50 protein-coding genes (1 of these 50 cut by a window edge) are annotated in these 56819 nt (G+C 62.7%); 15 read left to right on the forward strand and 35 right to left on the reverse strand.

The window, feature by feature from the left end:
- The 3 genes in view from MMB74_RS10125 to MMB74_RS10135 are tightly spaced (at most 29 nt apart) and all read left to right on the forward strand, a layout consistent with a single transcriptional unit that may run on beyond the window.
- A protein-coding gene (locus MMB74_RS10125; protein ID WP_277428487.1) for an SDR family oxidoreductase crosses the window boundary here: on the forward strand, positions 1 to 710 show its 3' portion. It extends 25 nt beyond the left edge of the window; only the last 710 of its 735 coding nucleotides appear in the window; its start codon lies off the left edge, out of view; the stop codon is at positions 708 to 710.
- A gap of 13 nt (positions 711 to 723) precedes the next feature.
- Entirely contained in the window at positions 724 to 894 is a 171-nt protein-coding gene (locus tag MMB74_RS10130; protein ID WP_277428488.1) for an SDR family oxidoreductase, read from the forward strand.
- Between the two features lie 29 nt (positions 895 to 923).
- A complete protein-coding gene (locus MMB74_RS10135; protein ID WP_277428489.1) occupies positions 924 to 1523 on the forward strand; it encodes an NADPH-dependent F420 reductase in 600 nt (199 codons plus the stop codon).
- A 65-nt stretch (positions 1524 to 1588) separates the two neighbouring features.
- Here the strand turns inward: MMB74_RS10135 and MMB74_RS10140 are convergent, their stop codons facing one another.
- From MMB74_RS10140 to MMB74_RS10150, 3 genes are all read right to left on the reverse strand, one after another.
- Positions 1589 to 3643 carry an ATP-binding protein gene (locus MMB74_RS10140; RefSeq protein ID WP_277428490.1) on the reverse strand — a complete coding sequence of 685 codons (2055 nt, stop codon included), beginning with the start codon at positions 3641 to 3643 and terminating at the stop codon, positions 1589 to 1591.
- Positions 3630 to 5141, reverse strand: coding sequence for an ATPase domain-containing protein (locus MMB74_RS10145; protein ID WP_277428491.1), 1512 nt, complete (start codon positions 5139 to 5141; stop codon positions 3630 to 3632). The genes MMB74_RS10140 and MMB74_RS10145 overlap by 14 nt, the downstream gene beginning before the upstream one ends.
- Before the next feature lie 284 nt (positions 5142 to 5425).
- Positions 5426 to 6358: an AraC family transcriptional regulator gene (locus MMB74_RS10150; protein ID WP_277428492.1), complete on the reverse strand. Its 933-nt coding sequence runs from the start codon at positions 6356 to 6358 to the stop codon at positions 5426 to 5428.
- A 119-nt stretch (positions 6359 to 6477) separates the two neighbouring features.
- Here MMB74_RS10150 and MMB74_RS10155 point away from each other — a divergent pair, with 119 nt between their 5' ends.
- Positions 6478 to 7902, forward strand: coding sequence for a cytochrome P450 (locus tag MMB74_RS10155; RefSeq protein WP_277428493.1), 1425 nt, complete (start codon positions 6478 to 6480; stop codon positions 7900 to 7902).
- Positions 7903 to 8399: 497 nt separating this feature from the next.
- Positions 8400 to 8996: a hypothetical protein gene (locus tag MMB74_RS10160; protein ID WP_277428494.1), complete on the forward strand. Its 597-nt coding sequence runs from the start codon at positions 8400 to 8402 to the stop codon at positions 8994 to 8996.
- Between the two features lie 79 nt (positions 8997 to 9075).
- Here the strand turns inward: MMB74_RS10160 and MMB74_RS10165 are convergent, their stop codons facing one another.
- The 4 genes from MMB74_RS10165 to MMB74_RS10180 form a co-directional block, all read right to left on the reverse strand.
- A complete protein-coding gene (locus tag MMB74_RS10165; protein ID WP_277428495.1) occupies positions 9076 to 10047 on the reverse strand; it encodes an FAD:protein FMN transferase in 972 nt (323 codons plus the stop codon).
- Entirely contained in the window at positions 10028 to 12244 is a 2217-nt protein-coding gene (locus MMB74_RS10170; RefSeq protein WP_277428496.1) for a PepSY domain-containing protein, read from the reverse strand. Before MMB74_RS10170 ends, MMB74_RS10165 begins: the two co-directional genes overlap by 20 nt.
- A gap of 8 nt (positions 12245 to 12252) precedes the next feature.
- Positions 12253 to 12720 (reverse strand): DUF2271 domain-containing protein, encoded by a 468-nt coding sequence (locus tag MMB74_RS10175; protein WP_277428631.1) that lies wholly within the window; start codon positions 12718 to 12720, stop codon positions 12253 to 12255.
- Between the two features lie 84 nt (positions 12721 to 12804).
- Positions 12805 to 13263, reverse strand: coding sequence for a PepSY domain-containing protein (locus MMB74_RS10180; protein ID WP_277428497.1), 459 nt, complete (start codon positions 13261 to 13263; stop codon positions 12805 to 12807).
- A gap of 137 nt (positions 13264 to 13400) precedes the next feature.
- Here MMB74_RS10180 and MMB74_RS10185 point away from each other — a divergent pair, with 137 nt between their 5' ends.
- Together MMB74_RS10185 and MMB74_RS10190 are read left to right on the forward strand one after the other, a co-directional pair.
- A complete protein-coding gene (locus tag MMB74_RS10185; protein ID WP_277428498.1) occupies positions 13401 to 14063 on the forward strand; it encodes a response regulator transcription factor in 663 nt (220 codons plus the stop codon).
- Positions 14063 to 15424, forward strand: a complete 1362-nt coding sequence (locus MMB74_RS10190; RefSeq protein ID WP_277428632.1) for an ATP-binding protein — start codon at positions 14063 to 14065, stop codon at positions 15422 to 15424. Before MMB74_RS10185 ends, MMB74_RS10190 begins: the two co-directional genes overlap by 1 nt.
- 30 nt (positions 15425 to 15454) lie before the next feature.
- Here MMB74_RS10190 and MMB74_RS10195 read toward each other — a convergent pair whose 3' ends face one another.
- From MMB74_RS10195 to tssB, 21 genes are all read right to left on the reverse strand, one after another.
- Complete coding sequence (locus MMB74_RS10195) at positions 15455 to 16828, reverse strand: DNA/RNA non-specific endonuclease (protein WP_277428499.1); 1374 nt, start codon at positions 16826 to 16828, stop codon at positions 15455 to 15457.
- Between the two features lie 27 nt (positions 16829 to 16855).
- A complete protein-coding gene (gene tssA, locus MMB74_RS10200; RefSeq protein ID WP_277428500.1) occupies positions 16856 to 17965 on the reverse strand; it encodes a type VI secretion system protein TssA in 1110 nt (369 codons plus the stop codon).
- Positions 17962 to 22119 (reverse strand): type VI secretion system protein, encoded by a 4158-nt coding sequence (locus MMB74_RS10205; RefSeq protein ID WP_277428501.1) that lies wholly within the window; start codon positions 22117 to 22119, stop codon positions 17962 to 17964. The genes tssA and MMB74_RS10205 overlap by 4 nt, the downstream gene beginning before the upstream one ends.
- Positions 22120 to 22156: 37 nt before the next feature.
- Positions 22157 to 22915: a DotU family type IV/VI secretion system protein gene (locus tag MMB74_RS10210; protein ID WP_277428502.1), complete on the reverse strand. Its 759-nt coding sequence runs from the start codon at positions 22913 to 22915 to the stop codon at positions 22157 to 22159.
- Between the two features lie 14 nt (positions 22916 to 22929).
- On the reverse strand, positions 22930 to 24261 hold the full coding sequence (tssK, locus tag MMB74_RS10215) for a type VI secretion system baseplate subunit TssK (protein WP_277428503.1): 1332 nt from the start codon (positions 24259 to 24261) through the stop codon (positions 22930 to 22932).
- 84 nt (positions 24262 to 24345) lie between these two features.
- Positions 24346 to 24927, reverse strand: coding sequence for a hypothetical protein (locus MMB74_RS10220; RefSeq protein ID WP_346780674.1), 582 nt, complete (start codon positions 24925 to 24927; stop codon positions 24346 to 24348).
- Positions 24924 to 26345 (reverse strand): cation:dicarboxylase symporter family transporter, encoded by a 1422-nt coding sequence (locus MMB74_RS10225; RefSeq protein WP_277428504.1) that lies wholly within the window; start codon positions 26343 to 26345, stop codon positions 24924 to 24926. Before MMB74_RS10225 ends, MMB74_RS10220 begins: the two co-directional genes overlap by 4 nt.
- Positions 26342 to 27052, reverse strand: a complete 711-nt coding sequence (locus MMB74_RS10230) for an amino acid racemase (RefSeq protein ID WP_277428505.1) — start codon at positions 27050 to 27052, stop codon at positions 26342 to 26344. The genes MMB74_RS10225 and MMB74_RS10230 overlap by 4 nt, the downstream gene beginning before the upstream one ends.
- Before the next feature lie 8 nt (positions 27053 to 27060).
- Complete coding sequence (locus tag MMB74_RS10235) at positions 27061 to 28338, reverse strand: cation:dicarboxylase symporter family transporter (protein ID WP_277428506.1); 1278 nt, start codon at positions 28336 to 28338, stop codon at positions 27061 to 27063.
- A 28-nt stretch (positions 28339 to 28366) separates the two neighbouring features.
- Positions 28367 to 29344, reverse strand: a complete 978-nt coding sequence (locus MMB74_RS10240) for an ABC transporter substrate-binding protein (RefSeq protein ID WP_277428507.1) — start codon at positions 29342 to 29344, stop codon at positions 28367 to 28369.
- A gap of 22 nt (positions 29345 to 29366) precedes the next feature.
- Positions 29367 to 29600: a hypothetical protein gene (locus tag MMB74_RS10245; protein ID WP_277428508.1), complete on the reverse strand. Its 234-nt coding sequence runs from the start codon at positions 29598 to 29600 to the stop codon at positions 29367 to 29369.
- A gap of 12 nt (positions 29601 to 29612) precedes the next feature.
- Positions 29613 to 29999: a DUF4280 domain-containing protein gene (locus MMB74_RS10250; protein WP_277428509.1), complete on the reverse strand. Its 387-nt coding sequence runs from the start codon at positions 29997 to 29999 to the stop codon at positions 29613 to 29615.
- A 3-nt stretch (positions 30000 to 30002) separates the two neighbouring features.
- The gene (locus MMB74_RS10255; RefSeq protein WP_277428510.1) at positions 30003 to 30731 is read right to left on the reverse strand and encodes a toxin-antitoxin system YwqK family antitoxin; all 729 of its coding nucleotides are present in this window, start codon (positions 30729 to 30731) and stop codon (positions 30003 to 30005) included.
- A 34-nt stretch (positions 30732 to 30765) separates the two neighbouring features.
- The gene (gene tssI, locus MMB74_RS10260) at positions 30766 to 32691 is read right to left on the reverse strand and encodes a type VI secretion system tip protein TssI/VgrG (RefSeq protein WP_277428511.1); all 1926 of its coding nucleotides are present in this window, start codon (positions 32689 to 32691) and stop codon (positions 30766 to 30768) included.
- Position 32692: 1 nt separating this feature from the next.
- Positions 32693 to 35395 carry a type VI secretion system ATPase TssH gene (tssH, locus tag MMB74_RS10265; protein ID WP_277428512.1) on the reverse strand — a complete coding sequence of 901 codons (2703 nt, stop codon included), beginning with the start codon at positions 35393 to 35395 and terminating at the stop codon, positions 32693 to 32695.
- A gap of 11 nt (positions 35396 to 35406) precedes the next feature.
- Entirely contained in the window at positions 35407 to 36495 is a 1089-nt protein-coding gene (gene tssG, locus MMB74_RS10270) for a type VI secretion system baseplate subunit TssG (protein ID WP_277428513.1), read from the reverse strand.
- Entirely contained in the window at positions 36450 to 38219 is a 1770-nt protein-coding gene (tssF, locus tag MMB74_RS10275; RefSeq protein ID WP_277428514.1) for a type VI secretion system baseplate subunit TssF, read from the reverse strand. The genes tssG and tssF overlap by 46 nt, the downstream gene beginning before the upstream one ends.
- 5 nt (positions 38220 to 38224) lie before the next feature.
- Positions 38225 to 38674 (reverse strand): type VI secretion system baseplate subunit TssE, encoded by a 450-nt coding sequence (gene tssE, locus MMB74_RS10280; RefSeq protein ID WP_277428515.1) that lies wholly within the window; start codon positions 38672 to 38674, stop codon positions 38225 to 38227.
- A gap of 65 nt (positions 38675 to 38739) precedes the next feature.
- On the reverse strand, positions 38740 to 39228 hold the full coding sequence (locus MMB74_RS10285; protein ID WP_277428516.1) for a type VI secretion system tube protein Hcp: 489 nt from the start codon (positions 39226 to 39228) through the stop codon (positions 38740 to 38742).
- 77 nt (positions 39229 to 39305) lie between these two features.
- Complete coding sequence (tssC, locus tag MMB74_RS10290) at positions 39306 to 40799, reverse strand: type VI secretion system contractile sheath large subunit (RefSeq protein ID WP_277428517.1); 1494 nt, start codon at positions 40797 to 40799, stop codon at positions 39306 to 39308.
- 63 nt (positions 40800 to 40862) lie between these two features.
- Entirely contained in the window at positions 40863 to 41402 is a 540-nt protein-coding gene (gene tssB, locus MMB74_RS10295) for a type VI secretion system contractile sheath small subunit (RefSeq protein WP_277428518.1), read from the reverse strand.
- A gap of 827 nt (positions 41403 to 42229) precedes the next feature.
- Here tssB and MMB74_RS10300 point away from each other — a divergent pair.
- Positions 42230 to 43450 carry a DUF5621 domain-containing protein gene (locus MMB74_RS10300; RefSeq protein WP_277428519.1) on the forward strand — a complete coding sequence of 407 codons (1221 nt, stop codon included), beginning with the start codon at positions 42230 to 42232 and terminating at the stop codon, positions 43448 to 43450.
- 191 nt (positions 43451 to 43641) lie between these two features.
- On the opposite strand, the gene MMB74_RS10305 is transcribed toward MMB74_RS10300, so the two are convergent.
- Positions 43642 to 44553: an AraC family transcriptional regulator gene (locus MMB74_RS10305; protein ID WP_277428520.1), complete on the reverse strand. Its 912-nt coding sequence runs from the start codon at positions 44551 to 44553 to the stop codon at positions 43642 to 43644.
- 154 nt (positions 44554 to 44707) lie between these two features.
- Between MMB74_RS10305 and MMB74_RS10310 the strand changes: the two genes are divergently transcribed.
- Entirely contained in the window at positions 44708 to 45541 is an 834-nt protein-coding gene (locus MMB74_RS10310) for an oxidoreductase (protein ID WP_277428521.1), read from the forward strand.
- Between the two features lie 43 nt (positions 45542 to 45584).
- Here MMB74_RS10310 and MMB74_RS10315 read toward each other — a convergent pair whose 3' ends face one another.
- Positions 45585 to 46490: a LysR family transcriptional regulator gene (locus tag MMB74_RS10315; RefSeq protein ID WP_277428522.1), complete on the reverse strand. Its 906-nt coding sequence runs from the start codon at positions 46488 to 46490 to the stop codon at positions 45585 to 45587.
- A gap of 116 nt (positions 46491 to 46606) precedes the next feature.
- On the opposite strand from MMB74_RS10315, the gene MMB74_RS10320 reads away from it, so the two are divergent.
- The 3 genes from MMB74_RS10320 to MMB74_RS10330 all read left to right on the forward strand — a co-directional run bounded on the left by MMB74_RS10320 (position 46607) and on the right by MMB74_RS10330 (position 48852).
- On the forward strand, positions 46607 to 47197 hold the full coding sequence (locus MMB74_RS10320; RefSeq protein WP_277428523.1) for a flavodoxin family protein: 591 nt from the start codon (positions 46607 to 46609) through the stop codon (positions 47195 to 47197).
- A 70-nt stretch (positions 47198 to 47267) separates the two neighbouring features.
- The gene (locus MMB74_RS10325; protein ID WP_277428524.1) at positions 47268 to 48323 is read left to right on the forward strand and encodes an aldo/keto reductase; all 1056 of its coding nucleotides are present in this window, start codon (positions 47268 to 47270) and stop codon (positions 48321 to 48323) included.
- Between the two features lie 97 nt (positions 48324 to 48420).
- Positions 48421 to 48852: a lysozyme inhibitor LprI family protein gene (locus MMB74_RS10330; RefSeq protein ID WP_277428525.1), complete on the forward strand. Its 432-nt coding sequence runs from the start codon at positions 48421 to 48423 to the stop codon at positions 48850 to 48852.
- 13 nt (positions 48853 to 48865) lie between these two features.
- Here MMB74_RS10330 and MMB74_RS10335 read toward each other — a convergent pair whose 3' ends face one another.
- Together MMB74_RS10335 and MMB74_RS10340 are read right to left on the reverse strand one after the other, a co-directional pair.
- Complete coding sequence (locus tag MMB74_RS10335) at positions 48866 to 49513, reverse strand: DsbA family oxidoreductase (RefSeq protein WP_277428526.1); 648 nt, start codon at positions 49511 to 49513, stop codon at positions 48866 to 48868.
- A gap of 206 nt (positions 49514 to 49719) precedes the next feature.
- On the reverse strand, positions 49720 to 50310 hold the full coding sequence (locus tag MMB74_RS10340; RefSeq protein ID WP_277428527.1) for a class I SAM-dependent methyltransferase: 591 nt from the start codon (positions 50308 to 50310) through the stop codon (positions 49720 to 49722).
- Between the two features lie 523 nt (positions 50311 to 50833).
- Here MMB74_RS10340 and MMB74_RS10345 point away from each other — a divergent pair.
- Positions 50834 to 51691 (forward strand): PA4780 family RIO1-like protein kinase, encoded by an 858-nt coding sequence (locus MMB74_RS10345; RefSeq protein WP_277428528.1) that lies wholly within the window; start codon positions 50834 to 50836, stop codon positions 51689 to 51691.
- A 154-nt stretch (positions 51692 to 51845) separates the two neighbouring features.
- On the opposite strand, the gene MMB74_RS10350 is transcribed toward MMB74_RS10345, so the two are convergent.
- Positions 51846 to 52310 carry an Rrf2 family transcriptional regulator gene (locus MMB74_RS10350; protein WP_277428529.1) on the reverse strand — a complete coding sequence of 155 codons (465 nt, stop codon included), beginning with the start codon at positions 52308 to 52310 and terminating at the stop codon, positions 51846 to 51848.
- A gap of 96 nt (positions 52311 to 52406) precedes the next feature.
- Between MMB74_RS10350 and MMB74_RS10355 the strand changes: the two genes are divergently transcribed.
- Positions 52407 to 53312, forward strand: a complete 906-nt coding sequence (locus MMB74_RS10355; RefSeq protein WP_277428530.1) for an NAD(P)/FAD-dependent oxidoreductase — start codon at positions 52407 to 52409, stop codon at positions 53310 to 53312.
- 95 nt (positions 53313 to 53407) lie between these two features.
- Here MMB74_RS10355 and MMB74_RS10360 read toward each other — a convergent pair whose 3' ends face one another.
- Together MMB74_RS10360 and MMB74_RS10365 are read right to left on the reverse strand one after the other, a co-directional pair.
- Positions 53408 to 54091 (reverse strand): DUF4336 domain-containing protein, encoded by a 684-nt coding sequence (locus MMB74_RS10360; RefSeq protein ID WP_277428531.1) that lies wholly within the window; start codon positions 54089 to 54091, stop codon positions 53408 to 53410.
- 877 nt (positions 54092 to 54968) lie between these two features.
- Positions 54969 to 55784 carry an alpha/beta hydrolase gene (locus tag MMB74_RS10365; protein WP_277428532.1) on the reverse strand — a complete coding sequence of 272 codons (816 nt, stop codon included), beginning with the start codon at positions 55782 to 55784 and terminating at the stop codon, positions 54969 to 54971.
- Between the two features lie 112 nt (positions 55785 to 55896).
- On the opposite strand from MMB74_RS10365, the gene MMB74_RS10370 reads away from it, so the two are divergent.
- The gene (locus MMB74_RS10370) at positions 55897 to 56802 is read left to right on the forward strand and encodes a LysR family transcriptional regulator (RefSeq protein ID WP_277428533.1); all 906 of its coding nucleotides are present in this window, start codon (positions 55897 to 55899) and stop codon (positions 56800 to 56802) included.
- Positions 56803 to 56819: the final 17 nt, after the last annotated feature.

Below are 56819 nucleotides of genomic sequence, written 5' to 3' on the forward strand. Positions count from 1 at the left end.
CGGTCATCACCGGCGGCGCTACCGGCATCGGCCTCGCCGCGGCAAAGCGCTTCATCGAGGAAGGCGCTTTCGTCTTCGTCTTCGGCCGTCGGCAGGAAGCGCTCGACGCCGCTGTGGCCGCTCTCGGACCTAACGCCCGCGCGGTGAAGGGCTCAGTCTCCGATCTGGCCGACCTCGACCGACTCTACGCGGCGGTGAAGGCCGAGCGCGGAACGCTCGACATCGTCTTTGCCAACGCCGGGGCGGGAAGCCCGCTTCCCCTCGGCCAGATCACCGCCGAGCACATTGACGAAACCTTCGACACCAATGTGAAGGGCACGATTTTCACGGTCCAAAAGGCGTTGCCGCTGATGGGCGCGGGCGGTTCGATCATCCTCACCGGATCGAGCGCCGGCACCACGGGTGCCCCGGGGTTCACTGCCTATAGCGCGAGCAAGGCGGCCGTGCGCAACCTCGCGCGGACCTGGGCAGCGGATCTGAAGGGCACCGGCATTCGGATAAACGTGCTGTCGCCCGGGGCGACGGCGACCGAACTCGCCAAAGAGGCGCTGGGAGAGGAGGGTCAGAAGGCCTACGGTGCGATGACGCCCCTCCAGCGCATGGCCGATCCCACGGAAATCGGGGCGGTGGCCGCCTTTCTCGCGTCACCGGACAGCAGCTTCATGACCGCGAGCGAAATCGCCGTTGACGGTGGCTTGGCGCAAATCTGAGGAGAAAAATCAAATGAAACAGTCACTAAAGGCAAAACGGCTGTCATTACCCGAAGCCAAAATCGCGCTAGGACGCTTTGGCGAGCCTTCGGAAAGTGCCGCCGTCGTCGCGTTCCTGGCTTCCGGTGAGGGTCATTGGGTGACTAGGCAGACGCTCGAGGCGAGCGGCGGCTACAAACTCTGACCACGCCGAAAAAACCGAAGGAGAATCTTATGAGCTACGCAATCATCGGCTTCGGCAAGATCGGGCATGCGCTTGCCAAGGCGTTTGCCCGGAACGGCATCGAGGTGTCCGTTGCAACCACGCGCGCCCCCGAAAGCTTTGCATCCGATGCAGCCGCAATCGGACCCACGATCATTCCCAAAACCCTGGCCGAAGCCGTCAAGGCGGATATCATCTTTTTGGCTGTCCGTTTCGAGTCGCACCCGGAGGTCGCAAAAGCGCTCCCCGACTGGAAGGGGAAGACCGTCATCGACGCGATGAACACTCGCGCCCCGCTTGAGGAATTGGGCGGTCTCCCGTCCTCCGCCTTCGTGGCGAAGGTGTTCACCGGAGCCAGGCTGGTGAAAGGCTTCAACCATCTGGTCGCTGCTGTCCTCGATCAAAACCCCACCGTGCACGGTGGCAGGAGAGTCGTTTTCCTGGCCAGCGACGATGACGGCGCTGCAGCGGAGATTAGTGCGCTTGCCGAAAAACTCGGTTTCGCACCGATCAAACTTGGCGGCCTTTCGGACGGTGGACTGCTTGTGCACGCGCGCGGAAATAACTGGGGACAACTGATCTTCAAGGATTTGATCAAGTTTGACGGATGAGCGACGGTGTCCAGACATTTCGCTGAGTCGCTGCGGTGTTCGGCTCGCAAAAGGAGTCGCCACTATCAGCGAACGAGACTCAGTGCCTTCGCGATCTCCGCTGCGAGTTGATGCTGTTGATACGGTTTGCGCAGCCTCACAATATCCATTGTGGTTCCCGAGGGTAAGTCCGCATACCCTGTCGCGATGACAATCGGAAGATCGGGCCTCAACTCGCGCGCGGCATGCGCCAACTGCATACCGGTCATCTTCGGCATCGAGTAGTCGGTGATGAGTAGGTCCACCTTCCTCCCGCTGCTGAGCACCTCGAGTGCATTCGCGCCCGAGTCGGTTTCGATCACCTCGTGCCCGAGGTCTTCGAGTAAATAGGCCGTGCTGTCGGAAATCAAGGGGTCGTCGTCAACCAACAAGATCGTCACGCCGCGAGCGACGACGGCACTTTCATCCGGTGCCGCTTGTACCGGCATCGGTTCCTCGGCCGCTCGCGGCGCAACGGGCAGCCATAGCTCCGCCCGCGTGCCGCGGCCGACTGCACTTTCGAGCCGCAGTGCACCGTTGAGCTGGAGGGCCAAGCCATGAGCCATCGACAGCCCAAGGCCCGTGCCTTTACCGAGTTCTTTAGTCGTGAAAAACGGCTCCAGCGCCTTGGAAAGCGTTGTCGCACTCATGCCGTAGCCTGAGTCGACCACACTGACGCGTATGTAGTCTCCCTCCGCGAGATCCACCTGTTCGATAGCATGCACCACCTCCACGGCGATCGAAATCACCCCGCCGTCCGGCATCGCATCGCGTGCGTTCACAACGAGGTTCAACAGCGCAAGTTCGATCTGATTGGCGTCTGCAAGCGTAAGCGGCAGTTCCTCGGGCAATTCCAACGCCAACTCGACGCCCGCCCCGACGGAACGCTCCAACAGGTCGCTCATCCCGCTTATCAGCCTCGATAAGTGAATCGATTCGATTCTGAGGTTCTGTTGCCGAGCGAACGCCAGAAGACGCTGCGTCAAGGATGCGCCGCGCCGGGCGCCCTGGAGTGCGCCATCGGCGAGCCGCACGAGCTTCTCGTCGCGAACTTGCTTGCGCAGCAGTTCGAGATTGCCCATGACCGCCATGAGTAGATTGTTGAAATCATGGGCTACTCCCCCGGTCAATTGCCCAATCATTTCCATTTTCTGGACCTGACGTAGCACTTCCTCCGCGTGCTCGCGCTGCCGGATCTCATCGAGCACGGTTTGATGCGCGCGCTCGAGCTGTGCGGTACGCTCGCGCACCTTTTCCTCGAGCGTCTCATTCATACGTTGCAAGGTCGCCTCAGCCATTTTTCGCGCGGTGATGTCCGACGACACACCGACGAGCCTGGCAACTTTGCGTTCCCAATCGAGAACATGCCTCGCGCGAAAATCCACCCAATGCAACGTGTCGTCAGCCCAGACGCATCGGAATTCGATGGCGATATCAGCGCGCGTTTCGATACTGAGTTTGATTGCATCGCGCATGCGACCTCGATCGTCCCTATGCATGCAAGCTTCGAATTCCGCGTAAGTCAACGCGCCGCTCGCCGAGCGACCAAGGACTGCCATCGTGGCTGCGGAAGCGGTGAAATGCGTGGGCGGCAGGTCGAGCTCGCACTGGCCGAGGTGCCCGGCGGTCAACGCGGTCCGCAACCGCGCTTCGCTCTCGCGGAGCTCTTCCATACGCGAGCGCGCCTCGTACTGCCGATGACGCCCCCGCTGCGCCGTCGCGACCACGCTGACGAACGTCATTGGATGAAACGGGCGCTCGAGAAAGACAACATTCCCGAGCGCCGTGATGAGGGTGCGCGCACCGGGGCTGTCATCGGAGGCATGGCCCCTGCGTGTCAGGATGATGAAGGGAAAGTCCGACCATTCCGGCTGCGCCGTCACCCAGGCGACCACTTGCGTGAGATCCCCATCACGCAGCGCCTCTTCGGTCACCACGGCGCAGCCGATCTCATCATTCAGAAATGTCGAAAAATGCTCGAGATCTGCGCATATGATCGCCTCGGTCCCTGCCTCGTGTAATAACGCGGCGGCGACCGGGGCGTCTCGTCCGAGAGGCGCGAGAATCAGCGCGGGGCGCGCATTGCGGTCAATCGTCGTCATCGGGAGCGGTACCGACGTCCGGCAGTGCATTTTGCCCAACGAAACTCGGCACGCCGCGCAGCACGCCCTGGAAATCGTTGAGCGCTGTTCCCACGGCCAACCCGTTAGCGCTGATCTGGAATTCCCGGATCGTTTTTTCGTGACGACCGGTGCGCTTCTTGATAACGGATACGGCGCGTCTGACCTGACCGCGCGCTTCGAAATAGCGCAGCAGGATCACCGTATCCGCAAGATAGGTGACGTCCACGGGCGCTTTCATGTCGCCAACCAACCCGTGCTGAGCGACTGTCAGAAACGTGCTCGCACCCCGACGATTCAGATATTGCAGAAGCTCGTGAACATGAAGCACCAGCGCATTTTCTTCCGGCATGGCGGCCTGGTAGCCATTCAGGCTGTCGATCACCACTGTTTTCGCCTGTGCCTCGTCGACACAAACACGAACCCGATGCGCAAATTCACCGGGAGACAGCTCCGCGGCGTCGACCTGCTCGACATGCAGACTGCCCGAATCGCGCATTGCCTCCAGATCGAAACCCATCTGGCGCGTGCGATCGAACAGCAGGCCGAGTTCTTCATCGAACACGAATAGGGCCGCCTTTTCCCCGCGCTGAAGCGCCGCCCAGATGAATTGCAGCCCGAACGTGGACTTACCTGTGCCGGCGGGGCCAAGTACCAGCGTGCTCGAGCCTCGCTCGATGCCGCCACCGAGCAACTCGTCGAGTTCGGCCACGCCACTGCTGATGCTTCCTCGGTCGAGCCGGGAGCGGTGCTCCGCCGCCACCAGACGAGGGAAGACCGAAACACCGCCGGTTCTAATCGCGAAATCGTGATACCCACCGCGGAACCGCCGTCCGCGATACTTGGACACTCTTAGCCTGCGCCGCTCTGCCCCGTAAGCGGGGGCGAGCTCTTCCAGCTTGATTACCGCGTGAGCAATGCTGTGGACCGTCTTATCGTTCGCTTCGGAACTTAGATCGTCGAGCAGTAGAACCGTTGCGCCTGACCGGGAGAAGTAGTGCTTGAAGGCGAGGATTTCGCGGCGGTAGCGCAAAGAGCTTTGGGCAAGCAATCGGATCTCGGACAAGCTGTCGAGGACGACGCGCTTGGGCCGCACGCGTTCAAACGCACCGAGAATCGCCCGCGTGGTTTCACCCAGTTCGAGGTCGGACGAATACAGGAGGCTCTGCTGGTGCTCCGCATCGACCAGACTTTCGGGGGGCACGACTTCGAATACGTCGATGGCATCGTCAAGACGCCAACCGTGCGAGGCTGCACCGCTGCGCAGCTCTGTCTCCGTTTCGGACAAGGTGACGTAGAGTCCCCGCTCGCCCGCTTCCGCACCGGTAATCAGAAAACGCAGGGCGATTGTCGTTTTTCCCGTTCCGGGGGCGCCCTCCAGAAGGAAGATGTTGCCCTCGGCGAGCCCGCCAATCAACACATCGTCGAGGCCCGGCACGCCGGTTTTGGCCGTCGGTATGTTTCCCGTCTCGGTATCCATCCATCGCTCCAGTTGATCGAGAGATTTCGGGAAGCTGTGACCTGAAATATTTGCAGGACATTCGCTGCACGCAGGCTTGCCCAGGCGCTTCCGCGGCCTTCGGGGGAATGCGAGTGATCGTCGTGTTGCGGCCTTCCAGGAAGGCAACTTGCTGCAGCAGATTTTGTGCCCGGTCAGGCAGCAGTCGACCCAAGACAGACAGCTGGAATCCCCGCAAGCCGACCTTCATAGGTCACAGTTTCTCCACTTAGCCGGCAGCCCGTATGGCCAACTTCCACCGTTGGTCACACCCACAGTCGATAGACCCAAAACGACTCGTCCTCGGCGAATCGCCTCGCGAACTCGTTTGGGGAAAATCCCGTGCTGCGTTTCACGGCACGGCTCAAGTGCGCCTGATCGGAGAAACCTTCGTCGTGCGCGATAGCAGCCCAATCCAAAGCCTCGCTGGCTTCGAATTGCGCCCGCGCACGGAAAAACAGACTCTCGGTCTTGATGAGAGACTGCCATTCGCGCAACGAGCGCCCGCTATACGCTTTGATACGCCGCTCGACGTGACGCGGACTATGCGAGCGCCGCCATTCGTGTGCTTGCCAAGCGAGTCGCTTGACCCAATAGCGGCCTACTTCGCGTAGCGACGGCAGTATCGGGTTAGCACCACTGACCGTGCGCCAACGCGGCGCGAGGTGATGCTCAAGCGCGGCGAGCGCAGCGGCGTCGCTATCGGCGGCGAGCAGCGCGTCCAATAGCGTGTGCCACGCACTGCCGAGTAACTTGCGCGCGTCGACTATGACATCTTGAATGGCAGACAGATCGATTTCGAACAAGGCTTTTGCAGCGTCCGCCTCGAAGCAGATCATCCCTGCCCGGCCGCTAGTTCGCGCCCAGCACGTGGTGGGATACGAATGGCTGCCCGAAAGCACGATCGCTGAATTGAACGGCCGCCATTCAGGCCCCGCGTCGGTCTGCTCGATTCGGCCCGCATCGACGTCCTGAAACCACGTGAGGCTTACCATTGGCGAGGCTGGAAAGTGCGTCAGACGTTGCGCATCAGTCAACGCGAAGCCGCGCGTGTCGCGGCAAAGCACCGCGACAACCGCACCTTGCAGGCCCGGCGGGGCGAGGTGCAGCCGAGCATGCGGACGCCGATCGCCATACGATGCCAGTGGCGCACGCGTCAGCGGATCAGGGCAGGTCGAAAGGGTTGGCATCGGATTCATGAGCAGGCAGTGTGGGTAGGTGCGGCGGGGGGGGGAGACGGTCGATGTCGTTTGCGTTCAAGAAACGGCGCGGATGCCGGTCCAGTATTGAGCTAGAGATCACCACGCTGGATAACGCCATGAATATGCCATCCGAACATCAATGTCCGTTTCATCGCCACTCGTCAACCGTGGCTCCCTCGGTCCGTCCGTCGGGTACGTGGCCCCCTGGTCCTGGGGCAACCCTCACCGGTTGGGGTTTGCTGATAGACATGTCACGCGACCTGCTCGGCGCATTGGCAGCGTGGCAAAAGGCCTACGGTGACGTGGTGCATCTGCGCATCTGGCCAGAGCATGACGTGGTTGTCGCCGATCCGCAACTCGCGCGCGAGTTGCTCGTTACCCATCACGACGCGCTGATTCGCTGGGAGCGTGGCATCAGCGTATTTTCACAGGTGCACGGGCATAGCGTGCTGACCGCCGAGGGGGAGGCGTGGCGCACGCGCCGTCATGCGCTCGTTCACAATTTCTCTCCCAAAGCTGTACAAGGCTTCTCGCCGACGATCGTCAAGGCGGCGACGCAGGCATTCGCCCGGTGGCCGCGAGAAGACACCAACTGGCCCATCGAGAGCGCACTCACGATGTTGACCATGGACGTGATCCTGCAGTTGATGTTCTCGAGCAACATCGGCGAGGACGTGCGCGTGGCCGAGCATGCCATACGCGTGACGAGCGCAGCGGCCAACGCGGAGTTCTACTGGCCGGTGAGCATGCCCGACTGGATGCCCTGGAAGCACGAAAAACGGCGTGCTCTGAGGACCCTGAAGGATCTGATCGAGCGGCATCTGCAGAATCGCTTGAACCTGGCTCGCGACGCGTGGCCCGACGATCTGCTGTCTCGGCTTCTGGAGGCTCGCGAAGACGCGTCGGCGTTGTCGCTTCAAAACGTGCGCGACGAGTGCATGACGGCGTTCCTCGCCGGCCATGAAACGACGGCAGCGACGCTGGTTTGGTGGGCATGGTGCATGGCCTCGAATCCCGAGGCGCAACGCGTCGCGCGCGACGAACTCCAGCGTGTGCTGCAAGGCAGCGCGCCCACGGTCGAGACTTTGCCGGAACTGCACTATCTGGCTCAAACGATCAAGGAGACGTTGAGGTGCTATCCCGTCGCGCCGCTGCTGATCAGCCGCCGCGCTACACGCGACATTCAACTGGGCGAGTGGGAATTGCCTGCGCGGACATTGTTTATGATTCCGGTGCATCTGATGCACCATGACCCGCGCTGGTTTCCCGATCCGAAAGCGTTTCGACCCGAGCGTTTCGCGCCAGACGCACAGGAAGTGCCGCGCGGGGCATACATCCCGTTTGGGGCTGGCCCGCGTGTTTGCCTGGGGCAGCATCTGGCAATGACTGAAATGACCGTCATCGCCGCCATGCTGCTGCAACGCTTCGTGCTGTCCGTCCCGGAAGGCTCGGCGCCGCCACGACCTGTGCTTAACGTTACCCTCCGGCCGGACCAACCAATGCATTTGGCGATCACACGGGCCAACGCCGCGATCGCGTAGCACGCTGTATGCGCGTTCATCTAGCACAGGGAGGGCGTCAACTCACGGGGATCGGGTTGAAGAACGAAAGCGTTTGGGATGGTCGATCGCTGTCTGGCGATCGAGGGGCATACGAGCTATCTCTCCCCTCGCATGTCCGAAAGTCGACCTAACGCTGGCGTTAAGCGGCGCGAGTGTGGTCGGTCCGTTCGAGTGAAATCGATTGCGAAATGCGACAGATCGCAAACACCGCACAACAACGCCGTTGCATATAAGGATACGCCACAAAATATCAGCGCATCGGACCGACTCAATTATTGGCGGACGAAAATCTACAATGTAAATTTCTTGTGTCGACCGCGGCGGCGTGTACACAATTTCTCGTCTGCGGTATTATCCACCCGGTTGCTGGGTTAACGGATCGATTCTCGCCAAGCCACGAGACATTTAAGTGATCAAGTAATGAGCGCTCGTAGCAACTGCGTCAAGTGCGTAGCATAAATAAAAAGGGGGGCGCCATGTTACCGCAAGAACTCGTCAACTATATATTCAGCTTCTTGACGGTCCGGGAAGCCACGCAGATCATGACCGTATGCAGGCAATATCATTACGCCGGCGTCGATCGGTTGCAGAGGAGACTCGCCCCCTATGTAACCAACACGGGGCAAATTCAATCGCTCTCGCAGGCGAGACAGGTCCTGGCGCGCCCATTAGCCATGAGGTTAAACGATCTCTACGGGATACTCTCCGACCTGGAGAACTACCTTCGGGGAGAAGAATGGAACATGTCGCCGCGGGGGCTGGCTGCGATTCGGGAGCATTATGGTAAGCGGCCAACGTATACCACAGGATATTTGCCGTCGACTCTACCGGACGTGTCCAATTGGCCCGGCACACATTTCACGACAACGCAACGCGCACTGGTTCACAACATCCAAGGCGAGTCGTTCGATTTGGGCTACACCCTTCAATACACCGATTCCACCCCATACAGACGCCTCCAAAGATACACGGTAGAGGTCGACGTACTTGAATTTCTGGGAGCGATACGCCATCTGATCGAATGGCTTCGCGCCCAGCGCCATCGATTCCACGCCCTTCTCGACGAGCTATAGAGGCATCCGAAGAAAATCCCGTCGGCACATGGCGCGAGTAGCCGGCTCGTTGCCTCGCCGATGGGCATGAAGCGCCCAGTCATGTTCCCGCAAAACAGCCCGTCCCCGTCGCCCTCAAACCCTCACCCTCTCGCACCAGAAAAAGAGCATCCAATCCTTTGCGGCGAGCAAACTGTACCCCGCGTTCGTCACCTAACACCATAAGCGCAGTCGCATACGCGTCGGCATCCATGCACGTAGGGGCCAGCACGGTCACTGAAGCAATCCCGTTTGTCAGAGGTGCCCCTGTGCGCGGGTCCATCGTGTGGGAGATTCGCACGCCCCCCGTTTCACTCCAGTGCCGGTAGTCACCCGAGGTCGCGATCGCAACGTCGGAGATTTCGATTACCGCGAACGGCTCCCTGCGGTCGTACTCCGGCCGCTCGATCGCGAGCGCCCAGGAAGTCCCCTCCGGCTTCGTTCCCCGCGCGCGCATCTCACCGTCGATTCCGACGAGCCACGAACGAACGCCGTTGCGATCCATCACGCGGCCTAGCTGGTCAACGCCATAGCCCTTCGCAATGCCGCACAGGTCGAGCGCGAGTGGCGCCCGCTTGCGAGCGACGCCTTGAGCGACGTCGACCTCGAGTATTTCGCCGATCGGCACACGCGGCCTTTGTGACGACAGGTCCGACACGTTGGCCGGATCGGCGCTTTGCGGACCGAACCCCCAACGATCAACTAGGTCGCCCACGCCGACGTTAAACGCGTTCTCGGTCTCACCGCCGATCTCGACTGCACGCGCAAGCACGATGGCGAGACTGGTGGGTATCGGCAACCACACGCCGACCGGCGCCTCGTTCAGGCGAGTCAGGTCTGAGCTCTCCTTCCAGTTCGACATTGTTTGATCAACAGCCTGTACCGCTATTTCGAGCTCGGCGGCAATCACTGAGGGATCGAGGTTTGACTCTGCATAACATTGCGCACTGTAGCGAGTCCCCATCGTTTCACCGTTGAACGTGCGGCGGCGAAGACCACCGGATACCTCTTTCTCAATAGACATCTTCGACATAGCTGCCTCTCAATTTCAGGTCGCCTACCGTCATCCCGGAGTCGGCCAGAATCCGCTCCCACACGGCCGCGACCCCTTTTGCCATGTCTCTGCTTCCGCACACCATGACGCGCGCCCCTCGGGCTACGAGCGCACGAAGCGTCACGGCATCCCGAAGCAGTCGATCCTGCACGTAGGTTTTCTCCACCGGGCTCGTCAGCGCGGTCGTCAGCGTGGTCAACTGGCGCGTGGCCACGAAGCGATGTAATTCCTCGTCGTAAAGGAACGAATCGCCGGACCGTCGAGCGCCGAAATACAAATGCATCGGGCGCTTCGTCGCGTTCTGCCGGATGAATCCGACAAACGGGCCGATGCCAGTGCCGGCGCCAACCAGAATGAGCGGGACGTCACGAGAAGCGGGCTTGAAACCGGGATTCGTACGGACGAATGCGTCGATCGAGTCGCCTGGTTCCAGGCTTGTCAGATACCCCGAACACAACCCGTGCGGATGCCTGCGCACACAGATCTCCACAAAGCCATCTCGCGAGGCGCTTGCCAGTGAATAGAATCTCGGCACGGTGTCCCCTGGCGGCACGATGCCGATCAGATCCCCAGCCTCGAATGCAGGCAGCCGGGCTCCCATCAGTCTTTGCCATGCCGACACTGCCTTCCGCGGGCGAGCAAAGCGCAATACCGAGGTGAACGTCTCGGCCCCCGCCCCATAGTCCTTGCGCTCGATCAATTCAAGCGCAACGGTCCGCGGCAACGTTGGTTGATATTGAGGCTCGATCTCGACATCCAGGGCGGCGCCCAATCTGCCCACCCATTGCCTGAACTCACTTTCCGATTGGCGATCCACCGTCCCGAGGTCAGTCAGCGGACTCATCCCCTTTGCGCATAGGGCGTCATGAACCGTGCGGGCAAAGCCACAGAAGGTCGGGAACTGGCGGTCACCGAAGCCGAGAACCGCGAATTGCATCGGGGCGGGGACGTTCATCCGAGCCAGCTTCGGCAGGAATTGGGTGGCGTTCGACGGCGCATCCCCGTCCCCATAGGTCGACGTTAGAACAATGAGACGCCGCGCTGCGCCGTAACCCGGTGAAAGATCGTTCATCGAAGCGGTGTGCACCTGAAAATTCGCTTTGGTGAGCGCTTGATGCATGGCCGTCGCGAACCCCCAAGTAGCGTTCGATTCGCTGCCCACGAGGATGACCGTGTCCGCTCGCCGCGCGCTCACGTTGTTGGGGAGCTCGGGCATCGCGCGACGGCGAAGCGCCCACAGCCAGATCCCGCTAACGGCAAGCACCGGAATCGAAGCGCTCTCCACACCGAGCAACAGCGCTAGCCACCAGATCCCTTCACCCGTGTGCAACATCAGGACGGTTTCATGGAAACGCTGCCATGCATCGGCGTTCTGCCAGGCAAGCCACGCTCCGGAGGACGGATCGACGTACCCCGTCCCCTTCGAAGTGGTCAATGCGTAGACATCGTGCGGGTTTTGCGGTGCAGGGAAAGCGAGTTCGCGCAAAGCCGTCACGTCCACGGCTTTGAGTGCGGCAAGCCGAGCAACGGGAAGCGGCGCTTGTACGCTCACATAATCTGGATAAGCGAGCTCCGCCGTCTGCCGTTCGGGAAGGATCCCGAATGTCGTCAAGGACATCATCAGTCCGGTGGCCGCTGAAAGCGTCAGTCCAATGAGGGCGACGCGCGCGATTTCGTTATGCACGCGTTGAAGCCCGCTACCCCGGATTCGACCGGCAAGCTGTCGCCAGCCTCCCATGCGTCGTGCAAGCAGCGCGAGGCCAGAGATGCCAAGTAGCAACATGAAGCTTGCAGCAACACCCGCCGCAATGCGGCCCGCATCGCCAAGCAGCAACTTTCGATGCAGGTTCGTGACCCACCGCATCGTGGGCGAAGGCGCATACGGCCCAATGCCCGCCCCAGTCGACGGATCGATTCGGGAAGCCCGTGACTCGCCGCCCGAGCCGTAATAGGCGAGGATTTCGCCCGACGGCCTGCGCACGATCTTGTCGAGCGACGGGTACTGCGCATTCACCCGTGCGGCGAGCGTTGCGACATCCAGCGTCTCCGCTGCAAGGGCGGGTGCCCGCGCACGCTCGACTGCGGGGTTGATCGACAGCACCGTGCCCGAGAGCGCCATGATCGTCAGCACTATCGCCGCGATCAATCCGGGCACTGAATGAAGCTTGCGAAGCATTTCGATTCTCAGAGGGTGTAACGGAACGATTTCACGTAGCCACGGCCTTTGACCGGCTTCCCAGCGCCGGACGTCGTCAGGGGAATGACGACTTCGGAGGGGTTCTCATTCATCTTTTCCACCGCGGTGTCGACGTGGATCTCATAGCCTGCGTCGATCAGCGCGTCGGCGATGTCCAGCGTCGCCCGCAGCGTCTTACCGGCGCCAACGCTGGCTCCCGTCACGCCGTCGAGGGTGGCTCTCCCACCCGACATCCGGTACCAGTCTCGAAGGTGTTTGTAGTATTTGGCTTTGTCTCCGGCCATCCACAATGTTCCTTGATAGCGTCCGGCCCGATCGGTGACGTACATGACGACGTACGCGCCGTCGCCGCCGTAGCTGCTCAGTTGAGTCTCCAACGTGACCGGGCGCGCCGAAGCCATTGACGGAATCGCGAGTGCGCCGACGACAGCCGCAACAGGTAGTGCAAACTTGATGCTCATGATCTGACCTTTCGATAGTGACAATAGTGACAATGCGGATTCCAATCCGGGAACCTCTTGGGCAAGTGCTTCAGGCCTTTACTGGATCTGAACGCGTGGCCGTGTCCCGGGTGTCAGAATCCCTTCGGCAGGCGCAGCGGCGCTTGCCGGATTGCCAGATGCGCTGTTCGGTGCGACCGGCTTCGCGGCACTTGCGTCGCCTGCGTCACGCCCTTTGTGCTCGCCATGCCCCTCATCGGATCGCTCGTCGCCATCGGTCTTCATTCGAACGACGGCGAGCGTGGCGGGATTCACCTTTGCTTTAAAGCGCCGTCCCTGACGATCCGTTCCGCGGACTTCGTAGCACCCATCATGAGTCTTGATCCTGGAAACGTTCCAGCCCTGCGCCTTCGCAAATGCATCGACATCCTTGACCGGCTTCCAATCGGAGAGCGGCACATTGCAGGCATCGTCCGCCAGCGCCACGCTGGCACTGCCTGCTCCGACTGCAAGAAGCGATACGACTGCAAGGCCGTTGAGAAGTGAGCGGCGCGTCATGCTGATCTCCGGTTTATCTGACAGTCGCTACAATGCAGCCGGAAGCTGAAGCCAGCCTTGCGATCGCGAGGATTTTTCTTCATCCTGGCGTAAGCTTGGCGACGCAGACTTGGCGTTAACTTCAACAGGACGAAAGCATGAGAGTGCTGCTTGTCGAGGACGACAATTTGCTCGGAGAGGCGGTCAATGAGCAAATCACGCGGGACGGACACTCCACCGACCATGTGACGACGCTGCGCGACGCCCGGCGCTATGTTCAGGCCGCGAACTACGATCTGATCTTGCTGGACCTGCTGCTGCCGGACGGCAAAGGGCTAGACTTTCTGCGCGAATTGCGCGTGAGCGGCTCGTCCGTTCCCGTCATCATCCTCACTGCGCTCGACCAAATCGCAGACCGGATCGCTGGATTGAATGCGGGCGCAGACGATTACCTCGTCAAACCGTTCGACCTTTCGGAGCTGTCGGCACGTGTGAATGCCGTGGCGCGGCGATACGCGGGCAACCCCAATCCGCTGGTGACGTTTGGCGACATCGCGCTCGATTTGGCCGCGCACAGCATCACCCGAGCAGGCAGTCCCGTTTCTCTCACTGCCAGCGAATGGGCATTGCTCGAGGCGTTGATTCAGCGTCCCAACGCGATTCTGTCCAAAGCACAGCTCGAGGAGCGTCTTTATTCGTTCAACGACGAGATCGGTAGCAACACGATCGAGGTGCACATGAGCCGCCTGCGCAAGAAGCTCGGCGCCGACCTCATCGAGACGGTGCGCGGGCTCGGATACAAGCTCAGGCCATCGTCGTGATCCTGCACAGCCTTCAGGCACGACTGGCCGCGATGATCGCCATTGGCCTCGCGGTGCTCTCGCTCGTTGCGGCGACAGCGGCGTTTCGGGTGTTGCGTGCAGAGATCGATCGAATGTCGGACAGTGCGCTTCAGGAGACGGCACAGCGCATCGTGCCGCTCGCTGTGATGGATGTGCTCGATCGCGATCAACAAAGCGCTGCCGAGCGCATCGCGGGCGTGCGAGCGCATGGGGAATTGCTGACGTATATCGTCCGCGATCAGACAGGCGAGATCCTGCTCCAGTCCCATGATGCGAATCCGGCCATCTTTCCGCCGGCGCTCAAGCCCGGATTCACCTCCACCCGCACGCATCGGCTTTACACGGAGACGGTGCTTCAGGGAACGGTGTCGCTCACCATTGCCGAGCCGTTGGAGGCTCGTCATCGCGCGGGGATCGACGCGGCGCTTGCCGCCGTGCAGCCGCTCCTACTCATTGTTCCGCTCGGTCTTCTCGGCGCGTGGCTCGTCGTTCGTTCAGGACTGCGCCCGATCCGCTTGTTCTGCGACGGCATCGCCGCCAGAGGACGCGACGACCTTAGCCCACTGGGCAAGGCGGGGATGGTGGCCGAAATCGAACCCATTGCCGATTCGGTGAACGATCTGATGCAGCGGCTGCACCGCGCGTTGACGGCCGAACGCAGTTTCACCGCAAATAGCGCGCACGAACTTCGCACGCCCATTGCCGCAGCCCTTGCGCAAACGCAGCGTTTGATATCGGAAGCAAAAGGTACGCGGGTAGAGACGCGCGCGCGCAACGTCGAGGCGGCGTTGCGCACACTGGCACGCCTGAGTGAAAAGCTCATGCAACTAGCCCGGGCAGAGGGCGGTCGTGTTCTTGCAGATACGGCGCAGGACTTGCGGCCGGTTCTTCACATGGTCGTCGAGGACATCGGGCGTGCCGAGCGATCGAACGTGCTTCGCCTGCAGTTGCCGGAACACGCCGTGCGCTCACGCATCGACCCGGACGCATTCGCCATACTCGCGCGCAATCTCATCGAGAACGCGGTCAAGCATGGCGCCAAGACGGAGGCAATCGATGTGGCGCTCTCCGACGAAGGGCGGCTGAGCGTCATGAACCGCGGCCCGATCGTGCCCGCAGACAAACTTTCCCGCCTGATCGAGCCATTTGAGCGCGGCGTGACGACAGCCAAGGGGAGTGGCCTCGGGCTGGCCATCGCGAACGCAATCGCTCAGGCGGGAGGCGCACGTTTGATCTTGCGTTCGCCTGCTTCGGGCATGCCGGATGGCTTTGAGGCGCTTGTCGAAAATTTGAAGGACAGCGAATGCGAGAGCGGGCGCGAGGCGAGCTTTCGCCGCTAGAGCCAAGCGTGCATCCGCTCGTTTCAGATCTCAAAGCCCCCGACGCGCGCTCCGCCACTGCCGCACATGCGACACCGTCCCCGGTTCGATGACGTCGTCGGATTTCGCCCGATTCCACCGCCCGCTCACCACCTGCGCATTACTGAACGCATCGATCCCATTGCCCGATCCAGCCTTGGCAATGATGTGATCCACCTGCGGTGCAAACGCGGTCGAGTCGAGAAACAACGCGCCACGCGGCACCCTGTAGTGCGACGGCAAATTCACCGCCTGCGCCCACTCGCGCACCGCATACTCGTAACGCCCCATCGTCGAGCGCGGGGCGGGAGCCGCACTCAAATCCACCGTCACCTCGACTTCGCGATAAACCTCGTCGTCCTCATTGTCGGAAACGAGCAAGGCATCGTAGCCGTGGAAGATCATATTCGCCGCGAAAATCAGTTCGCGCTGCCAATCGTCGAAGCCGTTCGCACGGAAACATTGGCTGAGCGTCATCCGTTCCAACTTCGGGTGAATGCGCTGCAGGACGTCGCTCTCGAGCATATAGTCCAGCGCCGCATAAGGCCGGCGGTGCGGCGGCGGCAGCTTGAAACTGAAGAAGGTCGCATCGCGCGTATTCTCCAAGCGCCACCCGGTAGCCGTCACCACCGCATGCGCCATGAGCAACGGCTCGCGCAACTCCGTCACGAGCTCTCTCAGCGTAGCGAGGCTCATCGTGCCCACCACGGACACGTCCTCCGGCACGATCGGCCCCGGCAGAGAGGGCGTTAGCGTGAGCGTGCGCATATGCTTGAAATTGAACGGATTGAACAGCAACCCGATCGAGCTTTGGTAGCCGCGCGGAATATCGCCGAAGATCGCGTTTGCACTCGAAAGCACGTTTTCCCAGCCGGCGCGAATGCGCAAATCGTTCTTCTTGCCGAACGTGTAGAAATCCACGGAATATCGCGAGGGAATCCGCGGATCGCGCCCATCGTAGTGGCAATCGATCTTCATTCCCAACAGTTCGTCGGTGCGCGCAGCCGCCAGTGTGGTCAGCGCCGCTTCCACCTGCATCTTCCACGTCTGCTGGTTGAATAGCCGCGGCATCGGCACGAGATTGCGCTCGTCGTCGTCGCCGCCGTAAACATCGGCGATAAGGTGCCCCCGCTCGGTGTGCGCTGGCATCTCGTCATAATCGCCCTGCGAGTGAAATACGCTCGCGTCGAGAGGACGTAGGCAAATCGGATACGAAATCAAGTTGGTCCGTTCGCCGGATTTCCTACCGCCCGCATCGATGAACGCATAAATGCGCGTCACGCGCTCACGCATCTGATGGATCGCCGCAAGTCCCACCGGCATATGCATGGCCGGGTGGAAATCGAATGCCATCGTCTGTGCACACCACGCCAGCACCTTTGCCATCGTTTGCCCCCTCGTGCGCCTCGGCGCTTATAGTTCTACGTCCAGCATCGCCATATACCGGCCGATATCGCCTTCCTGACTGACGATGTCACGCATCAGATCCGGCAACGGCATGCGGCCCCAACTCACGGCGCGCGCCAACAAATAAGGCGTGGGGCTATGAGGCTCGTGCTCGGCAAGATAGCGTGCGATCTCTTCGATCAGCCGGTATGCATGCGCTCGATCGACGATATGCTCGCGGGTAAGGGGTAGCACGCGTGGCTGCATCTCAACCTCCAGTCGCGTATCGTCGTGTTCGGTCCCGGCAACTTCATCGGGCTGCGGCGGCGCAGCCGCCGCGGGCAGCTCGTCCAGAACGTGATTGCCGCGCAGTGTGCGCGCCGCACGCTGCAGTTCGCTCAATGTGGCCGCAACGCGCGTAAAGCTCGGCGCTTCGTCGCCCAAGTGATGGTCGAGCCGGCGCGATAGCGCGTCGATAGCGGTAAGCACGCTCCCAGCCGTGCGCTCGAGCTGTCGGAGCAAAGCGAGATTCGATCCTTGCGCCGCCTCGCGATCGAGCATCTCCCGCGGCAAGCGCGCGGCCGGCCCGTCCTCTTCCTGCATCGAGGCTGCAACGACGCGGCGCCAATCGTCGAGATTGACGAAGCCCGGCTCGACCGGCAAGCCGATCAACGGCACATGAAGTTTCAGCACGATCTCGAGCTGGCGGCTGATCCAATGAAGCGGAGCCGCACGCGCCTCCGTGTCGTCGCCGTCGATTTGCGGGTACGCATGCTCCCAGAACCGATCGACGAAGTCGTTCAGCAATTGCATGCCAGCCACGAGGCCCTCGAGGCGGTAGAGCCGCGTCCACGCCTCGCACAACCACACGGCAAGATGGAAGTCCTTGCTACGCGAACGAAGCGCCTCCACGCACAACGATGCGACCAGATTCCAATCGGCTTTGACGAGCGGGCGCTCCCACTCCCCCATCGGCAGTGACGGATCGTCCTCGCGTTGCGCGTCGCGAATCTGCTGCCAGACCGGATCCGATCGCAGCGATACGCCCACTCCGTCTCCCTCCGGCAGCGGATTCAGCAGCGACGCCAGATCGACGGCAAAACTCAATTCGGCTTCGATCAGATCGGATGGGTTCATGAAGCGCTCCAGGTCGGGGCGTGAGTCGGAAAGCTGCTCGGCCAGGCAAGCGGGATCTTCTTGCCGCCGGGCGTCATCCGCACGCGCACGAAGACACGGCCGCGCGGATACTTCGATACGAGCGCCGCGTCGGCTGGGTTGGTCGTTTCGAGCGGAAATTCGAACCGCAGCAGCGATGCGCCAGCGCTCGCGCGCACCGTCGTATCGGCTACCCGCTGCGCGGAAACGAATGAAAGCAACGCCCATGGATCGGTGAACTGCCATGTCAGCGTCTGGCCGTCGGTCGCGAAATTGCGCTGGGCCGGATCGTTCTTCGCCACCAGCGGCGAATTTTTCGCGAAGCGCAGCACGAGCGTGACCGGCATGCCGTATTCCCAATGCAGCGAATGCGGGGCATCCTGCATCGACAGGCTGTGATCCCCCATGCGGATCGTCCAGTCAATCAATTGATTGCCGGCCACTTCCGCCGTGCGGTCGGCGCGGAAATCGACGTTGACGTCGTAGCCCGCCGTCGTGCCGTCCGCTGCGGGATAAAGCGGCGAGAGCAACGCATCGACGGGATCGAACTGCTCGACGAAGTGACGCACCGTCTCCGCATGAATGGCCCGCGCACCGGCGCCGCCAGCCGAACGCAGCGAGGACGCCACCTTCTCATAGCGCTTCAACGCCGCACCGAGTTCGCCGAAATCGGCAGGCATTGCGTCCGCGTCGTTCAGTTTCACAGACCGCGAGGGGCTGCTGAACGGCCGGCGCCACGCCACGCTCTGATTGAACACGGTGGCAAAGCCATCCCACTCGCGGCTCAACGTATTCGCGTAACTCGAACCGCACCGCGTCAGCAGGCCATCGTATAGCCGCATATGCAGCGCCGTGAAGTAATCGCCGCCCACACCCGCTGGGCGCGGGGGGAAGCGATCGACGCAATCGCTCGCGTTCGGATCGGCCGCAACCGTCTGCAAGAACTGCTCGAGCATCAACAAGCTGCTGTTCGGGTTCTTGAGCTGGTAGCGCTCCAGATCGGTGACGATCGCTCGCCAACGCTGTGCGAGCGGCGAATTCGCGTCGGCGGCATCGAGCGCCGCCAGATACGCCTTCGCATCTTTGCCCAGCGCGAGCGCTCGCAACGATTGCTGCTGCAGATAGGCGTTCAGCGCGGCCGCATCGTTGACGCCGAATGCCGCGAGGACCGGCTTGACCGTGGTCGATCCAATATAAGCCGGGCGCGTCGCGTACAGATCCGATTGCGTCAGCATGGCGTCCACCACGCGAAGATGCTGCATGGCGTCGCTCGACACGAACGTGTCCAGATCGGCCGCCTGCGCGTTCGCTCCCATTTCCGCCAGTGCGGCGCGAATCTTCACGAGCCGGGGGCGCGCCGCCTCGAAGGCCGCGCTGTTCGGATCGCCGTCCGCGGGCGACACGGCTGCCGCCGACGCCACTTGATCGAGGACGAGGCGTGCAAACTGCACATCGAGCGCTTGCTGCACGGCGGGCCGAACGGCATCGGGCAAGGTCGCGAGACCATCGGTCAGATACTTCTTGCGTTCGTCCCCGAGCGCGATCGCCTGATCCAGCCGCGTCGGGTCCCACGTCACGATGGAGCCTTCGGCCACCGTCGGCAACGACAGATTGCGCGGCGCCACCATGAACGGCTGCGCCAACAACTTGGCCAAGCCGTCGCGCAAAGCGAGCCGTGCCGGCGACACCGCGTAGCGCGCATCCTTGTCCACCCAAACGATGGCGCCATCAGGGCCGCCGAAGCGCTGCGCCATTTCGCTCGTGAACGCCTGGAACGCCGTGGCCGAACGTTCCCGCGTTTGCGCGACGAGGTCGGCGCCGAGCAACCGGTTTTGCGTGGCGCGCACGAACGTGCGCTCCCACACGGGGCCAGGGTTGAACCGAGCTTGGTGCATCCAGCCCGCCTTGCCGGAGGCGAGTAGCCGCTGCTGCGCGTCGATGCCGGAGACGATCGCATGATAGCTGCCGTCCGTCTGCGCGAAATCGCCGAGTCCGATGCTGCCGACCGACAACGCGTCGATCTGTGCGGTCACCGTGCGTTCGGCCGTGAGTAGCGGGTTGGCCGTGAACATCTGCGCATCGAGTTGTTGCGCGCCTTTGTCGAAGGTGCAGCGCACCGCCTCGCGAATTGCCGGCGTATTCAAACCGCCCGTGCCGTCTGCCGAATATGCGCCGCTGCGGCGCGAAGCATCGCGATAGAAATAGCGCAGGCTGCCGGCGACGTTGCCCTGCAATTCCACGCCGAATGCATAGCGCACCACGAGCCGCAGCGCTTCTTCGTTGCCCGAAGACGGCCGCTGCAGCCGCTGCATGGCCGCCAAGGCCGCATCGAGCTGATCGACCGAAGCGACATAGCGCTGCATGGCTTGCATGGCGGGCAGATCTTCGACCGCCAAGCTGCTCGCCACGGGGGAATCGTTGCCCAACGCCGGAGCCGTGCAATCGTCGCCGACGATCAGTTGGCCGGTGCTCGGATCGCTCGCCACGCCGGTCATGCGGCTCACGCGCAACAGCATCTCGCGTTCGAGCGCGGTCAGTGCGATCTCGCCGAACTCGTGTTCGAAGCGAGCCCGCACGCGTTCGTCCAAATCGTCGAATGCGCTCCATGAGCCTGGCATGAACACGGTCCAAAGCGTGCCGATGTGCTGATCGTTCATCCCGATCAGCGACAACGTCTTCTTGCGGTACCAATCCGACGGCAGGGCCTCGCCGCCGCGCGCTGCCGCGTCGCGCTCCTGCGAATCGACGTGCAGCTCGTTCAACGCGGCGACGAGCCGCGGATTGCGGTGGCTCAGCACCAACGTGGCGCCGGTGAGCCCGATCGTCCAGCCGCCCAGCATGGCGATCGCGCCCCAACGCACGGCGCGATGCAGCAACGGCCGCGTGAGGTGTTGCGAGCGCGACGGCCGCGTCAACCCGTATTCGAGGAAGACCTTCTTCTCGAACAAGTCGCGCAAGAAGGCCGGCTGCAGCATGAGGTCGTTCAACGCCCGGCTGCCGTCGGGCCCATCGTGCTCCGGTCCGTCGGCGCCGGCGCCCGCCTCCGCGGCGAAGCGCGGTTCGCGGTGCTCCTCGTACGGGTCGAGGGCCTCGGGCGCATCGAGCACTGGCGCGTCGCCTGCCTGCTGCCGGTCCGCGCCCCGTTGCGCGAGTTCGCCGCTGTCGCCGGTCAGGTAGATGCCGCGGAAAAAGAACGGCTCGTGGTAGGCGCTCGGCCGCATCAGTTCATCGACATACAGTTGCAACTGCGCGCGCATCGCATCGACGCGCGCCGGCAGCAGCAGACACCCCTGCACGTCGAGCATGCCCGTATCGAGCGTGAACAATTCGGCGCTCGCGTCCGACACCGCGCGCTCGACGCTGCCCATCGCGGCATCGACCCAGCTCGATTGGTACGTCGTGGACAGATCGAACGGCGAAGACCAGCCGAGCATGCTGGCGCGCAGCGGCTCGGGCAACGCACGCGCGAATCCGGCGAAGCCCTCGAGATCCTCGCAGCCGGTCACGACGACATAAACCGCGAAGCGCATCGCGAAGCGATTCTGCGCGAGCCACAGCCGGCGATGTGCGAGCTTCGCGTGGCGCTCCAATTCGAGCCGCGTGTCGGGATGGTCGGCGAGCAGCATGGAAGCCGGCACGGTCACGACGACGGAATCGAACGGCCGCTGCGGCCGGTAGTTGCGGCACAGGCTCAGAAATTCGTCCCACGGCTTTTCGTCGCTGCTCTCGTCGGGCGAGCCGAGGTAGGCCGCCTTGATGTCGATCACGACGCCGCGATCGAAGAAATTCCACGAGATGCCTTGGATCGCGGCAGGATTTGCCGCCTCCGAGCTCAACACGCTTGCGACGCCCGCTTGTGCGATCGGCAGCGGGCGCGGGTCGTCGCCTTCGTTCAGCACGATGACCCACGGCACGTTGTAACGCTCGCCGCGCGAGGCGATGTTGCCTTCGATCAGTTCGACGGCATGGCGAAACGCGTTGCGCAGCGAATCGGTGCGCAACCGCACGATCTTGCGCTCGGCGGCCGGCTTGTTCTGCGCGCTTTGAGCCGCGATCCAGAAAACGGCGCCGAGCACGACGAGCACGACGACGATCAGCACGGCGACCGACAACAGGAATAGATTGCTCGTCAGCATAGCGCCGCCCCCGCAATGAACGAACGATGCAAGGCGTTCATGAGCTCGCTCCCACGACGGTATCGCCGTGCAAGGCCTGACGCACGGGCCACGACTGCCACAGCCATAGCATCTCCGAGATGGCCAGCAACGCGACCACCGCGAGCAGCGTCATCACGCTCCAACGGCTGACGGTCGGCAGCTTGCGCGGCGCGATATGGGAAAGCGTGTTCGTATACGCGGACTCTGCCACCACGCGGTCGCGCCCGCCCAAATCGGCGCGACGCTGGTAGATGAATTCGTAGAGTTCCTCGCGATAGCTGCGCAGCCGCGCATCGGCCTGCTCGCCCGCCCCGCGAAAGCGCCCCTGAAAACCCATCGCGAGCGCAAAGAGGTACAGCCGCGCGATCTCGCGGCGCGACGGCTCGCGGTCCGATAGCAATTCCTCGATCTTCTTGAAGACGAGGTCGCCCGCGATGTTGGTGCGGAACAACGACGATTCGAGCAAGTACGCGGTCCAGCGCTCACGCCCCGCCCACGGCGTGTTGAGCAGGAGCTCGTCGGCGAGGACGGCTTTGAGGTAGCGAGCGTCCGCCACGTTCTCGATGTCGAAGCGCGTGCTGTCGCGGCGCGACTGCAGCGTCTGAATCTCGAGCACGTTCAACAGATGCCGCGACATGCCCTGTGCGGCTTGCTCTGCATCGGCCTCGGCCGCTTCGGAGAAACGCCGTTGCGATTTGACGAGTTCGTCGAGGAACGCGCAAAACTGATCCATCGCGAGGTCGTTCTCTTTCGTTTCCATACGGGTGCGTGCCATCTTGGTGTACACCGTCAGTCTTTCGTGAACAGCAGCATTTCCTGAGGCCGCTGCGCGCTGGCCCCTTCGTTCGGATTGCCGATGACAAGGGCCTCGCCTGCGCGCACGAGCGCGGGATCGGATTGCACCTCGAACAGCAGGTAGCCGGAACCGGACCGTATCCCAAGCTCCTCGGCATACTCCACCGCGCGCCGGGTCGCACCGAGCACGCGGCGGCTGCGCAGCGACGCGTAGACTGATTCGGAGCCGATCACCGCGCCATCGATCCAGGCGAGCAGATCTCGATCCGATTGGCCACGCAAACCGATGATCAACCGCCCTTGCACCCACTGCGGTTGCAGGGCGATCTCGAACATCTCGTTGCCGTAGCGGAACTTGCGCTCGCGGTACCCTTCGCTGACCTCGGCGATCGCTTCGCGCAACGAGCCGAGCAGCGGCGTAAAGACGGCGAGCGGATCGGCATGATCGTAGTCCGGCGGAACGGGCGGCAGGCCACCGGGCGCGAGCAACGAAAGCGAGCCGTGCAGCGCGGCAAGGGCGTGATAAAGCGCGAGCGGATGCAGGTGTGGCGTGCGCAACACGGCTTCGGCCAGCGGCAGCGCCGAAAGCAAGCTGCGCAGACGGTCCTTCAACTCGAGCTGGGTCAAGCGATCGTCCGCCTTCGACGAGGGGATGGCCGTCTGGCGCGCGACGAACGCCGCCTTGCCGCGCACTTGGCCGAGCAGCCCCGCCACCGCTTTCCAAAGCGGATTGTCGCGCGCCACTTCGAGCAGCGGAGGCTGGCGGTCCCCGAGCTTGACGACTTCATTGTCCTTGTAGACGGCGCCGAGGCACAACGACACGAAGCGCCCGGACGGCACTTCGCCCGCTTCGAGGGCCAGGTTCGGCAGGAGGCGGGGAATGTCGGCCGGCGGTGCGCCCGAGGTGTCGTCTTCCACCGGCTCGCCCGCGACCGAGCGGAACCGGCGCATGTCGGACTCGCCGCGCGCCGACGAAGCGACGGGCAGCGTCAAATAGATCTCGAGCGCAGCCATGGCGAGCCGCTCGGCGAACGGGGCGAGCGACAGCTCGAGCCGGCCGTGCTGAGCGACTTCGGCCGAATACGACACCGCCGTGCCATCGGGCATGATGGCCTCGAGCGCAAGCACGCGCACGATACCCGCCGCCAGCAAACCCTCGTCGAACACGAGGCGCCGCACGCCCCAACTGAACGGGGCGGCGGCCAAGCTCTGCCAAGCGACGAGCGAATCGACGCGTGCGCCGAGCAGCTGGAAGTGCTGCGGCGCGAGCAGCATGCCCTCGAACCACTCGACGCGGTCGACGACGGGGACGAGTCGTTCAGACATGACGGCACCTCCCGCCCAGGAGCACGGCCCGGCAGGCGCGCGGCGGCGTTGCACGCCGGCGATCGAAGGAACAGCGAAGTTCGGTCATTTCACACTCGAAACGGAAAATGCGTTGTCGCCCAGCTGCACGACGAGCCGGCCGTTGAACCGCTCGACGCGGACGCGATTGGCGCCCGGCCCCGAGTAGTCCGCAAATACGAAGACGCCCGCCACGCGCGGCCCTCGAAGCTTTCCTCCGGGCACGACGAGCCGTTGGCCAGGCACGAGCTCCCAACTTTGATAGCGGATCGAATCGGGAAACGTGGCCGCGAGATCGCCACGCACGGCAAACCATTTCGAAGCGGGCAGCTCCGCCACGCGCGCAAGCAGCGTCTTGTCCGTCACGAACACGACGTCGACGGCCACCGGACTGTCGTTGTTCGCTTCGTCGCTTGCGGCGAGCGTGAGCTCGTCCCATTTCACTTTGTCGCCCGACGGAAACAGCATCGAGCATCCGCCAAGTCCCGCCAAGCACACCGCGGCGAGCAGGCCGACGGCCCATCGCCGCATGCAAGCCGTCTCGCCGCGCGCCGCGAACCTCGTCTCGCGCGGGCGTACATGCGCATCGCGCAGCACGCTGCCATGCGCGAAGGAAGGCTGTCCCGCAGAGCGTCGCCAGTCCGTCATCTTGCCCCCACTCCTATACCCATGACTACGATCAAAGAAGCCGCCACGACGGCGCAGCCCGCCACCACCGCAAGTTGTGCGCGCGTGAACGCCAGGCGCACGACCACGGAATTGCGATGCGGCATCGCGCTCGGTTGAGCGCTAGCGGCCCGATCGGTTTGCAAGCCCGCCGACGCCAGCGCCACGACCACGCAGGTGGACAGCAGGCTCAGCAGATTGCGCGGCCCGTCGCAAATCAGATCGATCCCGACGAATATCACCAAAGCGGCCTCCGCGGGCAGTCGCAGCAGCGACAGCGCGATCCCCGCGACGGCAATGCCGCCCACGCCGTTGCGCCCTGCCGATGCGAAAGCGGCCACCGTGGAGGCGGCGCAGATCATTACACAATCGCCGAGACTGAGCGAGTTGCCGTACAAGTTCGCAACGAACGAAGCGACGAGCGCGAAATAGAGCGCCGAACCCGCGCGCAGGAACACCGCGCCGAACGGCACCACGAGATCCGCGACGCCGCGACTGAAGCCGAGCTTGGCGCTCATCGCCTCGATCGTGTGGGGGATCGCCGCCGTCGCCGTGCCGGACGTGAATCCGACCAGCATCGGCGCGCGCAAGCATGCGACGGTATGGCTGAACGAGACGCGCGTACGCGTTGCGATCGTGGCAAGCGCGATGCACGACAATACGCCCGCCGAAATCACGAAGACGGAAATGAAGCCACCCGTCGCCGATAGAATCTCGCGCGGCATATGCGCGACCATATGGGCCGCCGTGCCGAACACCAGCACGGGCAACAACAGGTTGGCGTAATCGATCAGCGCTTCGAGCGTGCGGTAGATGCTTTCGAAGATGCCGTTGAGCACCTTCGTCTGCTCGGCCGATAAGGCGGCGAACGCCATGCCGAAGAAGATCGTGCAGGTCAGAATGCCGAGCGCCCGGCCGTTTGCGAGCGCGCTGTAGAAGTTGTCGGGGACGATTTCGGTCAGCGCGAACCGATGCTCGGGTGTGCCGAGCGTGCCTTGGGAGAACAGCGCCATGCGCACCTCGCCCGCATCGCCGCCGCTCGACAAGATCAGCCTGCCGAGCTCGGCATGCGCGGCTTCCGACAAGTGCAATCCGGGCGCCGCCACGACGCCTGCCAGCGTCCCCGCGAGAGCGGCGAGCGCGACGAGCGCGAGCGCCAACATCAGCATCGTGCCGATGCGTAGGCCGGGGCGCGGCAGCCCCATGAGCTGGCGCAGTCCGAAGAACATGGCCACCACGAGCAACGGGACGGCAGCCATATTGACGATCGAAATGTAGAGCTGACCGACCGCATACGCAGCCTCGCCCACCGGCTCGGCGAATGCGCCCGCGACACTGCCGAGCAGCACGCACAGCATCAGGAGCAGCGCCGAATTGGGCAGTTGTCTCAGCTTGTTCATAGCGCCTGATTCCAGCCGTGCGCAAGACCATAGGAAACCGTCGCACGCGCGAGTTCGAGCGTGCTGTCGATCATCGGGATCGGCGGGGCGTCCATCTGCTGCGCGGCAAGCGGCAACTCGGTGCAGCCCAGGATTCCCGCCTTCGCTCCATGACGGACGAACCAGTCCAGCGCGCGCGCAAGGTGTTCGGTCGATGCACCGATCTTCCCAGCCTTGACGTCGCGGATACACGCATCGATGTGCCGCTGCGTGTCGAGGTCCGGTTCGACCGATTCGAACCCACGTGCGGCAAGCATGCGCTGATAGAGCCCGCTATGAAAGGTGCCGCCCGTCGCCAGCACGGCCACGCGGCCGACGCCCGAGGGCAGCGCCGCCACGCTCGCCTCGGCGATGTGGATGATCGGCGCGCGGCTCTCGGCGCACATCGCGTCGTACCAGTGATGCGCCGAGTTGCATGGAATGACGATGAGCTCCACGTCGTTGCGGTTGAGCATGTCGATGCCGCGCAAGAGCGCCGGCAACGGGCTCTCGCCGGCGCCGAGCAACGCCTCCGACCGGTCGGGAATATGCGGCAGATGCGCCACGAGCAACGGCAGATGCTGCTGGTCGCACCATGCCCCGGCCGAGGTCGTCAACGCGATCACCCGCTCTATGAAATCGACGGTGGCAAGCGGCCCCATGCCGCCTAGGATGCCTATCAACGCCATGGCGGGCTCTAAAGCTTGAGCGGCCGGGGGCAAATGATCGACACGGCCGCCGTATTGCCGATGACGAGGATCAGCGTGCGCAGCATGTCGCACAGCGGATCGACTGCAAGAAACAGAATGAAGGCCGCCTCGAAGGGCAGGCTCAGATAGACGCAAGTCATGCCGATCAGCGACACCGTCACGAGGCCGGTCATCCCCGCCGAAGCGAAGCCCGCAAGCACCGATGCGAGCAGAACGGTGGCGACTTCGGCCACGCCGAGGTGCTTGCCATAGAGCTGCGCGATGAACAGCGTCGCACACACGTAATAGACCATCGGCCCGACGCGCAAGAGCGACACCGTCAGCGGAACCATCAGTTCCACGCGCGAGCGGGCGAAGCCGAGCCGGTCGACGAGGCTTTCGATCATGCTCGGCATGCAGGCGGCGCTGTTGCGCGTCGCGAGTGCAAGTGCGAACGGCGCGCGCAGCGCGTCGAGCGTGCTGCCGAGCGAATTGGCCGAGCGCTTCCAGATGATGGTGGCGGCAATGACGAGCAGCAACAGCGCAACGACGAAGAACGCAATGACGAATTGCAGCATTGCATGCAGCGGCCCCACCCCCGATTTGCCCAACTGCGCGGCGCTCATGCAAAACAAGATCAGCGGCAGCGGGTAGCTGAGCCAATGCATGAGCTTCTGGCACGCGTGATACACGGTTTCGAGCGCTTGGCTCAAACCTACGGAGATGCGTTCCGGCACGCGGCCCACGGCCAGGCCGAACAACAACGCGAACACTAATGCCTTGAGCGCGTCGCCGCTGGCCAGCGCCGCGAAGATGTTGCTGGGGACCAGGCTTTTGAGCATGTCGGTCAAGCCGATGGTCTTGGGCACCGTGTCCGTTCCGTACAGGCTCATTACCGTCTCGGTCGAGCCCGAATCGTCGCTGCCCACCATTGCGCCGAACGTATGCATCGTCGCCGTCGAGATATTGACGCCGGGCCGCATCGTCAGCAGCACGATCGCGCCCACGAGCGCGACCGTCGCCGATGCGCCCAGGATCACGATCACCACGCGCAGCAGCAAGCGCGAGGTGCCGCCGTCGCGAAAGAGACGCTGCAGGCTGAAGATCACCGCCGATACCATGAACGGCAGCGTCGTCATCTTCAACAAGTTGACGTAAAGATCGCCGATCACCTCCAGCTTCGCCGCCATAGCGGGAAGCAACAACCCGAAAGCGCTGCCGAGCGCAAGCGCACCGATCACCACCCACGGGTTCACGGCAAAGGCGTAAAGCTTTTTAGTATTCATCGTTCGGTCTCCGAGATGCGCTGTCGTTTTAGTTATCGGTTGCTTGCAGCAACGTCTTGACGTCGAGCTTCTTGCTGCGTTCGCTCAGGAACTGATTGACGAACGCGAGCATGGCGGGCGTCGATACGTTCACGCCAATCGCGATCGGGTCGTCGAGATCGTCCAGCGTGACCACGCGCAACTTCAGCGATGCCGTCGGGTTGCTCTTGAGGACATGCTTCACTTCGAATTCGTCGCGGTAGGCGGCGGTCACCTCGCCCTTGTCGAGCGCACCGAGCAACGCATCCCAGCTCGGGTACGGCTTGACCTTCGCATCCGGAAAGTTGGTGCGCACATATTGCGAGTAAGACGAGTTCATCACGACGCCGATCGTGCTGTCGTACGCGCGGATCACGTCCGGCGCGGTGCGCCCGTGCGCCACCTGCGCGAAGTTGATGCGATTGAGCAAGAGCGCGCGATGCAGCCTGACGTACGGCGTGCTGAAGCTAATGATTTCGGCGCGCGCCAGCGTTCGCGACAGCTTGCTGATCGCTAGATCGGCGTCACCGTTCGCGAGCAGGCCAACCACGCCGTCGAAGGTCTTCGCGTCGCGGTTGAAGCGCACCTTGACGCCGAGCTTCGCGGCCAGTTCGTCGGCGATATCGACGTCGATGCCTTGCAGGCGGCCGTTGCGGGTCTCGAAGAACGGCGGCTGATCGACGCCGAGCATCGCCACGACCAATTCACCGCGGTTGACGATACGCGCGAACTCGGGCGCAAGCAGGCGTCCGTCGGGCATGCGCACGAGCCCGGTCGGCGTCAGGGCAAGCGGCGCGCTGGCCGGCGCGGCTGCAACCGCGGCAGGCGCAGGTGCGGCCGCCGCGGCGGCCGCGCACGTGCCCGTTCCCGCGAAAACCGAAATACCGATCGTCAAAACAGCTGCAACGCGACCGGCGAGCGCGCGCAGCGAGCGTGCCGCGATGTGACGCCGGTGCGGTGTGGGACACGAAGTGTGAAGCGTAGACATAAGCGATTACCGTTGGCAGATTTCAAGAAGCATTGGATGCGGGCGCGGCGGGTGTCGATGCATCCGCGCTCGCCGGCAGCGGCGCACGTTCGCTCGCGGCCGCAGCGGCTGGCGCGGCCGAAGCAACAGGGGCGGCCGGCGCAGCGTAGCGCGCACCGATCTCGACGCCGAGCAGGAACAGCAGCACGCACAGCAGCAGAATGCAGCACGCCGCAATCGTCGCCATCCGCGCAGTCATGGAAAAAACGTAAGGCATCGGGACTCGTCCTCAGGGAACCATGGTGGTGAATTGCGCCGGCGCGACGATCTGGATCACGCCGCCCCAGTTGCACATCAATTTCGAGCTGTCCTGCAAAGCAGGCATACCGCCGACCAGCACCGTCGGCGAGCCCGGCGCCCAAGGCGCCGCCGTGACCGGCACGCACGGCATCGGCGTAAGCACGCCGAGCGCCGCCGCCGTGGCGGCCGCCACCTGCGGGTTGGCCGGGCAACTGCACATGCCGAACGGCATGACGTTGACCATTGGCGCGTTGTCCATGATCGTCGCGGCCGGTGCGCCCGACATGACGCACGCCGTCGGCAGCACGTTCAGCGACGAAGGCGCCACGCCGAAGCTGCATTGCAAGGTGGCGCCGGTGGTGACGAGAATGCCCATGGCTCAGCCCTTCACCCATTTTTCGAAGTTCGCGACGATCTTCGGCAACCCGAGCGCCGCACCGGCAGCGGGCGCATCGACGCTGCGCCATGCCTCTTGCGGCTTGCCGCTTGCATAGCGGCGCTCGGCCAGCACCTGGCCGTCCGGAGCGAAGCGCCGCGCCGTTCCATGCAGCAAGCCCGCGTGATAAGGCAGGCTCTGCACCAGCGTGCCATCCGCGGCGTACTCGCGCGTTTCGCCCTCGAGCGCGCCCGCGCGGTATCGTGCGCGCCGCACGACTACGCCTTCGTGCAAATACACGGCTTCGCCCTCGAGCTTGCCGGCTAGATAGGGAAGCCGCGACGTAACCTGGCCCGACGGCGCATACGACACGCTTTCGCCTTGAAGCACGCCCGCTGCGAAGCACTGCCGCGCGGCGACGCGGCCATCCTGATACAGCGTCGTCACCCCGTGCTCCTTGCCATCGACGTAGTGCGCCTCTTTCACGGGCACACCGGGCGGATCGAACGCTCGCATCTGCCCCGACAACACCCCGTGCGCGTATTGCGCTTCCAAGGTCGGCCTGCCATCGGGCATGCAACGCGTCATGGCCCCGTGCGGCACGCCGCCCGCCATCGACGTGCGCCCGACCACGGCGCCGCTCGCATCGCGCTGCTCGATCACGGCGTGCGCGACCGCGCCCGGCGGCGCGGCCGGGGACAGCGGGGAAGGCGTGGACTTGGGCTCGGACATGACGGTCGTTTCGTTTATCGGGTGGGCGGCAGCGTCAATTGATCTTCACGAGGCCGCCCTTCACGGTCAGCATCCCGCCGCCGTCGACCGTCGCCGCGGCCGACGCCTTGCACTGCACCTCGAGCCCCTCGAGCGTGAGCGTAGTGCCCGCCTTGTTCTCGAGCGTGGTGCCCGCTTGATTCGAGAGCGAAGTGCCGGCCTGCGCGGCCAACGATGTGCCGGCCTTGAACGTGATCGAACCGCTCACGTCGATCGTCAAATTGCCGCTCACCTTCAGCGTGTAGTCTCCCGTCACGTCATGCGTGAACTTCGCATGGTTGGTATGCGTCTCGTCGCCCGTAACGTCGAGCGAACGTGTGCCCTTGACGGTGTGCGTTTCCTTCCCGGTTTGCACGTCCACGGTCCGGTCGCCCTTCTGGATCGTATGCGTCTCGTTACCGGCGATGACGGTGGTCGCAAGCGCATTCTCAATCGACACGGTCATGTCCTTCTGCGCGTGCAAGTACAACTCCTCGCTGCCGGTCTTGTCCTCCATGCGGATTTCGTTGCCGGCACTGCCGCCCTTGGACGAGCGCGACATGATGGTGCTGCGCGTCTGCATGGACGGCTGCGCGTACGGCAGCGTGCTCGACTGGTTGTACACGCTGCCGGTCACGAGCGGGCGGTCCGGGTCGCCGTCGACATAGCTCACGATCACCTCGTGGCCGACGCGCGGCAGGAAGAAGTGCCCCCAGCCGTTGCCCGCGACGGTCTGCGCGACGCGCACCCAGCACGACGTGTTCTCGTTCTGAGTGGTGGAACGATCCCAATGAAACTTGACCTTGATCCGCCCAAAGGAATCGGTCCAAATCTCCTCGCCCGAAGAGCCCGACACCGTCGCCGTATGGTTGCCTGCCACGACAGGCCGCGGCGTGACGAGCGGCGGACGGAACGGAACCGACGAGGGAAACACGACGAATTCGTTTTTATAGACGTCGTTCGCAGCGCTGTGCTCGACGGCGCGCACGACATAGCTCGTATTGACTGCGCTGTTGGCATGGCCGCCGAGCGTGAAGCTAGAACCGGCCGTGAGCGCATAGCAGGCGCTGGAGCCGCGGCCCGTCTGCTGACCGATCTGTAGCGCGGCGAGCCGCAAGTCGGCCGTATGCGTGCTGTCCGACGCCTGCGCGTAGCGCCCCGGAAACGTATAGCGCGTCCCGTTGGTCACCCCGCTCGATGCCGACGAAGTCGCCGTGGAGACCGCTGCCGACGTGAAGTCGTAATCGGCCACGATATGCGTGCGTTCGGTCAGTCCCGTAACGAGCTCGAACGCGCTCACGCGCTCGGACGGACTGTGCGCCGCCGAATCGCTCGAGAACCACAACTGCGAAGCGCCGGCTATCGGCTCGTGCGCGGACGGGCCATCGGCGAGCACCATCGTATGGCTGCCGTTCGCGAACGTGAAGAAGTAGAAGATGCCTTCTTCTTCCATGAGCCGCGAGATGAACTGGAACGGACTCTCGTCGTACTGCACGCAGTACTCGCGCGCCGCGTAGGTGCCCGTCGTGCTCTGCTTCACCGTGACGTTGAACGGAGACAGCACCTTCTGAATGATGTCGAGCACGCTCAGATTTTGATAGATCACGCGGTCGCTGCCGAGCGTGGCCAGCCACAAACGCGGCGCGAGCGCCGCCGAGTAGTAACCGTTCGCGGCGTCGGCGCCCACCTGCGCGAAGCGGGTGACGATGCCGTTGAAGTAGCGCGCCGATCCGCCCTGCGTCTGCAGGGTCACGGTCGCGCTCTGGCCGACGATGGATGCTGCCGCGAGCGCCGTGTTGCTCGAGCGCATGCGCAGCTCGAAATGAAACGGCTCGGAGATCGCCTCGCGCCCCGAGAAACCTTCGAGCAGCAACACGTCCGTCCCGAACGGCGTACTGACCGAAAGAAAGCTGCCCGCCTGAACTGTCGTGACTGCCGGCATATCAGACTCCGTCGCCCGCCGTGAAGCTGAACGCGAGGCCGCCCGTCGGCGTGAACCTCAAACTGACGGCGGAGAACGGCTCGGCCACCGAGATCCGCTCGAGCACCTCGCGCGCCAGTTCCGGCAGCACGATGTGCGTGAGTATGTGATCCACGTTGCGCGCGCCGCTATCCACTTCCTTGCAGCGCTCGGTGATGACGCGGGCGAAGTCGTCGTCCCAGGTCAACTGCGCGTGATGGTTGCGCTCGAAGCGCTCCGCGAGCCGGTTCAGTTTCAGATTCACGATCGCGGCAATCTGGGCGTCGCCGAGGTGGTAGTACGGCACGAGCACGAGCCGGCCGAGGAACGCCGGGCTGAACTGGCGCAGCAAAGCGGGCCGCAGCCGTTCGATCAATTCCTCCGGCGGCGGCCGGCGTCCGCCTTGGCACGCTTCGGTGATGACTTCCTGCGCGGCGTTCGAGGTGAGCAAGATCAACGTGTTCTTGAAGTCGATCGGCACGCCCTCGCCGTCTTCCATGATCCCTTTGTCGAATACTTGGAAGAACAGCTCGAGCACGTCCGGGTGCGCCTTCTCCATCTCGTCGAGCAGCACGACGCTGTATGGCCGGCGCCGCACCGCTTCGGTCAGCACGCCGCCGCGCCCGTAGCCGACATAACCCGGAGGCGCGCCTTTGAGCCCCGACACGCTGTGCGCTTCCTGGAACTCCGACATGTTCACCGTGATCATGTTGCGCTCGCCGCCGTAGAGCGTATCGGCCAGCGCGGCAGCCGTCTCCGTTTTGCCGACGCCGCTCGGTCCGACCAGCAGGAACACGCCGACGGGCTTGCTCGGATCGTCCAGATCGGCCCGGAACGTGCGCACGCGTCGAGCGATGGCATCGAGCGCCTCATCCTGGCCGACCACGCGCTCGGCCAGCTTGTCGTGCAGATACAGCACCGTGTGCAGCTCGTCGGCGAGCATGCGGCCAACCGGGATACCGGTCCACCCGGAGATGACCTCGGCGACCATCGCCGAATCGACATACACGGGCACCATCGGCTCGTCGTTCTGCACGGCCTCGAGGCCTTTCTCGAGACGGCCGAGATTGGCCAACAGCGACTCGGCGTCCTCGCCCTCCTCGGCCGGCTCTTGCGCATCCACCTGGCGGGCGATCTTGCGCCGCCATTCGAGGATCTCCTCCACCGCGCGCCGTTCGGTGGCGAGCTTATCGGCGAGCCGCGCATGCTTGGCGCGCTGCTCTTCGAGTTGCTTGGTCAATGCGGCGATCGCATCGGCGTGATCGCTGCCCGTCGCCGCTTCGTGGCGCAGCACGCGCAATTGGTTCTCGCCCGCTTCCAGCGCACGGCCCAGCGCTTCCAGGTCCTGCGACACACCGCTTTGCCCGATGGCCACGCGTGCGCACGCCGTATCGAGCACGCTGATTGCCTTGTCCGGCAACTGACGCCCCGAGATGTAACGATGCGACAGCTTGACGGCATCGCGCACGGCCTCGTCGACGATTTCGACGCCATGATGATGCGCGAGCTTAGGCACCATCCCGCGCAGCATTTCGATGGCGACCGCCTCGCTGGGCTCATCGACCTTGACCACTTGGAAACGGCGGGCGAGCGCCGGATCGCGTTCGACGTACTTCTTGTACTCGGCCCACGTGGTGGCCGCGATCGTGCGCAATTCGCCGCGCGCGAGCGCGGGCTTGAGCAAATTAGCGGCGTCGCCTTGTCCTTCGCTGCCACCGGCGCCGATCAACTGATGCGCCTCGTCGATGAAAAGAATCACCGGCACGGGGGACGCCTTCACTTCGGCAATGACCGACTTCAGCCGATTCTCGAACTCGCCCTTCACCCCCGCACCGGCTTGGAGCAGCGCGAGATCGAGCGAGCGCACCGTGACGTTGCGCAACGCGGGCGGCACCTGGCCTTGCACGATGCGCTGAGCGAAGCCCTCGACCACGGCGGTTTTGCCCACCCCGGCCTCGCCCGTGAGGATCGGGTTGTTCTGACGCCTGCGCAGCAGCACGTCGATCAATTGACGAATCTCAAGATCGCGTCCGCAAATTGGATCGATCGCCCCTTCGCGCGCCAGTTCGGTCAAATCGACCGTGTACTGCGCGAGCGCCGAGCCGCCCGGCCCGCGCCCCACGGCCGACGGCATCGCCGGCAACGAGGCTGGCGCGGCGCTAGCCCCGCTCGCCGCCGCACCGCTTGCAGGGGCTGCCGCCTGCCCGCCGTCTTCCGTCGATGCGGCCAGCACGGACGGCAGCGATTCGCGCAGCGTCGCGCGCGCGATCTTGAGCAGCGAAGGCGCCGACTCGAGCAGCAAGCCGCGCAAGCTGTCCACTTCGAGCAACGCGAGCAAGACCGTGCCCGAGCGAATCTGCTGCTGTCCGAGCAACATCGAACTGAGCAGCCAAGCCTCTTGAAACAAACGCGAGAAGTTCGGCGATAGTGCGGGCGTGCGGCCATTGCCGCGCTTGAACTGATCGACGGCTTTTTGAAGCTGCGCGCAGACGTCGTCCGAGGCGATCTCGAAGTGCTCGAGGATGACGCGCAAGTCGGGCGCATCGGATTCGAGCAGTTGCAGCAGGAAGTGCTCGACGTCGACGTTGTAATGCGTCTGCCGCACGCACAGCTGCGCCGCTAGCTCCATCGCATGCTTGCACGCCGGGTTGAGCCTGCTCACCAAAGTGCGAATGTCAATTTCCATGATGGGCCGAGTTATGCATTCGATGGGCGCCATGCCGCCGCGGACGGCAGCATGCGCAGAGTGAATCGGACGGGCGCGAGGGGCGCCGCAGCCTTGGCATCCGCGCTCGCGGCACGCGCTGCGCCGAGCCACGACGTCCAGCCGAGGCGCGCCGCACCCGCTCCGCCTACGGCAAGAGCGGCCTTCCTAGGCGCGGGCCGCAGCACGACATGAACGTCGAGGTCCTGTTCCAAATACGATTGCACGAGCCATGCGGTAAGCGCGTGCAGCGCGCCGCCGGGCAATAGCGCCTCGAATCGGTCCTGCGGCAGATCGACGAACTCGATGCGCACGCCCGCCGCTTGATCCCAGCAGCGCCGCCCCACGACCGCCCTGCCGGTCAAACGCGAAGCTCCCGCGCGAAAGCCCGACAAACGCGCCGAATCGCGCGCGTCGAGCTCGCGCCAGCCTCCGACGAACTGCGCGCCGCGCACGGCGACGCCAAGCCGGTCGGACAGCATCGCCAGCAAACCCACCATGGAGCGCGGTGCGCCACCGAGCAGCCCTGCATGACGCAACCAACGCCGCGCGCCGCCCGGCCCGCGCTCGCCCGCGCGCAGGCCGAGATTGCCGAGCGCATCGAGGCAGGCCGTCAGCGTCGCATCGTCGGGCGCGCGCCCATTGAGCCCGGGCGCATGCTTCTGACGGCTGCGATACAAGAACGAAAGAAAGCGATGATTGAAGATGTCGAGGAAGTCCGACATCGCCGTTTCGCGCGCGGCGCGGCGCCGCAACAGCCATTCGGTGAACGCCAGCGGCAACGGCCCGCTCGCGCCGGCGAGCGTCATCGCCGCCGTGGTCACGGTATAGGTGGCGCGATCTTTGCCGGCGGCCTGGCTGCGCACGGTGCGGATATCGCTCGGCTCGAAGGCGAGCGATACATGGCCCGAAAAGCGCACCGCCTCGTCCGTGCCGTCGCCCGTCCCAAGCGGCCGCGCCCACGACTGCGCGCATTCCAGCAGATGAATCGCCTGGAACAAGTCGAAGTCATGCGGATGAGCGAGAAGCCGCTCGATCAGAGCAACTGCTGGCAACCGGTCATCGGTTCCCATTGCTTCCATATCTCATCTCCACGGCAAACCACTAGCCGGACGAAGGAGTTGACCGAGGTGCACATCGCGAAGAAGCGCGCGAGCACAGCGGCCATCATCAGGGGCGAACTGCCGACGAACGCGTCCGCATCGAATTCGATATTGACCTCGGTGCCGCGGCAATAGCCGCGCCATGCGTCGGCGCCGACGTGAGCCGTGACGTGGCGCGCCCCGATGCGGCTGATTCCGCGAATCTGATCTTGTTCGCGCAGGCCGTCGGATGCGAACAGCATCAGCATTTCCTGCAACTCGCGTCTGCCGTTCGGGCCGCTGACCAGGGAGTGGTAATTGCGCGTGAGCAAAGACACCAGCTGCCACAGCGTTTCGCTACCAAGCGCAGGATCGCGCGGCGCCGTCGGTTCATAGAGGCATCGCACGCGCGTATTGCGCGACACCCGCTCGACGAGCATGCGCGCGCCGATGGGAACATGCTCGGCAAGGCGGCGGTTCGTGCAAAGAACGTTCGCGTAGACGACCGGCGTGGCCGGATCGACGAAATTGCGCCCCGCGTCGACGAAGCTCAGGTACGTGTCGACGCCCGGCACATTGCCGCGCACACTGTGCTCGCGCCGCGCGAACCAAAACGTCGATTGCTTGCTGGCCCCGTCCAAATCCATGCGATCGACGGCGGTGTAGCCCGGGAGCACGATCGCGCGATCGGCGACGGGATCGGAAGCGATGACCGACACGATCGAATGGATCTCGGTGATGGCCTCGCGCTTCTGCTCGGCGACGAGACGGTGCTCGTAGCGGCGCCCGTCGACGACGATCGGCTCGGTGGTCTGCGCAAACAGGTTGATCACGGGCGTGCAGCCGAGCCGAAAATGTTGCGCGCCGATGTGCGCGAGGGCGCGAGCGCGCGGCATGCGGTCCAGATGCAGAACGATTTCGCAACTGCGGCCGCTGCCGAATACCCCGGCCGGCACATCCAAATCGAAGAAGTGAAATTTGCGCGGAAAGGCGAAATACTCTTGCAGCAGGCCGTAGGCCGGATGAGCGTGAGCCGGCGCAGGCAGCACGCGGTCCTCTTCGGCATAACCCACTTCGCGCCACGCCGATTGCCCGAGGCGCACGAGCGGCGCATCGGCGGGCGCGAGCGAAACGCCGACGACGCCCGATACGAGCAACTCGTACAGCGGCATCGTGACCATCCAGTCGCCATGCAAGTGCAGCCGCAGCGTGCGGATCTCGAGCTCGGAGAAATCCACGCCGGGCTCGCAGTCCAGTCGCAGGCGCAGCGTCGTGTCGTCGCCGAAGCGCGCATCGGCAATCGCGAGCGGCCACAGCACCGTTTCCCATGCGGTGCGGAAGCGGCACGTATCGCCGTCTTCCGTCAGCGCCGCCAGCCCGGTATGGCGCGGCACGCGAAATCCTGCCGTCACCTTGCCTTGAGTCGGATCGAGCTCGAACTGGGCGACGGTCATCGACGGCACGGTCTGCGCCAGGGAGGGGCAGACATTCTCGAGCAGCGCCGAGGCAATTTGCGGAAACGCTTGATCTAAATCGCGATGCACGCGCGCCGCGAGAAATGCGGTCGCTTCGATCAAACGCTCGGTATGAGGGTCGAGCGACTCCGTGCCGTGCAACGCGAGACGCGAGGCGACTTTCGGATAACGCTGAGCGAAGTCCGCGCCCTGCACGCGCAGGTATGACAGCTCGCGCTTGTAGTACTGGAGAATGTCGTCTGGCGCCATGTCGGTCAGCAGTCGTCCGGGTCATCCCGGCTTGCACCGGCGCCGGCCGCCAATTCGAAAAATACGTGATCGACCGATCGCTCCACGCGAATGTCGCCCTCGACGACGAGCACCGCGTCGCGGCTGTTGTCGCCGCGAAAGGCGAACTTCACGTTCACGTTGACGAGCCGCGGCTCGAACAGCGCGATCGCATGGCGCACCGCCGCGAGGATCGCATCGCAATCGGCGCCCGAGCGCAACGACCGCTCCGAGAAATCGGGCACGCCGTAGTCGAGCACGCCACAGTCGCTGCGGGCGAACTCGTCCATCGTCAAACGCGAACGCGCGTTCAACAGGCGCGAGAGCTCACGCGCCACGGAATCGCGCAGCGCGCCCTCGCCTTCGAGCCAGGCGTCGGAATCCTCGACGAGACGCTCGAACAGCGGCATCGGATAGCCCTGGCGCATGGTCGACATAACGTAAGCGTAGAACCCAAAACCACGGGTGCGCCACCATCGGGCGGCGCACCGAATTCACTTCATCACGACACGCTGACGGCCTTGTTCGCGGCAAGATCCCAACCGAAGGAGGCATTGCCCTTCTTCGTCGAGTCCGTGTTCTGCTGCGTGTATTGCGACGTCATCTGCGTGAAATGGATCGTGACCGAATCGGACATCTCCGAGCTGCCGCCGCCCGTGCTGATGTGCGAAATCATCGAGTTGCTCAGCACGTACTTCATCAGCAGCATGAACTTGCCGCCTTCGTTGCGGCCGATCGAGATCGTCGCATCGCCGAGCTTCGTGCCCGCGGCGCAAGCCGCGTACAGGGCCGGGGTTGCCTGGTCGGTCGCCTTCGTGATCGAAAACTCGCTGAAGGTCGGGCGGCCCATCGTGCGCTCGGTGTTGGCCGTGTCCGAATTCATCGGCATGGCGACGCTGTGGCTGAACGAATAGAGCACGATGCCGTCGGCGTAGCCGTCGATCAGCGAGTTGCCCTTGATGTCCTTGAACTGCAGGATGACTGTATCCATTTTTATTCCGATGCGATGTTTGGCGAAAGAGGCGGCGGCGCTGTCGCGCACGCCGCACGTTCATGCGTTGCCTGCCGTCAGGCAGCCGCCGCCGGCAGGTCGGCCACGAGCCGAATCGAAGCCGTCAGGTCTTCCATTTGGAAGTGCGGCTTGATGAAGCACGTCGCGCGATACGAGCCGGGCTTGCCGGGCACTTCCGTCACGTCCACGCGGGCTTCGCCAAGCGGGAAGCGCGCCTTCTGCTCTTGCGACGCCGAGGGATTGATCAAGACGTAATCGGAGATCCAGTTGTTCAGGAACGCTTCGATGCCGCCGCGCGTCTGGAAGCTGCCCACCTTGTCGCGCATGATCACTTTCAGGTAATGCGCGAAGCGCGACGCCGCGAGCACGTACGGCAGGCGCGCAGACAGCTGCGCGTTCGCGTTCGCTTCGTCCTTGTTGTACAGCACCGGCTTGTTGGCCGTCTGACCGCCGAAGAACGCCGCGTAGTTCGAGCCCTTGGAGTTCACGAGCGAGATGAAGCCCAGATCGCTGAGCTCCTTTTCGCGGCGGTCCGTGATCGTCACTTCGGTCGGGCACTTGAGCGCGATGTCGCCTTCCGACGTCTTGTACGCATGCGCCGCGATCCCATCGACCTTACCGCCGCCTTCCACGCCGCGGATCGCCGTCGACCAGCTGTACTTGGCGAACGCATCGGTAATGCGCAGGCCCAGTTGGTACGCGGAGTTCGCCCAGAGATACTTGCTGTGATCCGAGCCGTCGACGTCTTCTTCGAAATTGAACGACTCGACCGGCTTCGTCTTCGCGCCATAGGGCAGGCGCGCCGCATAGCTCGGCAGCACGAGCGAGACGTAGCGCGAATCTTCCGAGGCGCGGAAGCTGCGCCACGTCACGAGTTCCGCGCTTTCGAAGATCTTCGACAAGTCGCGCGTCACGCCCAGCTCGGTGAACGACTTCAAATCGAACAGGCTCGGCGCGGCGGCGGTGATGAACGGCGCGTGCGCGGCCGCTGCCACCTTCGAGATGCGCTCCAGCAGCGCGATGTCTTGCGGATGCCGGCCGAACGTGTAATCGCCGATCAGCACCGAGTACGGATAGCCGCCGAAGGTGCCGTACTCCTCTTCGTACACCTTCTTGAAGAGCACGCTCATGTCGTGATCGACGGCGGTCTCGAGGTCCTTGAGCAGTTCCTTCTTCGTGACGTTGAGCAAGCGCAGCTTCAGGCGCGTGCTCGTTTCGGTGCCGTAGACCATATCGTGCAGGCCCGTCCACGACGCTTCGAGCGCCTGGAACGCCTCATCGTGCATGATCGCGTTGAGCTGGTCCGTGAGCAGCTTGTCGATCTCGGCCACGCGCTCGTTGATCATCGCAACCACGCCCTTGTCAGGGCTGGTGCGCATGCCTTCGTCGAGGATCTGCGATGCGAGCTGGCCAATCAGCTTCTTCGCGTAGACGCCTTGCGACGGCTCGACGGCCATGTTTCCTTCGAGCACGATGCGGTCGAGCAGGGAGAGATCAGCGTTCGTCGTTGCGCCTGCAGCCGACGATTCGACGGCGGAATTCGTTTCCATCTGGTAGTCCTTTGTCAGTTCGTTGCATCAGCGACGGTGGGCGCGAGCCTCGCGCCGCGCCGCTCACTCGGCCGGTGCGCCTTCGGCTGCCGGCTCGGCTGCGGGCGCGCCACCGGCGTTCGCCTCGCTCTGCACTTTCTTGAGCTCTTCGGAGTTCTGAACGATGCGCTCGAGGATGGAATCGAGTTCGTCGTTGCCGTCCAGCTTGCCCAGCAGGTCGCGCAATTGCTGACGCGCTTCCAGCAGCTTCGCGAGGCGCGGCACTTGGCGCACGATGCTTTCCGGATGGAAATCGGAGAACTGATTGAACTTGAGCTCGACCTTGAGGTTGCCTTCGCCTTTCATCGTGTCGGGCACGGACAGATCGAGGCGCGGCGCGACCTTGCCCATGATTTCGTCGAAATTGTCGCGGTCGATTTCGACGAAGCGGCGCTCCTTCAGCTTGGGAAGCGGCGTGGCCGGCTGCCCCGAAAGATCGGCCAGCATGCCGACGACCATCGGCAGCTCGCGCTTTTCGACTGCGTCGCCGATCTCGACGTCATAGGTGATCTGAACGCGCGGCGGACGATTGCGCCCGACCCATTTCTGCAAACTATTGGACATGGTCCCCTCCGGACTAAAAACACAAACGCGCAATCGGTATAGCCGCGTGTGCGGCGCTTCCCGATGAAATGACTCGGACTCGAAAGGGGGGCGGGTGCTGCTGCGAAACGGGGAAAAGAAATTACCCCTGAAGACGCGGGGCGCATGCGACGCGAGACAAACCTTGAGGCCGCTACTCGGCGCTGCCGCCCTGCGATATCAATGAACCGGCGCGCCCCCCCGACCGCACACCGCCTCACTGAGGAGGCACGCGCGAGCATCGACCGATGCCGCGCATACCTCGCGATGACTCGTTCAAATGGTCGATGCTCGACCTATCCGTGGGTTGTCCCTGTGTCGTGTTGAAAAGGTTGTGGTCCGCAACGCTCGACTAATTTCTGCCTTGATCTGTATCAAGCTTCTTTGAGGCGCGACTCTAGCATACAAAACTTAAAAAGTGTTAGCTCCCGAACAGACTTCCAGCGCCGCCAATTAGGGCTTGGCCACCCGAGCACACTAGTAGAGCAATGAAATGTTCGAGTAGCTTGGTCGCAGGCAAATTAAGCGAAAACCCTAATTGCGCAACGCAAATTGCCTTGGCATAAGGGGCTCCTCGCCCAGAACCCATTTCGCATTTCATTTATTTGTATGATTAATTAAATCAATATAAAGGCCGGGTATGCCAAGCATTCGGATTGGCACCGGTTCCGCAGCCATCGTCTTCGACCCCCATTGCAATATTTGCAATTGCGCTGTTATGCTGTGATCTCAATCCGCCGGCCTGCACTTTGCATGCCAGCGACAACCAGACCGGCAACCCCGCGATACTCCTGTGAAGGTGAATACTCATGCCCGCATTTACTTCGCCCGTATTCACGGTCTTTAATCATGGCACGTGCGCCAGTCGAGATGGGCAAGGGGAAATCGTTGCGGAATTCGGTCGCCTCGCCGCGGGGGTCGAATACAAGGACTTCTTGATTTGCGACGGTCCGGGCAGCAGCCCGACAACGGCGCCGATCCCGGGGCAATTCAATCCGTTCACGCGCGACAAGCAAGCAAAGTCGTTCTTCGGCAACAAGGAAATGGGGCACACCCATCACAATTGGAAGGCGACGGGGGTCATGACGGGGGCCGGTTGGGACGACAACGTTATGCATGCCGTTGCCACCATTGCGGAGTTGAGTCCCGCGCCCCGGACCGTCAACATGCTGGGCTGGAGCCGCGGCGCGGTGACTTGCACGAAGCTCGCGTACAAGCTTCGAGAAATCTTTCCGGACATCGCGGTCAACATCTTCGCGGTGGACCCTGTCGCCGGTATCGGGAACAAGAGCGACGACGATGCGAGCACAATACGCGGCAACGTGAAGAATTATCTGTCGGTGCTCTCGATGCACGAGACGCGTGGCTTTTTCAAGCCGCAAGACGCCAAACGCGTGACGTTCACCAATTCCGGGACGAATGCGATTTACATTCCGTTTCCCGGAAATCATAGCGGACAAGTCAATCTGGATAAAAGCGCAAAGAAGGAACTAGGCGAATCTGCGCAAATGGCGTGGTTTCTTGCATGGAAATTTCTCGATCATTTCGGCACGCGGTTCACCGCCCCTCCCTCTCCCGATTACAACCCGCTTGAACAATGTAATCTGTACGCGAAAATGAAGTCGAAGATGTCCGGTTATAAAAAGACGAGCCCCGGTATTGGCGGCGCATTTTTGGGGGCTCGCAAGACACGAGATTTCCTCAACAACCGCGTCGATCAATACGTGAAGTTCTCTGATTTTTTCATCAACGAGCATCATCGCCGGATATTCAAGCGCACCTTGCCCCACCTGTACATGTGGGTCTTCGAGAATCAAGGCGCCGATACGCGGGCAGTCGTTCAGGACTACAAGAAGGCCGAGTTCTATACGGCGCTCAAGCAGTCGCTGAACGACATCGGCTTCCAGCCGACGCGGCTGGGCGGCGTTCCGACCGTATTGCTGCCCATTCGCGGCGGCGGGCAGCAAGCAGTGGACATCACCACGCGACAACTCACGGCAAGCATGTCGAGCATGGGTCTTTATGTTTGATGCGCGAATGCAACGTTATGCCAGGCGATGGATCGCATATGCCACTGCGTCCGGCTCGGCTATGCGATTGAGGTGCGGCACGTCGCCCGGCTTCGTCGTACCCGATCGGGGACTAAACCGCATCCGGGAGACCGCTCTTTTGATTTTCGTGTCCGATCGGATACGGCCAACGGCCTTCAAAACCACAGAACTCAGTGCGAGGAAACATAAGCCGTATCGGCGAATACGGGCGGGACAGTAAAGCTCTCGCGCATGCGCTTGGCCTCCGCGGCCGGCGTCGATCCGAACAAACGCTTGAATTCCCGGTTGAACTGGGACGGGCTCGCGTAGCCCACGGCATGCCCCGCCGCCTCCGCGGTCAGATCATTGCGGACCATCAGCAAGCGAGCCTGGTGCAGGCGCGTCGACTTGACGTATTGCATCGGCGACACCTGCGTAATTGCTTTGAAGTGGCTGTGGAAACTTGGAATGCTCATCCCCGCTTCGTCGGCCAGTTGCCCGACGTCGAGGGGCGACGCATACCTTGCGTGTATCAGCCGAAGCGCGCGGCCGATCTGGCCAAACTGTCCACGCATCGCCAAAGCCGCGCGCAACGCGCTTCCCTGGGCTCCGGTGAGCACGCGAAAATACAGCTCACGCAACAGCCCGCCGCCCAACACGGCCGCTTCGAGCGGCCGATGCATCGCCTCGAGCAAGCGCAGCACGGATGTGTACATCGCCTCGTCCATGGGCGTGGACATCATGCTTCGAGGCGCCGGCGCGCGCTGCGGCTCGCCTTCGCGGTCGATGTGCTCCGCAAGCTCGGCAGCCAATGCGAAATCGAGGTGCAGATACAGCGCAAGCAGCGGGCGATCTTCGGTTGCGTCGGTCTCCATGCTGAACGGCACAGGCACGGACACGGCCAGATAGTGACGCTCGTCGTACAGGTAGCGTTCGCCGCCGAAATAACCTCGCTTACACCCCTGGCAGACGATCACGATACCGGGGTCGTACAGAACGGGCGTGCGCGATAGCGCCCGGTTCGAGCGCAAGATGCGCACGCTCGGGAGTGCCGTCAGGTTGTAGCCCTCATCGGGCGCCAACGCGCGCAGCAGGGCAACCATGCGTTTGTGACTTCGTGAGGGTAGCGCTGGATGCGGGACCGAAGCGCGTATCGTGCTCATAGTTTTATGCAAGAAAATCAGCGGAAAACGCCTTAATTTACCTCATCCGTCAGATTAGTATGCACTCGCGAATCGATATTCGGGAGAAGCTCAAATGACATCCAGCAAAATTCTGCTCATCACCGGCGTGAGCAGCGGCTTCGGCCGCGCGCTCGCTCAGGAAGCACTAGCGGCGGGCCATAAGGTCGTCGGCACCGTGAGAAGCGCCCAGGCAAAGCGTGAATTCGAGTCCATCTCCGCGCATGCCGCCTGGGCACGCGTCCTCGACGTGACCGACTTCGACACGATCGACGGCATCGTGACGGAAATCGAGCGCAGCGTCGGCCCAATCGATGTGTTGGTCAACAATGCCGGTTATGGTCATGAGGGCGTCATGGAAGAATCGCCGCTCTCGGAAATGCGCCGACAGTTCGATGTGAATGTATTTGGCGCGGTGGCCATGATGAAGGCGGTCCTGCCATTCATGCGCCGGCGTCGCCGCGGGCACATTTTGAATATCACATCGATGGGCGGCCACATTACGATGCCGGGCATCGCGTACTACTGTGGGAGCAAGTTCGCGCTGGAAGGCATTTCCGAGGCGCTCGCCAAAGAGATCGAGCCGCTGGGCATTGCCGTGACGGCCGTGGCGCCGGGATCATTTCGCACTGACTGGGCAGGCCGCTCGATGGTGCGAACGCCCCGCTCGATTTCGGATTACGACGATATTTTCAATCCCATTCGCCAAGCCCGCGAGAAAAAAAGCGGCAAGCAATTAGGCGATCCAAGGAAAGCGGCGCGCGCAATGCTGGCCGCCATTGCAGCGGATCATCCTCCGAGGCATCTCTTGCTCGGCAGCGACGCACTCGGGCTCGTTCGAGACAAGCTGTCCGCGTTGAACGCGGAAATCGATGCGTGGGAAGCGACCACCGTTTCGACGGACGGCTGAGCCGAACGTAATTCGCGGCTCTTTGAGCCGCACAGCCGCCCCGCTAGTCGAAGTACGGCTTCAACACCGTCTCGATCCAATTCATGAACGCCCGGACGCGCTGCGACAAGTTACGTCGATGGGCCACGACGAGCCAGGCGTCGAGGGGCTTGGGGCGCAGGTCCGGCAGCACCTCCACCAGCGCGCCGCGTTCGAGGTAACGCGCGAGGCCCGAATATCCCGCTTGTATCAACCCAATGCCGGCAAGCCCGGCTGCATGGTAGGTCTGCACGCTATTGACTTGCACCACGCCGGGCAGCGGAAGCGAGGCGTAGCCCTCGCCGTCCGGATACTCCCACCCTGCCAACTTGGCGCCCAATGTTCGCGTGTAATGAACCATCTGGTGCCCCTGGCTGCGCAGGTCATCGAGCGTTTGCGGCGTGCCGAACCGCGCCAGATAGCTCGGGCTCGCCGCGTTTATCATGCGCAGCTTGCCGAGCGGCCGCGCAACGAGCGTCTCGTCGATGACCGGGCCCAGACGGATCACACAATCGAACCCCTCTTGCACGAGATCGACACGACGATCGGTGCTGGATAGCTCGAGTTCCAACTGTGGATGCGCCGCGATGAGTTGCGGCAATGCGGGAATCACGACGCTATGCGCCAGCTCCGTCGGCATGTCCACGCGCAATCGCCCCCGCAATTGCGTCCCTTCGGCGGCGAACATCGATTGCAGCTCTTCCACTTCGGCCAGCAAGTCGCGAGCGCGTGAATAATATGCGCGTCCATCTTCAGTCAGCTGGACGGTCCGCGTGGTCCGATGCAGGAGGGCGACACCCACCTCACGCTCGAGGTCACGGATCACCATCGACACCCGTCCCTTCTGTATGCCGAGACTCTCGGCCGCGCGCGTGAAGCTCGTCATTTCGGCAACACGAGCGAAGATCAAAAGTGCGTCAAGGTTTTGCATTGTTATTTCTGCGAGTAACGGAACGTTCCAATTTCCGTCATTTATAACTCAAATGCGACCCAGTAGAGTGCGTTCCCATGTCGTCCACCGCGACGAATCGAACCAAAGGGAACCACATGACTCAGCGCACTTCATCGGTTAAAGCAGTCGTCGTCTACCACTCCGGCTACGGGCACACCGCCCGCATGGCGACAGCCGTCGCAGAAGGCGCCGGCGCCGAACGCCTCGCCATCGACAGCGAGGGAAACCTCGCTGCGCACGCCTGGGAAACGCTGGCCGCCGCGGATGCGATCCTATTCGGTTCGCCGACCTACATGGGCGGCCCGAGCTGGCAGTTCAAGAAGTTCGCGGACGCATCGTCCAAGCCGTGGTTCGAAGGCGCGTGGAAAAACAAAATCTTCGGCGGCTTCACCAATAGCGCGAGCATGAACGGCGACAAACTCAATACGCTCGAATACTTCTTCCTGCTCGCTGGGCAGCATGGCGGCATCTGGGTCAGCATGGACATCAAGCCGGCGAACACGAGAGCCTCGTTGCGTGACGACCTCAATCGCATGGGCTCCTATATCGCGCCCATGGCGCAGACGCCCGCCGATGCGTCGCCCGAAGAAATGTCGACGGGAGACCTGGAGACAGCCCGCCGCTATGGCGCACGCGTGGCGATGGTCGCCGGACAGCTCCTGTGCGTAAAAGCGCAAAACGACTGAACCCGGCCCGAGGGACGCGAGAGCCCCGGCTCCGCCGCGTTCCGTTCCACCAATCTTGAAGGACATCGCCATGAAATATAAGCAACTGGGCCGCACCGGCCTGTATGTCTCCGAGCTGTGCCTCGGCACGATGACGTTGGGCGGCAATGCCGACGCCGGCATGTGGAAGACGATCGGCGCCCTGAAGCAGGAAGAGGCGAATCAGTTGATCGCCCGCGCGGTTGCCGAAGGAATCAATTTCATCGACACCGCAGACATCTATTCGTTTGGACAGTCCGAACGCGTCGTCGGGCAAGCGCTCAGAGACATCGGCGTGCCACGTAGCGAGATCGTACTGGCAACGAAGACCGCCGGCCCCATGGGCTCGAAACCCAACCAGCAGGGCGCATCGCGCGGCCACATCATGGATTCCGTGCAGAGAAGCTTGGAACGGCTTCAAGTCGACCATATCGATCTGTATCAGATTCACGCCAGCGATCCGGTCACGCCGATAGAAGAAACGCTGCGGGCACTCGACGATCTCACGCGGCAGGGGCTGGTCCGTTATGTCGGCGTGTCGAATTGGCGCGCGGGCAAGATCGGTAAAGCGCTCGGCATCAGTGAAGCGCTGCACGCCACACGCTTCGAGACGCTCCAGGCCTACTACTCCATTGCCGGACGCGACGTGGAGCGCGAACTCGTGCCGCTCGTCACCGAAGAACGAATGGGGTTGCTGGTGTGGTCGCCGCTTGCCGGCGGATTGCTTTCGGGGAAGTTTGGCCCTGGGGCGAAGACCGAAGAAGGTTCGCGGCGCACCCATTTCGATTTTCCGCCGGTCGATCTCGATCGGGCCTGGCCGTGTGTCGCGCAGATGCGCGTCATGGCCGACGCGCGCGGTGTCTCGGTCGCGCGGATCGCGCTCGCCTGGTTGCTCGCCAAGCCGCACGTCACGAGTGTCATCATCGGCGCCAAGCGAGTGGAGCAACTCGAAGATAATCTTGGCGCCGTCGATGTGGCGCTTACCGAGGACGAGCTTGCGCGTCTGGACGCCGTCAGTGCTTTGGCGCCCTCCTATCCGGGCTGGATGATCGAGCGTCAAGACGCGACCAGGCGTCCCCTGCCCTTCAAGGCCGGTTCGTCGAATTAGAATGAATCGCGACAGGCGCCGCCAATCGTCGGCAAACCGAGTCTTGAATGAGCACGTTAAGATTCGGCTGCGGCCCTGACAACTCACGAACCAGTCGATGAAATTTCTGCTGACGATCGCCTTACCGATTGCTTTCGCCTTGGCAAATGCACAAGCAGCGGGCTCGCCTGCGAGCCCGTATTCGCCGCAGTATTACGCCTGCGTCAAGAAAGCGGGGGCTCCCGGTTTCTACGATCAGTCCGCGTCCGCGAGTTGCGACGAAGCCGAAGTGAAGTTTCAGAAGAAGCGGATCAACGCCGCCTATGACAAGCTGAGTAAGATGTGGAGCACCGATCCAGACCGGCTCGCGAAGCTGAACGTTGCGCAAAAGGCCTGGGTGCAGTGGCGAAACGAGACCTATGCTTTGTTGCAGGAGGCCGGAGGAAGCAACGGGCAGGTCGTGTACATCGTCAGCTCCGAATTCCTTCTCAAATCGCTGGTCGACCAAGCGAACCTGCTCGAGAGCCTCGTCGCGGCGAACGGCGGCTAAACGCGTCGCAGCATCACTGCTTTTCGGAGATGATCTGCCTGATTGCCTGCTCGAATACTTCCGCTGGTTGCCCGCCGCTCACGAGATAGCGCTTATTGAAGATGATCGCCGGCACGGAATGGATGCCCATGGCCTGGTATTCGTGCTCTTCGGCGCGAACCTCGTCCGCGAATTGCCCGCTTTCGAGTATGACGCGCGCCTTCTCGGCGTCGAGCCCGACCGAACGTGCGACATCGATCAACACGGTGCGGTCGCTCGGATCCTTCCCGTCACCATGGTAGGCCTGGAGCAAGGCGAGCTTGAGCGCAACCTGCTTGCCTTCGCTTTTCGCCCAATGAAGCAAACGGTGTGCGTCAAATGTGTTGTAGACGCGCGTTCGCTCGCCGAAACGGAAGCCGACTTGTGCGCCTCGCTCGCGAATCGTCGCTTGCGTCTCCGCGATCTGTTCTGGGGTCCGGCCGTATTTCTTCGAGAGATACTCGATGACGTTTTCGCCTCCGGGCGCCATCTCCGGATTCAGCTCGAACGGGTGCATGGCGATTCGCGCATCGACATCGCCGCCCACGCGCGCAAGCGCCTGCTGAAGCGACGAAAGTCCGATCGCACACCAGGGGCACGCGACGTCGGATACGAAATCAATTTCTAGCGGTTGGGCTGTCATTGCTAACTTCCTAGGGAATGCAGGGGAGCGTAGCATGTTGCTCCCTATGTCTGCAGGCTAGCGAATAACAACCCTTGTGTTAGCAGGACTAAAGGTGCGATTTCGATTTGGCTTGGTCGACCGATGGTCCTGAGCGCAAGCGCGGGCGGCTCACCACGTCACGCAGCCAATTGCGACTGGCGCCAAATCGCGTCGCGTAGGCTCACTCACCGTTTGCGGACGATAAGCCGATGCACCCGCTTGCCGGAAGACGAATTCACCGCCTCGGCATCGAGCAAGAACTCGGCATCGCGAAGCCCCTCTCTCACCCGCGCGGCGTCGAACGCGGCGTAGAGTCGCCCAGCGCCATCGCGAGTGGAAGCCGAATCTGCAACTCGCCAGCTCAGATACAACGTCCCCTTTGGCCTAAGAATGTCGAACAACCGAGCACAGGCTCGGGTAACCTCGTCGGCCGGCAAATGCATGACGACGGTTTCGCACAGGACGTTGTCGTAAGCGTCTTTCGCGATACCGTCCAGCGCGGGAAGCTCCGCGCGCCTAAAGACCAGCGAAGGATAATTGGCCGTGGCTTGGACGAGCAAGCCGTCGGCGGCATCGTAGCCTACAGCGGGAAAGCCATGTTCGTTGAGCCACGCGACGTCGCGTCCCGCCCCGCAACCGATGTCTGCGGTTGTGCCGCCCAGTGTGAAGTAGCGCTGCAAGAGTGCGTACATGTCGGTCGGCGCGGGCTGGTCGCGCCACTCGTGCGCAAAGCGTTTCGCGTTTGTCGAGTAGGTTTCGACGGTCTGTTTGTCCACGACGCATATCCTCGATCAAGTAGTGATGATCACGGCTGAACGAATCGCTACGGGTTTGTTTAGCGTGCCCGCGACGGAGAGTAGTTTCGACTCATGCTGCCTGGCAAGGAAGGCCAGTGATTATCCCAGTATGACGTCCAATGGCCTGCGTCGCGCTCGACGACCGGCACGCCTTCGGCACCTGTCAAAAAGATGTAAGTCCCGTCAAAACGTTGCGACGGGAACGCGCTCATATTTCACATATAGAGACTTCGAAAAGGACGGCGAGAAAGCAACCGCTCGCCTCGGGATGCCAACGAGCGCCAAAACCACCCGTGTGAGGCGCGCCAGTGATCGCAACCACCGCTCGTGCTCTGCCGCCCTTATAATCCGGCATGACTCCATTCATCTCCCATGCCGCAAGGTTCCGGCCGTCCGCTCGGGCCGCTCGATTCATCGTTCTGTCGTTCGCACATGCCTCAGCCGGTCACTCACCGTCCACGCACGCGGAATGCACGTTCCACGCGCCGCGGCCAACGATCGCATGAAAATACCCAAACGCCTTGCCCCGCTTCTCGAAGAAGGCCTGATCGACCAAGTGATCGGCCAGTTGATGAGCGGAAAAGAGGCAACCGTCTACGTCGTTCGCGTCGGCGAATCGACGCGTTGCGCGAAGGTCTACAAGGATGCGAAGCAGCGCAGCTTTCGGCAGGCCGCGTCGTATCGGGATGGCCGCAAGGTCAAGAACAGCCGGCAAGCGCGAGCCATGGAAAAAGGAACGCGCTACGGCCGTCAAATGCAGGAAGCGTCATGGCAGAACGCTGAAGTGGACGCACTGTTCCGGCTCGCCAACGCGGGTGTGCGCGTGCCGCAACCCTATATTTGCACCGACGGCGTATTGCTGATGGAGTTGGTGATCGACGAGGCGGGTGACGTCGCACCTAGGCTCAACGACGTCGATCTGACTGAAGCGCGTGCGCTCGAACTGCACGCGCTGCTGCTCAATCAGGTTGTCCGCATGCTTTGCGCGGGCGTCATTCATGGCGATCTGTCGGAATACAACATTCTGCTGGCCGCCGATGGGCCGGTGATCATCGATCTTCCGCAGGCCGTCGACGCCGCCGGCAACAACGAAGCCGCCTCGATGCTCATGCGGGACGTCGACAACCTGGCCGCGTACTTCGGACGGTTCGCACCGCAAATACTCACTGCGCGTTACGGCCCGGAGATATGGGCGCTCTTCGAAGCCGGGCGGCTGCATGTCGACGTCGAACTGACCGGACGCATCGAAGTCGACACACAACCTGTGGATCTCGATGGCGTACTGCAGGAACTCGAAGAGACGCGTCTCGAGGAAGAAGCGCGCATACGGCGACAGCAAGAACTGAGCGCCGGCCGATAAGCGTGCTCGATGTTCACCGAAGGGCGTCCCAAACGGACTGTCTTTTTGGATGTGGCCGCTCCGATACAACCGTCCTTCACCCTTGCGGCGCGGCCAGGCGCTGAAGCAATAGTCGCTGCCTGTCTCGGCAACGCCCCTCACTGTCCCGCGAACGTCACCGACCCGTCGACCGCGATCGTCGCATCGGCGAAGTCGCACTCGACATCGAGGCTTCGAACTCGCGGGCGAGCATCGCAATAGTGACTTTCGCGAACCTGGCGAGCATAACGGCCTCCGCTTCTCGCAGCGTCTCCGAAAGCTGCGCATTGACCGCCTGTTCCACAAGACATTGCGAGTGATCGCGCGAAACGAGCTCCGAGAAAAGTGTAGGTTCACCGACTGCGCGATAGACGTCCAATAACGTAATCTTCTCGAGCGGTTTCCCCAATAACCACCCCCCGCCGTGTCCCTTCTCCGACGTGACATAACCCATCTCGCGCAGACCGCCGAACAAGCGCCTCACCACTACGGCATTCGTACCAAGCATCTCGCCGAGCGCTTCCGAAGTCAGCGGGCCATCCGCATACTTCATGTGGATCAGCGCGTGCAAAACACGCGATATGCGACTGTCGGTTTTCATCTTGGAAGAGCATCTCATGAAACTTTTGACGTTGCATGAAAGTGTAGCATAGCGCTATCATGCAACTTAGAATGTTACTTGAGAAGGAGATGAGCTATGTCGGCGCATTTCGATGTCATCGTGGTCGGCGGCAGCTTCGCCGGTCTTTCGGCCGCGATGCAACTGGCGCGCGCGAAACGGCGCGTGTTAGTGCTGGATGACAGGCGTCCACGCAATCGCTTCGCACCCCACTCGCATGGGTTCCTCGGACAGGATGGCAAGGCGCCAGCCGAGATCATCGGCGAAGCGACAGCCCAACTGGCAGCGTATCCGACAGCGCGGATCGTCGTCAGGGAAGCCAGCAAGGCGGAACGCATCGGTGAGCGATTCGTCGTCACCCAAAGCGATGGCACCACTTTGAGTGCGGATCGCCTGATCCTTGCCACGGGCGTTCGCGACGAACTGCCGTCCTTGCCTGGCCTCGAAGAGCGATGGGGACTTTCAGTACTGCATTGTCCGTATTGTCACGGTTACGAAGTCGGAAACAAACGGCTCGGCGTTCTGGCCACGCATGCGCTTTCGGTCCATCAGGCGGTGCTCGTGTCCGATTGGGGACCCACGACATGGTTCACGCAAGGCATCGCCCAACCGACGCCCGAGGAGGCCGCCCTGCTCGACACCCGTAACGTGCTCATCGAGCCGACGCCCGTCGTCGAAGTCATTGGTGCGTCCCCAAACATAACGGGATTGCGTCTCACCGATGGCCGCATCGCCGCTATCGATGCGCTCTTCATCGCGCCCCGAACGCGAATGGCGAGCCCTCTCGCGGCACAGCTCGGTTGCGCATTCGAAGAAGGACCGATGGGCGCGGTTATCCGCGTGGACGAATGGAAGCAGACGAGCGTACCGGGCGTGTTCGCCGCCGGCGACGCCTCGAGTATGTGGTCGAACGCGACATTCGCATCGGCAGCGGGCGTTGCGGCAGGTGTTGCAGCTCATCGTTCACTCATCTTCGGGCTGTAGACGGTGAACGTCGATTGCGGCCGCGGCGCCACTTGCAGCAAAGGGGGCCGCCGGCAGCCTTGCTCTGTTCGCGTCCGTCGAGCAATGCCGGCCCATCAAATCCAGCGCAACGCCTCCGCGATGACATGCGTTGCGTCGCTGCCGACGCATTCGCCGTGAGCGATCAGCAGCCGCTCAGGCTCCCAATCGAGCACCTTTTGGCGCGCCGCACGGGCGGCATTGCGAGAAAGAAAACTCAGACGCCAGTCACGCGGCGTGCTGCCGTGCCGTCCGACGAGGCCGTCGAGCCGCAGCAGCAAGCCTTTCCATCCCTTGGCCGCCTCATCTGGGAAGCGCTGGATTAGATCGCCGAAGATTGCGGTGCGTGACGCGCGGTGAAAGAACACCACTTCTTCCATAGCAAACGATCCGCGAAACACGACTTGATCGATGTCGACGACCCATTCTCGGTCCGGTACGTCGCCGAGTTCGCCATCGAAGCGCACCCCCTTCATTTTCCGAGCAAGGCCAGGAGGGGCATGCAATCGTGCTTGCGGCCAACGGCTCTTCCAAGCGGGCAGCGCGAGATGATGCAGTTTGTTCGGCGACACGATATGCGCGACCGGCCCAACCGCTTCCACCGCGGCCGCCAAATTTTCCGTCAGTTCGATGGGCGACCACACCCAAGTTTCATTCGACGAGAGGCGCACGACAGCCATGCGGGTGGGATAAGGAAAGCCGTGGAACGATACCGCGGGCCCATCGGCAAAATACAAGTTCTGACCGAACGCAGTAAGCATTGATCGCGGTCTTTCACGTGGACGATTTTGTCCGTTGACTAGATGCGCACACCGATCAGACACGAAGGACCGAAGTAGGCGCGCCGTTACCCAGCGCAGATAGCGCGGAGTTCCCAGCGCCGAATAACGTGTGCGGCATCGTGTAATGATCGCTGGGGCTTTGAAACGCTCGGCTATCGCTCACCGGGGACTCCCCCGCCCGTTGCGGATCCATTCTCTCGCCACGATGGCCATGCGATCCTGCAACCAGACTCTGTGCTCGCTCCCCTGAGCGCCGCTCCGATTTCACGGCAACGGGCGAGCCGGATGCGTTCAGTTGGACGGTCTCGTCCAGAATCCGATCCGGGGCCGTGGCATTCGCGTTGCCGCAAACCGCGGTGACGAAGATCACGACAGCTTTAGTCAGCTTAGCGAAAGGTGGCCACATCATTGCCCTCGAATACCCAAGGATTACCGCCGTGCGCCCCCTGCTACGGGCCGGATCGCTGTCAACGAATACCGCACACGAGCTAAGGCCACCATCGAACCCAGCAACCTCGCGGCCAATAGTAATACGCTTGAGCAGCCGCACGTATCCTCATTTATACGTATCGACCCGCTCACAACCTCTGCGTGACAGCGCTGCGGCAGTCGCAACCGGAACGAAGCGGCGATGGCCGCATCGCTGCGGATCGAGATCGTCATGTCCTTGTGCGCCAGCGCATTGCCCGTGGGACATTACAAGCCCGATTGCAGGAACGCCCGCTGCTCACGACGGAAAGTGAAACCTTCCGATCGGCGCACGCCCTTACTAACGCTTTACGAATGCCTTATTAACGCTCCGTTGCGAAGGCGCGTCCATCTGCCGATCAGCGCCGCCCGACACTTACTTGGCGAGTCATCTGTGAACGTCGGCTAGGTCACGTGTTCTCTGCGCATCCACCACCTCGAGAAAACTCTCCATGATCTGCGCAATTTCCGCCGGAGCTTCGAGCGGTGACAGATGTCCGACTCCACGGAGAATGCGCATCGCCGCATGGGGGATACGCGGCAGCAGTTCGGCCTGCAAGGTATCGATGCGATCGACTTGATCCAATTCTCCGGAGATGACGACGGTCGGTACGGCGATAGCGCCCACCGCAGCCGTAACGTCTTCGCGCATCGCAATCTCGGGCCACGCGGCCTTCGCCTGCGCGGCGCCCTTCAAACTGTCCTCGACGACCTGCTCACGACACGTGGCATCGAGCGGTTTAGCGGTAAGGACGTGATCGATGACGAATTCGACCGATTCCCGCGATCGATAGGCCCCCGCCAAAGTCGCGCGTTGCTCCTCCGACAGAATCGTGGGCGATGGAGGCGACGGAGCAATGAGGACGAGGCCTTCGAGTCCGCGAGGCCTGCGCGACGCGATTAGTTGCGCAACTTTGCCGCCCATGGAATGACCGACGAGCACATAGCGCACCAAACCAAGCGCGTTGATGACGCCTTCCGCGTCATCGGCTAGATCCGCGATACGGTAGCCATCCACGGGCGCGTCGGATTCGCCCCAGCCTCGGTGGTCGGTCGCCACGATCCGGTAGCGGTCGGAAAGCCGATGCGCGATCAGGTCCCATGTACGGGACGAGCCGCCGTAGTAGTGCAGAAAGACCAGGGCCAGGTTGCCGTTGCCTTGCTGCGTGACATGGATGCGCGTGCCGTTCGTTTCAATTTTCATTTCGTCCACCTCGGTTCGTCGGATGGGTGGATCGTAGGCGTGCGCGCTGTATTTGATAATTGTCCGTTGGGTGGCGACAGTCGATAATGGCGTTATCGAATTGGAGAAAGCAATGGACCGGCTAACAAGTCTCGCCGTGTTCGTCGCTGCGGTGGAGGAAGGGAGCTTTGCCGCCGCCGCGCGGCGTTTCGGCTTATCGCCAGCGATGGCTGGCAAGCACGTCAGCGAGATCGAGGCTCGGCTCAATGCCCGTTTGCTTCAGCGAACCACGCGGCGCCTGAGCCTGACCGATGCAGGCCAAGCCTACTACGAACGTAGCAAGCAGATTCTCGAGGCGTTCGATGAAGCAAACCGGGAGGCCAGCGATTCTCAGGGCACGGCGCGTGGCGCCCTTCGTGTCGCAGCGCCGGTGACCTTCGGTGCGATGCACCTGGGTCAGGTCGTCGCGCGATACGTTGAAGGTCACCCGCAGGTGAATGTCCAAGTCACGCTCGGAGATCGGTATGTCGATCTGCTCGACGCAGGCATCGACGTCGCTGTCCGGATCGGTCGTCTAGATGATCCGGCGATGGTTACCCGACGGATCGCCCCATGTCGGATGGTTGTATGTGCTTCACCCGAATACATCGAGCGGCATGGCGCGCCGCGTGAGCCAAGCGACTTGCTTCGGGCGCCGAGGCTTGCCTTCAGCGAGGCCGTATCCGCGGGGGATTGGACATTGTTCGATGCGAAAAACGGAGCACACGTCATCGATGGGCCCTCGCGGATATCGGCCAACAACATGCAGATGCTGTTGTCCGCCGCTCTCGCCGGCGCCGGCATAGCGTACGGCCCAACGTTCGTCTTCGGCGAGCATCTGCGGCGTGGCGAGCTGGTGGCGCTGCTTCCGGAGCACCGCACGACCGAATTAGCGATACAAGCGGTCTACCCGAGTGCGCGGCGGATACCGTTGAAGGTGCGCCGGTTCGTCGAGTACCTTGCGCAAGCGTTTGGCGATGAGCCGCATTGGGATTCCTGATAAGGCCTACTCGAAAA

Origin of the sequence: Trinickia sp. Y13 (assembly GCF_029522115.1) — a bacterium.
Taxonomy (GTDB): domain Bacteria; phylum Pseudomonadota; class Gammaproteobacteria; order Burkholderiales; family Burkholderiaceae; genus Trinickia.

Excerpts from the sequence above, each read along its gene's own strand:
- MMB74_RS10130 (WP_277428488.1), top strand. The coding sequence starts at position 724 with ATGAAACAGTCACTAAAGGCAAAACGGCTGTCATTACCCGAAGCCAAA.
- MMB74_RS10135 (WP_277428489.1), top strand. The coding sequence starts at position 924 with ATGAGCTACGCAATCATCGGCTTCGGCAAGATCGGGCATGCGCTTGCC.
- MMB74_RS10140 (WP_277428490.1), bottom strand. The coding sequence starts at position 3,643 with ATGACGACGATTGACCGCAATGCGCGCCCCGCGCTGATTCTCGCGCCT.
- MMB74_RS10145 (WP_277428491.1), bottom strand. The coding sequence starts at position 5,141 with ATGGATACCGAGACGGGAAACATACCGACGGCCAAAACCGGCGTGCCG.
- MMB74_RS10150 (WP_277428492.1), bottom strand. The coding sequence starts at position 6,358 with ATGAATCCGATGCCAACCCTTTCGACCTGCCCTGATCCGCTGACGCGT.
- MMB74_RS10155 (WP_277428493.1), top strand. The coding sequence starts at position 6,478 with ATGAATATGCCATCCGAACATCAATGTCCGTTTCATCGCCACTCGTCA.
- MMB74_RS10160 (WP_277428494.1), top strand. The coding sequence starts at position 8,400 with ATGTTACCGCAAGAACTCGTCAACTATATATTCAGCTTCTTGACGGTC.
- MMB74_RS10165 (WP_277428495.1), bottom strand. The coding sequence starts at position 10,047 with ATGTCGAAGATGTCTATTGAGAAAGAGGTATCCGGTGGTCTTCGCCGC.
- MMB74_RS10170 (WP_277428496.1), bottom strand. The coding sequence starts at position 12,244 with ATGCTTCGCAAGCTTCATTCAGTGCCCGGATTGATCGCGGCGATAGTG.
- MMB74_RS10180 (WP_277428497.1), bottom strand. The coding sequence starts at position 13,263 with ATGACGCGCCGCTCACTTCTCAACGGCCTTGCAGTCGTATCGCTTCTT.
- MMB74_RS10185 (WP_277428498.1), top strand. The coding sequence starts at position 13,401 with ATGAGAGTGCTGCTTGTCGAGGACGACAATTTGCTCGGAGAGGCGGTC.
- MMB74_RS10195 (WP_277428499.1), bottom strand. The coding sequence starts at position 16,828 with ATGGCAAAGGTGCTGGCGTGGTGTGCACAGACGATGGCATTCGATTTC.
- tssA (WP_277428500.1), bottom strand. The coding sequence starts at position 17,965 with ATGAACCCATCCGATCTGATCGAAGCCGAATTGAGTTTTGCCGTCGAT.
- MMB74_RS10205 (WP_277428501.1), bottom strand. The coding sequence starts at position 22,119 with ATGCTGACGAGCAATCTATTCCTGTTGTCGGTCGCCGTGCTGATCGTC.
- MMB74_RS10210 (WP_277428502.1), bottom strand. The coding sequence starts at position 22,915 with ATGGCACGCACCCGTATGGAAACGAAAGAGAACGACCTCGCGATGGAT.
- tssK (WP_277428503.1), bottom strand. The coding sequence starts at position 24,261 with ATGTCTGAACGACTCGTCCCCGTCGTCGACCGCGTCGAGTGGTTCGAG.
- MMB74_RS10220 (WP_346780674.1), bottom strand. The coding sequence starts at position 24,927 with ATGACGGACTGGCGACGCTCTGCGGGACAGCCTTCCTTCGCGCATGGC.
- MMB74_RS10225 (WP_277428504.1), bottom strand. The coding sequence starts at position 26,345 with ATGAACAAGCTGAGACAACTGCCCAATTCGGCGCTGCTCCTGATGCTG.
- MMB74_RS10230 (WP_277428505.1), bottom strand. The coding sequence starts at position 27,052 with ATGGCGTTGATAGGCATCCTAGGCGGCATGGGGCCGCTTGCCACCGTC.
- MMB74_RS10235 (WP_277428506.1), bottom strand. The coding sequence starts at position 28,338 with ATGAATACTAAAAAGCTTTACGCCTTTGCCGTGAACCCGTGGGTGGTG.
- MMB74_RS10240 (WP_277428507.1), bottom strand. The coding sequence starts at position 29,344 with ATGTCTACGCTTCACACTTCGTGTCCCACACCGCACCGGCGTCACATC.
- MMB74_RS10245 (WP_277428508.1), bottom strand. The coding sequence starts at position 29,600 with ATGCCTTACGTTTTTTCCATGACTGCGCGGATGGCGACGATTGCGGCG.
- MMB74_RS10250 (WP_277428509.1), bottom strand. The coding sequence starts at position 29,999 with ATGGGCATTCTCGTCACCACCGGCGCCACCTTGCAATGCAGCTTCGGC.
- MMB74_RS10255 (WP_277428510.1), bottom strand. The coding sequence starts at position 30,731 with ATGTCCGAGCCCAAGTCCACGCCTTCCCCGCTGTCCCCGGCCGCGCCG.
- tssI (WP_277428511.1), bottom strand. The coding sequence starts at position 32,691 with ATGCCGGCAGTCACGACAGTTCAGGCGGGCAGCTTTCTTTCGGTCAGT.
- tssH (WP_277428512.1), bottom strand. The coding sequence starts at position 35,395 with ATGGAAATTGACATTCGCACTTTGGTGAGCAGGCTCAACCCGGCGTGC.
- tssG (WP_277428513.1), bottom strand. The coding sequence starts at position 36,495 with ATGGAAGCAATGGGAACCGATGACCGGTTGCCAGCAGTTGCTCTGATC.
- tssF (WP_277428514.1), bottom strand. The coding sequence starts at position 38,219 with ATGGCGCCAGACGACATTCTCCAGTACTACAAGCGCGAGCTGTCATAC.
- tssE (WP_277428515.1), bottom strand. The coding sequence starts at position 38,674 with ATGTCGACCATGCGCCAGGGCTATCCGATGCCGCTGTTCGAGCGTCTC.
- MMB74_RS10285 (WP_277428516.1), bottom strand. The coding sequence starts at position 39,228 with ATGGATACAGTCATCCTGCAGTTCAAGGACATCAAGGGCAACTCGCTG.
- tssC (WP_277428517.1), bottom strand. The coding sequence starts at position 40,799 with ATGGAAACGAATTCCGCCGTCGAATCGTCGGCTGCAGGCGCAACGACG.
- tssB (WP_277428518.1), bottom strand. The coding sequence starts at position 41,402 with ATGTCCAATAGTTTGCAGAAATGGGTCGGGCGCAATCGTCCGCCGCGC.
- MMB74_RS10300 (WP_277428519.1), top strand. The coding sequence starts at position 42,230 with ATGCCCGCATTTACTTCGCCCGTATTCACGGTCTTTAATCATGGCACG.
- MMB74_RS10305 (WP_277428520.1), bottom strand. The coding sequence starts at position 44,553 with ATGGTTGCCCTGCTGCGCGCGTTGGCGCCCGATGAGGGCTACAACCTG.
- MMB74_RS10310 (WP_277428521.1), top strand. The coding sequence starts at position 44,708 with ATGACATCCAGCAAAATTCTGCTCATCACCGGCGTGAGCAGCGGCTTC.
- MMB74_RS10315 (WP_277428522.1), bottom strand. The coding sequence starts at position 46,490 with ATGCAAAACCTTGACGCACTTTTGATCTTCGCTCGTGTTGCCGAAATG.
- MMB74_RS10320 (WP_277428523.1), top strand. The coding sequence starts at position 46,607 with ATGACTCAGCGCACTTCATCGGTTAAAGCAGTCGTCGTCTACCACTCC.
- MMB74_RS10325 (WP_277428524.1), top strand. The coding sequence starts at position 47,268 with ATGAAATATAAGCAACTGGGCCGCACCGGCCTGTATGTCTCCGAGCTG.
- MMB74_RS10330 (WP_277428525.1), top strand. The coding sequence starts at position 48,421 with ATGAAATTTCTGCTGACGATCGCCTTACCGATTGCTTTCGCCTTGGCA.
- MMB74_RS10335 (WP_277428526.1), bottom strand. The coding sequence starts at position 49,513 with ATGACAGCCCAACCGCTAGAAATTGATTTCGTATCCGACGTCGCGTGC.
- MMB74_RS10345 (WP_277428528.1), top strand. The coding sequence starts at position 50,834 with ATGAAAATACCCAAACGCCTTGCCCCGCTTCTCGAAGAAGGCCTGATC.
- MMB74_RS10350 (WP_277428529.1), bottom strand. The coding sequence starts at position 52,310 with ATGAAAACCGACAGTCGCATATCGCGTGTTTTGCACGCGCTGATCCAC.
- MMB74_RS10355 (WP_277428530.1), top strand. The coding sequence starts at position 52,407 with ATGTCGGCGCATTTCGATGTCATCGTGGTCGGCGGCAGCTTCGCCGGT.
- MMB74_RS10360 (WP_277428531.1), bottom strand. The coding sequence starts at position 54,091 with ATGCTTACTGCGTTCGGTCAGAACTTGTATTTTGCCGATGGGCCCGCG.
- MMB74_RS10365 (WP_277428532.1), bottom strand. The coding sequence starts at position 55,784 with ATGAAAATTGAAACGAACGGCACGCGCATCCATGTCACGCAGCAAGGC.
- MMB74_RS10370 (WP_277428533.1), top strand. The coding sequence starts at position 55,897 with ATGGACCGGCTAACAAGTCTCGCCGTGTTCGTCGCTGCGGTGGAGGAA.